The sequence below is a fragment of the Streptomyces hiroshimensis genome (assembly GCF_014650335.1).
In the GTDB taxonomy this organism is placed as follows: domain Bacteria; phylum Actinomycetota; class Actinomycetes; order Streptomycetales; family Streptomycetaceae; genus Streptomyces; species Streptomyces hiroshimensis.
Genome location: NZ_BMUT01000020.1, coordinates 1 through 55973, shown reverse-complemented (window position 1 = coordinate 55973; position 55973 = coordinate 1). Strand labels below are relative to the sequence as shown.

Genomic DNA, 55973 nt, shown 5'->3' with positions numbered 1-55973 from the left:
TCCCGTGCGTCCGACGAGACCGAGGTGCTGCCGCCCGTGCCCGTCCGGCCCGTGGAGCCGCAGCGCGTGACCTGGGGCATGGAGCCGCAGCAGCCGTCGCCCGCGCCGTCGCGGGAGTCGGAGGAGACGGCTGTGCTGCCGCAGCCTCCGGTCGCGGGTGGCGGCAGGCGCGACGATGCCGACGCCGACGTCGATGTGACGGAGGTGCTGCCTCCGGTACGGCCGGAGCCGCGGACCGAGGACCCGGCGGACCGGGTGCCGAACTGGCTGTTCCGGCCGGAGGAGCGCGCGGACGCCGACGCGGACGCCGAGCGGACGCGGGAGCTGCCGCAGGTGGCCGAGGGCGCGCAGGACGCCGCCGCCAAGGGGCGCCGCCGCCCGGGCTGGGCGGGCGAGGCGTCCGGCGACGACGAGCCGACGCTCGCGGACGAGCTCCTGGGACCGCGGCGTCGCCGCGACGACGACGAGCGGGGCGGTCGCCGCCGCTGAGGCGGGTCCTCTGCGGGGCCTTTGCGGGGCCCTGCCGGGGCAGGAGTGGCTTCGGCGCCGCCGGGCTGCGTCGTTGTGGTTGGTCGCCGTTGCGGCGGGTTTGAGAGGCGTGGCCTCTCGACCGGCGTCTGCGGCGGCCGCGGGAGGGGCGGCTTGTGCCTCCTGCCCGGCGTGCTCCGGCCGGGGCGGAGGTGGTTTCGGCGCCGCCGGGCCGCGTGGTTGTGCTTGGTCGCCGTCGCGGCGGGACGGAATGTGCGACCGGCGACCGGCGACCGGCGACCGGCGACCGGCGACCGGTGTCGGTGCCGTGGCCCACAATGGACGTCGCAGGACAACCAGTGCGGAGGACAGCCATGGCGGTGTGGGACGACGTGGTCGGCCAGGACCGGGTGACGGAGCAGCTCTCCGCGGCCGCGCGGGATGCCGATGCCCTGGTCACCGCCGCCGAGTCGCTCTCGGTGGACGCCGTGGCCGCCGGTGGCGGGTCGATGACCCACGCCTGGCTGTTCACCGGCCCCCCCGGCTCCGGCCGGGCCAGTGCCGCCCGTGCGTTCGCCGCCGCCCTGCAGTGCGTGAGCCCGGACAGAGCCGTCGGCGGGGCCCCCGGCTGCGGCTTCTGCGACGGCTGCCACACCACGCTCGTCGGCACGCACGCGGACGTGGAGATCGTCCGCACCGACCAGCTGTCCATCGGCGTCAAGGAGACCCGCGAGCTGGTCCGCCGCGCCCAGCTCTCCCCGGCCGGCGGCCGCTGGCAGGTCATCGTCCTGGAGGACGCGGACCGGCTCACGGAAGGCGCGGGCAACGTCCTGCTGAAGGCGGTCGAGGAGCCGGCGCCGCGTACGGTGTGGCTCCTGTGCGCGCCCTCTTTGGAAGATGTGCTGCCCACCATCCGGTCCCGCTGCCGCCTGCTCACCCTGCGCACGCCCCCGGTGGCCGCCGTGGCCGAGATCCTGGCCCGGCGGGACGGCATCGAGCCCGAGCTGGCCGGGCGGGTGGCCCGGGCCACGCAGGGCCACATCGGCCGGGCCCGCCGCCTGGCCACCGACGAGCGGGCCCGTGCCCGCCGCGCGGCCGTGCTCAAGCTGCCCCTGCGCGTCGACGACGTCGGCGGCTGCCTGAAGGCCGCCCAGGAGCTGATCGACGCGGCCGCCGAGGACGCCAAGCAGGTCGCCGAGGAGGTCGACACCAAGGAGACCGAGGAGCTGAGGGCGGCGCTCGGCGCGGCGGCCGGTACGGGCAGCCGTCTGCCGCGTGGCACGGCGGGTGCGATGAAGGAGCTCCAGGACCGCCAGAAGCGCCGCAGCACCCGCACCCAGCGCGACAGCCTCGACCTGGCCCTGGTCGACCTGACGGGCTTCTACCGCGACGTCCTGGCGATGCAGCTCCGCTCGCGCGTCGAGATCGCCAACGCGGACATGCAGGACGCGCTGGAGCGCGTCGCCTCCGCGTCCGGCCCGGAGCGGACGCTGCGCCGCATCGAGGCGATCATCGACTGCCGGCGCGCGCTGGACCGGAACGTGGCTCCGCTGCTCGCGGTCGAGGCGATGACGATGGCGCTGCGCGCGGGCTGAGCACTGCCGACCGCCCGGCCAATCCGAGCAAACGTCCGGTTACGCACTCTCACTCATATGAGGCCTCCTGGGCCCGGCGACTGGCGGCAGCCTGCAGGGGTGTGGATACGCTCCGTCGGTACGCAGTGATTTTCCGTAACGCTGCGCGATGCTCAGCTCTTCGCTGCCGGGCAGTTCCCTGCCTTCATGCAGCGGCACTCCACGCATCCACGCATGCATCCACGCATGCACCCACGCAGAGGGACCAAGGGACCAGCCGATGGACTCCAGCCGCCTGTTCCGTACCTCCGGCACCGTCATCGCGGCAGCGGCGCTGCTGATCTCCGGCTCCGCGCTCGGGGACACCTCGCCGAGGGCGACGGCGGCGGCGAGAGCGTACGGAGCGACCGGAGCATACGGAGCGGGCGGCGCGCAGTCCTCGCCCGCGGGGAGCCGGCACGGCCGTGGGGCGGGGGACGGGCAGGACGGCCGCGGCCTCCCCGGCTTCGGAAGCTTCGGCGCAGGAGGCTCCTTCGACAGCCTGGGCGGCCTGGGCGGCGGAGGCAGGCCCGGGGACGCCCCGCTGCTCGCCCCGCTGCCGACCGCCCTCCCCCCGGCCCTCCGCCGCTACTACGCACAGAAGCTCACCTGGCGCCCCTGCGGCACGAGCGGTTTCGAGTGCGCCACCCTCAGGGCGCCACTGGACTACGACCACCCCCGCGAGTCGGACGACCTCAAGCTCGCCGTCTCCCGCAAGAAGGCCACCGGCGCGGACCACGCCAAGCGCCTGGGCTCCCTCACGGTCAACCCGGGCGGGCCGGGCGGCTCGGCGGTCGGCTATCTCCAGCACTACGCGGGCGTCGGCTACCCCGCCGCCGTCCGCGCCCACTACGACATGGTGGCCATGGACCCCCGCGGCGTCGCCGGCAGCGAGCCGGTCACCTGCCTCTCCGACACCGAGATGGACCGCTACACGGAGGTCGACCAGACCCCCGACGACGCCGGCGAGACCGGGGAACTCGTCGCCGCGTACTCCGACTTCGCCGACGGCTGCGCCGCCCGCTCCGGCAAGCTCCTCGGCCACGTGTCCACGATCGAGGCCGCCCGCGACATGGACGTCCTGCGCGCCGCCCTCGACGACGCCAAGCTGACGTACGTGGGCGCCTCGTACGGCACCTTCCTCGGCGCCACCTACGCCGGGCTCTTCCCCTCGCGCGTCGGCCGCCTCGTGCTCGACGGCGCCCTCGATCCGTCCCTCGACTCGGAGCAGGTCAACCGGGACCAGACCGCGGGCTTCCAGACCGCCTTCGCCTCCTTCGCGGAGGACTGCGCCCGGCGCAGGGGCTGCCCGCTCGGCACCGAGGCGGCCGAGGCGGGCGACCGCCTCTCCGCACTCTTCAAGCAGGCCGACGCGCACCCCCTGGCCACCGGCAAGTCCCGCAAGCTCACCGAGAGTCTCGCCACCACGGGTGTGATCTCCGCCATGTACGACGAGGCGGCGTGGGGCCTGCTGCGCACTGCGCTGGCGGCCGCCCTCAGGGGCGACGGCGCCCTGCTGCTGAAGCTCTCCGACGCCTACTACGAGCGCGACTCCCGCGGCTCCTACCAGAACCTCATGTACGCCAACGCGGCCGTGAACTGCCTCGACCTCCCGCCGGCCTTCCGCTCCCCGGCCGAGGTCCGCGACGCGATCCCCGCCTTCCGCAAGGCCTCGCCGGTCTTCGGCACCCCCCTCGCCTGGGCGGCCCTGACCTGCGGATACTGGCCCGTACCGGCCACGGGCGTCCCGCACCGCATCCCCGCCGCGGGCGCCGCGCCCATCCTCGTCGTCGGCACCACCCGCGACCCCGCCACCCCCTACGGCTGGGCCCGCTCGCTGGCCTCCCAGCTCTCCTCCGGCCGCCTGCTGACCTACGAGGGCGACGGCCACACCGCCTACACCCGCGGCAGCGCCTGCATCGACAACGCCATCAACACCTACCTGCTGACCTCGACCCCGCCCCCGGCGGGCCGGAGGTGCTCCTGAGCGCCCTAGGCAGGGGGGGCCGAAAACCAGAAAAGCCCAGGTCACAGAGGCTGTGACCTGGGCTTCGGCTGAGCCGCCTTCGGGATTCGAACCCGAGACCTACGCATTACGAGCCCCCACTAGATCATCCTGGCTGGTGCCAGACAGTGCCACAAAAGCCAATTTCCCCAGTTCAGGAGAGTCTGGCCCGGCCTCCGCCTGGCCCAATCCATCTGGCGCCACCCCATCCGCTCACGCATCGCTCACGCATCTGGGTCACCCCAAGCACCGACGGCTCAGGGCAGAGCCGGTAGCCACCGGTCGCCCATCAAGCGAGCGTCCAGCGCTGGCCGTCGAGCCCGGTGGCCGACGCTTCAGCGCTGTCGTCCTCAAGCGACCGAGCCTAGCGGTGACGATCTCGCCGCCTTCGGGAACAGGCAAGCCGAGCGCCCGGGCCGACGCCTGACGGATCCAGACAGGCGTGACAACGCCCTCGCGAAGCAGTTGGTTGGGCGGGCTTCAGGCAGGCTCGGGTAGTCCTGCTGTATTTCGCCACGGTGGCCACCGACGCGGGGGCGGGGGGTGATCCGACCACCTCGCAGCGTGCCCTTCGGCCAGGCCCGCAGAGTCCCGGACCCCAGTGGATCGGCCAGGAAGAGGTCCCACCCGTCGAAGCAGCGGCAGACGCTGACCCGGTCGGTGGAGCACGGGCACGTTGAGACCGCTTGCGCACGTCTCCCCCAACGGCCAGCTCGATCATATCGCCGCCCGCGATCCCCAAGGGGAAGCCCGCCCCGGCCGGCAGCTCCGCCGCCTGCACCGGCGAGAGTGGAGTCCACGGCCCCGCGCCCGAACCATCGCGTTCGTACCAATCACGGAATCCCCCTCCAGGCGCACTTCCTCAAGGGAGCCACTCTCCATGCTGCTGCCTAACGAAGTTAGCGCCGTTCCGTTACGATCAGCGGAAATTCGCCGCTCTCAGTCCCATCGTGACTACGCAGTGCAGCGAAGCGCTTGACGTGCAGGCTCCTTGGCAAGCAACCTGAGTCGCCGATAAGGCGTAGACGTACCCCTCGCCACCATCCCAGCACTGCCGCCAGCCGCCGACAGGAGCACAGTGACCGCTCTGCACGCCCAGCAGCTCGAACACGCCCTCGATGAGCAGTTCACTGGAATTGTCGCCGTTGGCGATCTGTCCAAGTTTGAGCAGCGAATCCAGCGGAACTCGTTTCTCTCCCGTTCCCTTGCTGCCCTGGCGATCCGCGAGTTCACCGGCTATCCGCTGCAGCGCTGCGCCGAGTTCGTCATCGACTCGTTCAGCGACCAGGGCATCGACGCCGTGGCCGTGGATCTCGCCTCGGAAGACCCCCAGGTCTGGGTGGTGCAGGCGAAGTGGAGTAGCGATGGCACAGCCACGTTCTCTAAGAGCGCCGCCCTCGACCTAAAGAACGGGCTGGAACTGCTGATCGCGCGGGAGTACCAGTGCTTCAACGCCAAGCTGACGCCGCTCATCCCCGATCTGGAACGGGCACTCAGCAATCCGCGGGTACAGATCACCCTGCTGCCGGCCTGGGCGGGGACCCAGCCGATGGGGGCTGAGTCCAAGGAGGTGCTCGACCGGTTCTGCACGGAGTACGAAGACTCCGTACGCCTGCGCGCCCTTCGGCTGCCGGACTTCATCCGCATCCTGCGCTCTGGAATCGCCGAGCCCCAGATCAAGCTGAAGGCCTCAGCCTCGGCCGTCGATGTCAGTCCGATCAAGGACCCCATCCTGGCCTACCACGGCACGATCGGAGGCTCGGAGGTCGCCCGCTGGTACGAGGACAACCACCACCGGCTCTTCCAGCGAAACATCCGCAATCCTCTCGGCGTCACCGCGGTCAATCGCACCCTTGTGGAAACCCTTCGTAGAAAGCCCGAACACTTCTGGTACTTCAACAACGGAATCACGGTGCTGTGCGACAAGGTGATCATGGGCCCTCGGGGGGACCTGGAAATGGAGGGAGCGAGCATTGTCAACGGTGCCCAGACGGTCGCCTCCGTCCACGAGGCGCAACAACAAACCCCGGATGCCGTCACACGCGCACGGATCGGCGTCCGCATCATCTCCTTGACGGACTGCCCGGAGGGCTTCGATCATGACGTCACCCGAACGACCAACACCCAGAACAGGGTAGAGCCCCAGGACTTCATCGCCCTGGAAAAGGTGCAGCAGCAGCTCCGCGACGACTTCCTACTTCGTCTGCGGAAAACCTACGTCCTGCGCCGCGGCGAGGAGCCACCACAGACCAAGGACGACGGTTGCACCCTCAGGGAGGCTGCAACCGCGCTCGCCTGCGCTCACGCCTCTCCGGAACTGTCCTTCCAAGCCAATGTGGACATCGACCTTCTTTGGGATCCGAAGCAGCACCACCGGCTATTTCCGCTGCACCGTACAGACGCGGTGAAGACCTGGCGCACCATCCTCGTGCTTCGTGAGGTCGAGCGGCAGATCGATGAACAACGCCCGCAGTGGGAGGGGCGCGCCGGCACACTCGCCGATCTTGGGAGGCTGTTCATCGCTCACGTGACCTTCCAGCGCCTGCCTAAAGGCTGGCAGGAGATTCCGGAGTCCAATTGGCCAACGGTACTCGCGTGCGTCGCCCCACTCGTTAACGCTTCCGTAGCCACCTTGATCCACTGGATCGACACGGGGTACGGACCCAAGAGTCAGGTGAGCAGCATCTTCCGCAATGCAGAGCGATATTCCAGCGTCGTCGGTTCAGCGCTGGCGACCCTACAGGGCGATAACCAACCTCCGCCCCTCTCAGCGGAGTACCGCGCGTCCGAGCGTGAAGGACATGCACGGAAAGCCAAGGCAGTCACCGTGATCTTCGAGAACAACGCGCTGGAGGAAGGGACGCCCCTGGAGTTCCGCCCAGTCCCCGGCCGCGAACAGCAACAGCTCACTCCCTGGCTCACGGCGGATCCACGCCGGGCGCGTGCAACCTGGACCCGGAACCGCCGTGACTGCCTGGTGTGGGCAGTGGACGGTATCGCCTACTCACCGACCGGCCTGGCCCAGAAGATGCTCGTGGAGGCCGGTTACCAGAGCAAATCGCTTCAAGGTACGCGGCGCTGGTTCGTTCCGCAGCGCGGCTCCCTAGTGGACATCGCCGACCGGTTGCGCCAGGAAGCAGACGAAGAAGAAGAATGATCTCGTTGTCTAACCTCGCAGGACACGACGCCAGCTGAGCGCGTCCGCACTGTCAGCCGAGACCACGAAGACCCGGGCCGCTCAGGGCGGTCCGGGCCTTCCCGCATGCGTCAATCAACGAGGTAGTGGGCTTCGATATAGACCACAGTGGAGTCATACGGCTGCCCCACCGGCTTCAACATGTACCGGCGGAAGACCTCGGCGGTAACGCGGCGGGCGCCCCGGTTGCGGGCGTCGGCGTTGTCCCATGCTCGGGCGAGGGTACGGGTCACTACCTGGTCGGCTTCCTCGGCTAGGTTCCTCTCCGTGATGTGAGGCTGGCAGTAGCGTGATCGTGGATTATCCGAGACAGGACACCAATGTGGTCGTTGTCCAGCACGACGACGGCTTCGTCGGGGTGCTTCTCGGCGTTGACGATGGCCCGGGCCATGCGAAGCGCTTCGGACAGGAAGTCCAGGTGCCGCAAGATCCTCCCAGCTGCTGCCGCACGATGCCACAGAATCCCGTTTCCACAGGTCAGTGAGGTGCAGCCGGGTCTCCGAGTGCCGTCCAATCCACCCCGTGCCACCCAGTCCGCTCACGCAAGAGCGGCCTTCCGGAGTGGTCTACTCCGGCTCCATGTCCTCCGGAACCTCTTCGCCCAGCGCCTCGGCGATGGCGGCAAAATCCACAAGAGCCGCCTGGAGGTCCTGGATGATCTCCAGGGCGATGACCTCCGGCGCCAAGTCGCTATCGACATCCGCCAGGGCCGGGTCCTTCATCCAGGTGATGTCCAGGTTCACCTTGTCGCGGGCAATCAGCTCGTCGTACGAGAATACCTGCCACGGACCGTCTGAGGACTCGGAAGACACACGGGCAGTAAGGGGCTCTCCTGGGCGATACGCCGTAACGAAGTCGTCGAGGTGGGCGCGCGTCAAAGGCCGCTGCTTGAGGGTGAAGTGTTGGCCGGTGCGGAAGTCATAGATCCATGTCTGGATGGTGTGCGGCTTGCCGTCTGCACGCGGAGGCTTCTTGTCGAAGAACAGCACGTTGGCCTTGACCCCACCGGCGTAGAAGATGCCCGTAGGCAGCCGCAAGATCGTGTGCAGGTCGAACTCATCGAGCAGCCGGCGGCGGATCTTCTCGCCCGCGCCGCCTTCGAAGAGGACGTTGTCTGGCAAAACGACCGCCGCACGGCCGTCGACGGCCGTCAGCGACATGATGTGCTGCAGGAAGTTCAGCTGCTTGTTCGTCGTGGTGGCGGTGAAGTCATCGCGGTCGTACTGAACATCCTCCTTCTCCACTTCCCCGTCCTGCCCGATCACGGCAATGGCGGACTTGCGGCCGAAGGGCGGATTGGCCAGAACCAGAGAGGCGTGGCGCCCACTGGGCTTTTCGGCAAGTGCGTCACCCACGGTGACCAGGCTGGGGCTGTCACTCGTACCGATGCCGTGCAACAGCATGTTCATAGCCGCGAGCCGGGCGGTTCCCACGACCAGCTCGTTGCCCATGATGTGCTCGCCGCGCTGTAGGGAGGTCCGCTTTCCCGCGTCCAGCTCGTGCATGTGGTGCGCGCGCAAGTAACTGTGAGCAGCAATGAGGAATCCGCCAGTGCCGCAGGCCGGGTCCGCGATGATGTCTTCGGGGGTGGGCTGCACGACGTCCACCATGGCGTCGATCAGTGCTCGCGGGGTGAAGTACTGACCGGCCCCAGTTTTGGTGTCGGAGGCGCCCTTCGAGAGCAGCCCCTCATAGGCATCGCCCTTGAGGTCCGTCCCCTTAACTGTCCACTCTTCCTTGCCAATCAGCTCGACCACAAGCTTTTCAAGGAGGGCCGGCTTGGTGATCCGATTCTGCGCCTCGGCAAAGATTGTTCCGATAGTTGTCCCGGGGTGGCGCCCGAGCGTGTCGAGGATGTCTCGGTAATGCCTCTCCAGGTCGACACCGCGCTTGGAAGCGAGAGACTTCCAGTCGTACCCCGCCGGGACGATCTCGGTGACCACCTCATCGTCCCAAGCTTCTTCGACCATCTCGTCGACCATCTTGAGGAAGAGCAGGTAAGAGAGCTGCTCGACATACTCGATGGTCGACATGCCGTTGTCACGCAGCACGTTGCAGTAGTTCCACAGCTTGGCGACCAAACTGTTGGTCTGCGCAGCCGCCTTGGCCTTCACCTCCGGGGAAGGCTCGGCAACGCCATCCACGGGGCTGGTAGAGGACTCGATATCGGCGGGGGCCTGGGCGGTCACAGGGGAAGCTCCTGCTGTACAGAGAGGGCGGGGGCAGGGGAATGATCAGGTGCGGGAGCCGTCGACTTTGCAGCGGTCGTCTCACGGAGGGTGGTGGAGCCCCGCCGGGTCCGCTTGGGCTTCGATGGCACAACGCGCTCAGCTTGAATGCGAGACAGCAGCGTGGAAGCTGGTTCGTCAGTGGGATTCTGGTCCACAAGTCCGCCGCTGAACGCGCGGCGAAGGAGGGACTTCCGGAGAGCCTTTGCTCGCTTGAAATTCCTATCGATTACGCGATCAATTGCCGCAAGACCGGAAAGAAGCTCATCACAGCGCGCGACTCGCTCCTTCTGAACCTCCAGCGGCGGAATCGGGAACTCGATCGCCTTCAGCCGCTTCGCAGACAAGTGGGCAATGTTTGTGGTAATCCGCACCTCGCGCATAAAGCGCCTGGCGTGGAGGTGCCTACGAAACACCATAAGGGCCCACTCAGGGAGAACGTCAGGATTCGCCTTAAAGCGGAGGAGGCTGTTCGTAAAGGCCACGTTTTCCGGATGCCCTCGATACAGCGCAGGCCGCCCGACGAGATGAGGGCTCTGCCCCTCGTTCAGGAGCACATCTCCAGCGTGAAGCTTGTACCTCTCAAACAGGCCGGTGAAATCCATCTCCATTACGTCCGAAGCGTCGATACGGTCCTCAAAGACGTTGGCGACGCGCAAATACGGGCGCATCTCCGGCCCATTGTGCCAATCCGGATGTCGAGCCCGCCCCAGCTCCACGGTGCCGGCCTCTCCGACGGTGGCACGGCACCAGTCAGCGGGAGGTTCCTCAGGGACAAGGTCGAGGAAGACCGTCTTGCGGAGTCCCTCGAGCCTGCGACGAGAGCTCTCCAGGGTAGAAACCGCCGAGTCCAAGTGCGAGATGAGGACTTCGAGGGCTTCGGCGATACGCTGCTGTTCTTCCAGTGGCGGCACCGGAAGTTCAACTCGCTTAAGTTTTGATGTGCTCAGCGTGTACAAGCCGCTGCTGGATTGGGCCACGCTCAAGAGCTGGTCCGCAACGAGTGGAGAGTTCCAGACAAGCTCCAGATAGCGCCACAGCAAAGCACCACCGGGACGCACTCGGATCAAGTGGTTCTGATGGACAGCGTCCGGGATGCCGCCAAGCCACGCAGCGGCTCGCCCGATCTGCTCGGGGCTTCCATTTCCCTCGACCACCAAGAGATCGCCCCGCTGCAAACGGAACCGCTCCAACTCCCCTTCGAACAGTTCAATCCGATGCACATCCGAGAGGTCCAGGGAGCCACGTCCCACATTCGCAACGCGGAGGAATGGATAGGCGTTATCGACCGGCTTTCTCTTCTGCTGCTTCTGAATTCCCCCACTGACATCGGCGACCTGATCGAGGGTTACCCAAGCCCACCCCGCCGGAAGTTCTGTCCCTCTCAAGCCAGTTCCTGATTCAGCTCGCCCAATAGTTCTTGCGCCCTGTTCTTACCACCGAAGGCATTGGCGAAACCGCTGCGGCCGCCGTATGCAGTGAACGGTTCGATCTGAAGTTCCGCCGACTCGATGCCGACATCGCTCGCGATCACGTCACGGATTCGCTTCAGCCACTGCAGCTGATCCTCGGTGAACTCCACGCCCGCCTGCTCCTGTCGCAGCAGCCAACCCTGGAAGCGCTCGTGAACCACGGTACGGTACGGGCGCAGCTCACTGTCCGCACCCAGCTCGTAGCGGATGAGGGCTATGAGGTCGCCCAGACCGGCTTCCCTGCTGGGATGGGATGCTGCGCGGCCGAGGTCCTCGTAGAGGCCCCAAAGTATGGTCGGTGTCCAAGTGCGCTTGCCAACCGTGATCGTGGCGACGAGGTCACGGAGCGCAGCGCGCTTCTCAGCAACCGAACGACGTCCACTGCCGGAACCGAGTGCGATTTGGATCGCTGCGTTCTGGTCACGCTGGGCCTTGGTGAGTAGTGCTCCCCACTCTGCAATTTCCTTGCGCGCGCGTTCCTCGCGCGGCACCTCGACGAGGGAGGAGATCTCGACTTCGGTGGTCTCATCGTAGGTGAGGTCCTGCTTGTGACGGATGTCGAGGATCAGCTTGCGCAGCTCAGGGTTGCCGGTGAGCGGTGCGATGGCGTCCGTGACCAATTTACGGGCCGCCTTTTCGCCACCTTCGCGCAGAGCTGCATCCTGACGATCGACGTCCACTGCGTCGGCGATGGCCCGCGCGATAGCCGCCAGCGATGTACCGCTGGCGGTCTCCTCAAGCTTGTCTCGCTCTTCCTGACCGAGCTGGCGGTCAACTCGGGCTAGGCGGCGGGCCAGAGTTTCAGCCTCGTCCGTGGTGATGGACTTTGTGCCGGTCTTGTCCAGCAGTTTGGACAGGGCAATCTGCTTGTCGCCGGCTGGCAGCAACGGGCGAGCGTCGACAAGCGGTGAGTCTGTGACCCCGACCGCATCGATGAGGACGAAGCGGTCCTTGGCTACGTCCTTGGCGGCTTCGGGAGTGACAGCACGGAGCTCGTCGGGGTCGATGGACCGGGCACCGCGGCCCTTCATCTGCTCGAACAGGACCGGACTCTTCACCGAGCGCAGGAAGATCACGCATTCCAAGGCCTTCACGTCCGTGCCTGTAGCGATCATGTCGACGGTGACAGCGACCCGGAGGCGGGAAGAATTGCGTAGGTCGTTGATGAGCTCATCAGGGTTCTCGCCGTTCTTCCGCGACTTGTACGTGATCTTCTTGGCGAAGTCGTCGCCCCGCCCGAAGACCTCCTTGACCTGCTTCAGTACTTCTTCGGCGTGGTCCTCGCCGACCGCGAACACCAAGGTTTTGGGCAGGTCGGCCCGGTTGGGGAACCAGCGCTGCCAATTGTTCTTGTAAGTGGTGAGGACCGCGCGGATCTCATCCTCGGCGATGACGGAGCGGCCCAGCTCCTTGGTGGTGTAGTCGAAGTCCTTGTCGAGTTCCTCGTAGCGTTGAGCCCGGGTCTTGCGATCGCGGATGCGTACGGTCGTACCCGCCTCGATCTTCGCGCCACCGTTGTCGCGAATGGTGGTGTTGAGGCGGACGATGTCGAAGTCGACATTGACGCCGTCAGCGACGGCCTGCTCGAAGGTGTATTCAGACACCATGTTGTTGTCGAAGAAGCCCCGTGTCTGGGGTGTGGGCGTGGCCGTCAGGCCGACCAGATGGGCGTCGAAGTAGTCCAGGACTGCTCGCCACAGCCCGTAGATGGACCGGTGGCACTCGTCCACGATGATCAAGTCGAACGCCTCGATCGGCACCTCAGGCCGGTACTCCACGGAGGCAGGCTGGTCCAGCAGGTACGCCTGGTCTCCGCCCTCGGCCTCCTGCGCGTCCTTGATGTCGTCAGCTGTGTCGTCGTCTGCCAGAGTCTCGCCCTTGAGTAGGGCATACATCTTCTGGATCGTGCAGACCACTACGGCCGAAGTGTCGTGGATGCCAGCTGCGCCGAGCCGGTCCACGTTGTAGATGTCCGTGAGGATGCGGCCCTCATCGGGAGTCTTGTAGCGGCGGAACTCGGCCAGTGCCTGGCGGCCCAGGTTGTTCCGGTCCACCAGGAACAGCACGCGCTTGGCGCCGGCGTGCTTGAGAAGCCGATGGGTGGAGGTAACGGCTGTGTACGTCTTGCCCGCGCCAGTTGCCATCTGGATCAGTGCGCGGGGGCGATCTGACGCGAGGGACTGCTCCAGGTTCGTGATCGCTTCGTGCTGGGCGTCGCGCAGCCCGTACTTTTCCAACACCGGCATCCGGTCGCGCAAGGCCGCTCGGAAGGTGGGTGCCTCGGGATTCAGCCGACCCAGCTGGCGGTCCTCGTCAGCCTTCTCAGCCCTCGCCATCCAGGCCGCGATCGTTTCCGGCCTGTGGAAGGTAAACACCTCGCGGGAGCGAGCCTCGGGGTCCAGACGGTTGACGAAGTAGGTCTCAGTGCCGGTTGTCGCATATCGGAAGGCGAAGGGCTCTGCCTGCGACCACACAGCCAGCCGGTAGTCCCGATGGACGCCGTTGGCGTATCGCTCGTTCTGGGCGAGCGCGCTGCCCAGGTGGGACCCTTCTCGCTTGGCCTCGATGACGCCCACGATCTGCTCGTCCACATACAGCACGTAGTCCGCGCGGCCGGTGGCAAGCGTGAACTCGCGTACGGCCACACCTCGACTGGCCTTGATGTTCAGGTCTTTCCGGTCCTGAACCTTCCAGCCCGCCGCCTCCAGCATCGCGTCGATGCGGACACGGGCCTGCACCTCGTTGAGCGGGGCAGGACGTCGGGCGCGCTCCACGATCGCGTCTCGAGCAGCAACCGCAATCTGTCGGGGCTGCTTGCGCTCCTTCTCGTACGTCGCCCGCTGAGTGGTGCGCATCGAGGCGATCTCTGCCTGGAGCTGCTCTAGCTTCTCAGCTAGGGCCGACTGCGCCTGCTGGGCGCTCACCATGAGCGCCTCTGCCTCTGTGCGGGCTCGGTGCTCGGCCTCCAACCGGTCGCTGGTGTCGCTGAGCTTCACTCGCGAATCGGCGAGGATCTGCCTCTGATGGTCGAGTGTTTCCCGGAGCTTGGCAGTTTCTCCAGGGTTCTTCAGCTGCGAAAGCGCAGGTGGTACAAAGGCCCGAACTGCACGGGAGCCGGTCAGAGCCCGGTCGAAGAAGACGCCGAGCTCCCAGCACAGACGAACGGCCTCGAGTGCAACGGCTGTGTCGAAGAGGTGGTTGTGGACTGCTTCGTTGCCACTGCGGCGGAGCGTGTCCATGGCGTTGCGTACTGGCGGTGTCAGGGCACCAATGCGGGTAAGGGCATGGAGCCGGTCCACCTGGCGGGTGCCCTCGACCCGCGTACCGGTGCGTGTCACCAATTCCTCAGCAAGCACCTCGCCGAACTGACGCGCGCTGACGGACGCCGCATTCGGATTGGTGAAGACGTTCAGCTCGGCCTGCGACCCGTACAACGCCAGCAGCGGCTGGTGAACGTAAAGATCACCGAAGTTCGGCGACGCCTTTGCGAGATCGCGAAGTCGCTGATCCACTTGCCTGTGCCCCCACCCCTACTTGGATCCGATTGAGCGTCAGCTTACGCAGCTCACGGCACAGACGGGACGGGTTTGGCGGGCGCTCCACATGGATCTGAGCGCGAACCGGCATGCAGGCTCCCCGATCACGGAAGGCGAGCGGTGAAGCCCGTATAGGCGCTGGTGTGGTCAGGCCGCTGCTTCCGGCGTCTGGCCGTGTTCCAGGTAGGCGGTCAGGCCGTTCACTCGGGCCTGGACACCAGCGGTGATTCGGCGAGCCAGGCGGGGGATGAAGAGCGCTCCCAAGGCCGGCCGCGTGCCCACGGTGGCTCAGTGGATGAATACGTACCTGACCACCATCGCGAACCTGAAGCTCAAGCCGCGCTCGTTGGATGACTACTGGTCCAAGACCCGTAACGACATCATCCCGAACCTCGGGCAGCACCGACTCGACAAGCTCCAGCCGGAGCACTTGGAACGGGCCTACGCCGCCATGCTCGGTGCGGGGCACGCCCCGTCCCACGTGCTCAAAGTGCACCGGATCCTGTCGCGGGCGCTGAAGATCGCGCACCGGCGCCGCGTGATCGGGGAGAACGTAGCCACGCTCGTGGATCCCCCGAGCGCCGATGAGACCGAGGCGAACCCCTTCTCGAAGGAGGAGGTCAAGGCCTTCTTGCAGGCTGCGGCGAAGAGGCGCACCTTCATGCGGTGGGTCGTGGGCATCGGCAACGGTTTTCGGCAGGGCGAGACGCTCGGGCTGCGGTGGCCGTACGTCGACCTGGAGCGGGAGCTTTTCCACCCCCGATGGCAGCTGCAGCGCCTCACCTGGCGCCATGGCTGCACAGATCCCCATGCCTGCGGCGCCCGCCTTCACCACTTCGAGCCCTGCCCGCCCGGTTGCACGGTGCACAAGGGCTACAAGCGCGGCTGTCCGAAGCCTTGCCCGAGGACGTGCACGAGGCACGCCAGCACATGCCCGCAGCGCAAGGAGGGTGGTCTGGTCTTCACCCGGCCCAAGACCAAGAAGAGCCAACAGCCGGTACCGATCCCGCCCCCCTTCGTCCCCGCCCTGCGCGAGCACAGGGCACAGCAGGAGGCGGAGAAGGCCGCGGCCGGTGAGCTGTGGCAGGAGTGCGGGGCCGTTTTCACGCGGCCGGATGGCCGGCCGATCGATCCGCGGGACGATTGGGAGGAGTTCAAGGAGCTGCTCGAAGAGGCGGGGATCAGCGATCGACGTCTCTATGACGGGAGCCGCCACACCACCGCCACGATCCTCAACGAGCTGGGTGTGGACATGCCCACGATCATGGAGATCCTCCGGCACACTCAGATCAGCCAAACGAGACGGTATGTAACGGGACGATCCACCCTTAGTGAGGACGCCATGCGGCGAATAGGGGATGTCTTATGGCCGACCGGGGAGTCGGTGTCGGAAGTCACAACTGAGACCCGAACTGAGACCCCGGATCGGCGGGCCGCCCGCGCCCGGCGCCGTCGGCGCATCCGCTAAAACCGAAAAGCCCAGCTCAGACAGTGTCTGGGCTGGGCTCCATCGGAGCCGCCTTCGGGATTCGAACCCGAGACCTACGCATTACGAGTGCGTTGCTCTGGCCAACTGAGCTAAGGCGGCATGCTGCCTGATCCGTAACCGGCTTCAGCAGCGCGCCCAAGTCTACACACTCCGGAGGGGTGCTCCGTACACGGTGGTCAGCGGCGGTCCCGGGCAGTCCTCGGAGGTCAGCGGGCCGGGGTCGTGGTGCCGCCGGAGGTGAAGCCGTCCGAGGCGATGCCGTCCGAGATGAGGCCGACGATCTCCCGGCTGTGGTCGTTGAGGTAGAAGTGGCCGCCGGGGAGGACGGTGATCGCGAAGGGCGCGGTGGTGTGGTGCTCCCAGTCCTGGACCTCGTCGACGGTGGCCTTGGGGTCGTTGTCGCCGGTCAGTGCGTGGAGGGGACAGCCGACTCGGAGGCCGGGGCGGGCGCGGTGGGTCTCTATCGCCCGGTAGTCGGCGCGGAGCGCCGGCAGGACCATCTCCAGCACCTCCCGGTCGTCCAGCATCTGGGTGTCGGTGCCGCTCAGCACGCGGAGCTCCTCGATCAGGCCCGCGTCGTCGCGCAGGTGCACCGTCTCGTCGCGGTGGCGGGAGGGGGCGCGGCGGCCGGAGACGAAGAGGGCGGTGGGCTTGATGCCCCGCTCCTCCAGGCGCAGCGTGACCTCGTAGGCCAGGGTCGCGCCCATGCTGTGGCCGAAGAGGGCCAGGGGGCGGTCGGTCCAGGGGAGGAGGGCCTCGGTGGTCAGGTCCGCCAGCTCGGACAGGTTTTCGATGCAAGGGTCCGCGCGCCGGTCCTGCCGGCCGGGGTACTGGACTGCGAGCACGTCGACCGCAGGCGAGAGCGCCTTCGACACCGGGAAGAAATAGCTCGCCGCCCCTCCGGCGTGCGGCAGGCACACGAGGCGGACCGGGGCGTCCTGCGCGGGATGGTATCGGCGAATCCACTTTTGGTTGTCAGTGGGGGACAGGGTCATCGTGCTGTTTTTCCCTTCGGAGCCGTTCAGTTGCTGCCTTTCGGGTCCCGGGCAGGATACGTCGGGAGGTCCTAGAGGAGGCCCTAGAGGAAGCCCTGGAGGAGGGCCCTGGAGACAGGCTCGTGGCCGGTAGGGGTTCCTTCGGGCACCCTGGGCGTATTAGGTTCCCTTGTAGGGCGCAGACATACGTCGTGCCGGCTCGAAGTGCGCCGGAACACAGGGGTGTTCCGGTTCGGACAGAGGATTCATCGAGAAGGACTCGAGAAGGACTCGAGAAGGACACACAGTGCCCAACGGAAAACTGCTGGCCGTCAGCGATCTGCACGTCGCCTACAAAGAGAATCGCGCGCTCGTCGAAACGCTCCGGCCCGAGAGCGACGACGACTGGCTCATTGTCGCGGGCGATGTCGGCGAGCAGTACGCGGACATCGAATGGACGCTGCGCCTGCTCGCCGAGCGATTCGCCAAAGTGGTCTGGGCGCCCGGCAATCACGAGCTGTGGACCCACCCGCAGGACCCTGTCGACCTGCGTGGCGAGACGCGATATCTGCACCTGGTGGAGCTGTGCCGCAGCCTCGGCGTCGCCACCCCCGAGGATCCCTACCCCGTGTGGCAGGGCGAGGGCGGCCCGGTCGCCGTGGCCCCGCTCTTCGTGCTCTACGACTACACCTTCCGCGTGCCCGGCGCGCACACCAAGGAGGAGTCGCTCCGCCGCGCCTACGACGCCGGAGTCGTCTGCGCCGACGAGCACTTCCTGCACCACGAGCCCTACTCCGGCCGCGATACGTGGTGCCACGCGCGCGTGCAGTACACCGAGCGCCGCCTGGCCGCCGTCGACCCCGCGCACCGCACCGTCCTGGTCAACCACTTCCCGCTGGTGCGCGAGCCCACCAGGATCCTGCGCTACCCGGATTTCGCGCAGTGGTGCGGCACCGAGCTGACCGCGGACTGGCACCTTCGCTTCCGGGCCGCGGCCGCCGTCTACGGCCACCTCCACATCCCCCGCGTCACCTGGCACGACGGGGTGCGGTTCGAGGAGGTCTCCATCGGCTATCCGCGCGAGTGGCGCCCGCGCCCGCCCCGTAAGCCCCTGCGGCAGATCCTGCCCCGGCCGGCCGACGAGAGGGTGGGGGACGGCGCGAAGGGGTTCTGGGAATGATCGAGCAGATTCTGCCGGTGGAGGCCGTCGCGGAGGAGAGCTTCGCCCTTCCGCCGCAGCAGTCCTCCTCGCGCGGCGTCCTCCCCGGGGAACTCGGCCTCTATCCCGAGGAAGCGGCCGTCGTCGCCCGCGCCGTGCCCAAGCGGCAGCAGGAGTTCGCGGCCGTACGGGCCTGTGCGCGCAGGGCGCTGGGGCGGCTCGGGCTCCCGCCGATGCCCCTCGTCCCGAACCGGCGCGGCGCCCCGCAGTGGCCCGACGGCGTGGTCGGCAGCATGACGCACTGCGACGGCTTCCAGGCGGCCGTCGTGGCCCGGGCGGACACCCTGGCCTCGGTGGGCATCGACGCCGAGCCGAACGGGCCGCTCCCGGAGGGCGTCCTCGGCGTCATCGCGCTGCCGTCCGAGCGCGCGGCCGTCCAGCGGCTCGCCGCGGAGCGGCCCGGCGTGCACTGGGACAGGCTGCTGTTCAGCGCCAAGGAGAGCGTCTTCAAGACGTGGTATCCGCTGACCGGGCAGGAGCTGGACTTCGTGGAGGCGGAGCTGGAGATCGACCCCGGCGCCCGCACCTTCTCGGCCCGGCTCCTCGTGCCCGGTCCCGTCGTGGGCGGCGTCCGGCTGGGCGGTTTCACCGGCCGGTGGGCCGCGGGCGGCGGCTTCGTGCTCACCGCCGTCGCCCTGCCCGCCCCCGCCCCCGCCGGGACCACGCCGGCGGCACCCGTCAGCGAGTCCACGGCACCGGTCAGCGAGTCCACGGCGCCGGTCAGCGAGTCCGCGGCATCCCGTGCCTGAAGGCCGCGAAGCCTTCCGGCAGGTCCCGCGCGTGCCGGGTGTTGAGCCACAGGCGCAGCAGGTCGCGGCGCCGGCCCGGCTCGTCCCGGAAGGCGGAGCGGCCGTGGACGACGACGTTGTTGTTCAGCAGCTGGAGATCACCTGCGCGCAGGGTCATCTCGACGCGGTACTCGTCCATGCCCGCGATGTCCTGGAAGACCCGTAGCGCGTGCCGCTCGATCCCGCTCAGCGGAATTCCCGACTTCGGTACCGCGGAGTCGATGTAGTGCGTCATATAGAAGCGGCAGCTCAACTGCCCGTTGAAATAGCCGTACACGGAGTTCCGGTAGTACGGGAGTTCGCCGGAGCCCTCTTCCGCGCGCCGGTCGTAGACGAATCCCCGGTAGTACAGGCCGAGCAGTTCCCGGTGGTGTGCGAGGAGGTGATTGTGGACGGTCATGGAGCTGCTGAGGGTGCTGACGCCGCCCTCGCCCGCCTGGCGCAGGCACAGCAGGCCCACGATGTCGGAGCTGTCGGTGTGGAAGGGCAGCTCGGAGCGGGTCCGGTAGGCGCGGGTGGCGGATTCGGTGACCTCCCCCTCCCCGTAGTCCCTGACGTGCGCGATCAATTCGCCCGCGGCGTTCTGGGAGACGGGGGTGCCGAGGTGGAGTGCGATGCCCCAGTACGCCAGCCGGGCCTCTTCCAGGGTCCAGCGCTCCACCGGGAGGCCGCGCAGGAGCGTGAATCCGCGCCCGAACTCCAGCTCCTGGACGGCGGCTTCGAATGTCTTGCCGAGGACGGGCAGCGGAAAGTCCGTGACGGTGAGCCGTTCGAGCGGGATTCCGCGCGCTTTCGCCGCCGCGAGCGCCGTTTCCAGGTCGCCGATTTCCTCGGGCGTGAGGGTGACCACCCAGTCGCTTTCGCCGGTGAAGTCGGCGGCCGTCCATGCGGACGGCCCGGTGACGGGCTCGGTGAGGACGGCGTCGGCGGACGGTGCAGGCATACGGACTCCACTCGGGATTCGCTGAGCATGCGGCAGTTGCGCGGCACATCGATCATGATTCGAAGTCGGCGCACGGTCAATGGAGTTGGTGGCGGTGCGACGGCAGAGGCGGAGTGTCGTGATTGTGCGTGAACTCGATCACCTTCGCTCCCGCTTCCATGGTGTGGAACACGCGCCGGTGGTTAGTTTCCGGGAGGACACGGCGACACGGGGAAGCAGCGGCAGGCGCGACGACAGACGCGACGACAGACGCGACGACAGACGCAGAGACACGGAGACACAGTGGCCAAGTCAACCGCCCGGTCAGGGGCAGCGCTGCGACGTACCGCCCGCGTGACCGGCTGTGCCCTCTTAGCAGGCACCCTGGCGGCCGCGTGCGGCTCCGGCGGCGGATCGGGTTCCGGCTCCGGTTCCGGCTCCGCGGATTCCCTCTCCATCGGCCTCATCGCCGAGCCCGCCAGCCTCGACTTCACCACCACCGACGGCGCGGCCGTCCCGCAGGCCACGCTGGGCAGCATCTACGAGGGCCTGGTCCGGGTGGACCAGCAGGGCAGGATCCAGCCCCTGCTCGCCGAGCGCTACGAGCGCTCCGACGACGGCCGTACGTACACCTTCCACCTCCGCAAGGGCGTGAAGTTCACCAGCGGCGCCGAGTTCACCGCCGACGACGCGGTCTTCTCCATCGACCGGGTGAAGAAGGACTGGAAGCTGAAGACGGCCCGCCAGATGGACGTCGTCGAGAAGGCGGAGAAGACCGGCGACCACAGGGTCAAGGTCACGCTGAACCACGCGAGCAACGGCTGGCTCTACGCCATGACCACGCGCATCGGCGCCATGTTCAGCCGCACCGGCGTGACCGACCTCGCCAACCACCCGGTCGGGACAGGCCCCTTCAAGCTGGCCGAGCGCCGCCGCGGCGACCGCATCGTCCTCGACCGCAACGGCTCCTACTGGGGCGGCAAGCCGGAGCTCGGCAAGGTCACGCTGAAGTACTTCAAGGACGCCGGGGCGATGAACAACGCCCTGCTGACCAAGGGCATCGACGTCGTCGGCACGGTCCAGGCCCCGGAGTCGCTGTCGCGCTTCTCCGACAAGAACCGCTTCCGGACCATCGAGGGATCCTCCACCGGCGAGGTCGTCCTGTCGATGAACAACTCCCGCGAGCCCTTCAAGGACAAGCGGGTGCGCCAGGCCGTGCGCCACGCCATCGACCACAAGGCGCTCGTGGAGACCTCCCGCGCCGGGCACGGCAAGCTCATCGGCACGATGGCCAGCCCCACCGACCCCTGGTACGAGGACCTGACCGGCAGCTATCCGTACGACCCCGCCAAGGCGCGGCAGCTGCTGAAGGACGCGGGCGCCGAGGGCCGGACCGTGAAGTTCCGGGTGCCCAACATGCCGTACGCGATGTCCGCCGCGCAGGTCGTGAAGTCCCAGCTCGACCAGGTCGGGCTCAAGGCGGAGATCGAGCCCCTCGAATTCCCGGCCCGCTGGCTGTCCGAGGTCTACAACAAGGCCGACTACGACCTCTCCGTCATCGCCCACACCGAGCCGCGCGACCTGTGGACGTTCGCCGACCCGGGCTACTACTTCCGCTACGACAACCCGGCCTATGCCAAGCTCCTCAAGGACGCCGACTCCGGCCGCCCCGAGGACGAGGCCGCCCGCTACCGCGAGGCCGCCCGCCTGCTCTCCGACGACGCCGCGGCCGACTGGCTCTACCTGATGCCCAACCTGATGGTGGCCGACAAGGACGTCACCGGCCTGCCCGTCAACCAGGTCGGCGAGGGCCTCGACCTCGCGGGCATCCGCTGGGCGAAGAAGAAGTAGGAGCGGCCCCGGCATGCGGGTGTTCCTGCGCAGGACGGCGTCGCTGCTGGTCAGCGCCGTGATCGCCAGCTTCGTCGTGTTCGCGTTCCTCTCCGTCCTGCCCGGCGACCCGGCCGAGGTCGTCCTCGGGACGAACGCCGGCCAGGCGGAGCTGGCGTCCCTGCGGCACTCCTTCGGCACCGACCGCCCGCTCGTCGTCCAGTACGCCGACTGGGCACAGGGTCTGCTGCACGGCGACTTCGGCACCTCGTACATCAGCCACGACCCCATCGGCCCCCGGATCGCCGACCGCTTCGGCGTCACCTGCTGGCTGGCGCTCGGCGGCATGCTCGTGGCGCTCCTCTTCGCGCTGCCCACGGGCGTGCTGGCCGCCGCCTGGCACCGCAGGCCGGCAGGCGCGGTGCTGTCCGCGCTCAGCCAGGCGGGCATCGCGGTCCCCGCCTTCCTCGCGGGCATCCTGCTCGTCTACGTCTTCGCCGTCCGGGCCGGGGCGCTGCCGGCCGGCGGCTACACCCCGCTCGCCGAGGACCCCGCCACCTGGGCCCGGCAGCTCGTCCTGCCGTGCCTGTCCCTCGGCCTCGTACAGGGCGCGGTGCTCACCCGCTACGTGCGCTCAGCCGTCCTCACCGTCCTGCACCAGGACTTCCTGCGCACGGCGCGGGCCAAGGGACGCCGGCGCCGGGGCGCGCTGTGGCGGCACGGACTGCCCAATGCGGCGGTGCCCGTCCTGACCGTCCTCGGGCTTCAGCTGTCCACCGTCCTCGTCGGTGCCGTCGTGGTCGAGCGGGTCTTCGTGATCCCGGGGCTGGGCGATCTCCTGCTGCAGTCGGTCGCCGACCGCGACCTGCTGGTCGTCCAGGGCGTGGTGATCGTCCTGGTCGTGGCCGTGCTCGTGCTCAACGTCGTCACCGACCTGCTCTACCACCTGGTCGACCCACGCCTGCGGAGCCGCTGATGAAGGCCAGGAGCCTCCTCGGGCGGCTCGCCCGCCGTCCCGCCCTCACCGCCGGCGGAATTCTCGTCACTCTCATCCTGGCGCTCGCCCTCCTGTCCCTCCTGTGGACGCCCTACGACCCCACGCATGTGGAAGCGGCGCAGCGCCTGCTGCCGCCCGGCGGGGAGCACCTGCTGGGCACCGACCAGTTCGGGCGCGACGTCGTCAGCCGGCTGATGACCGGTGCCCGTACGACCGTCTTCGTCGGCGTCGTCGCGGTCGGCTTCGCCGTCGCCATCGGAGTACCGATGGGGGTCGCCGCGGGCATGTCGGGCGGCCCGCTCAGCGCGCTGCTGATGAGAGTGAGCGATTTTCTGCTGGCCTTCCCCGCCCTCCTGCTCGCCATCATGCTGGCGGCGGTCTACGGCACGAGCACCCTCACCGCCATGGTGGCCATCGGCATCGCCTCCGCCCCCGGCTTCGCGCGCGTGGCCCGCGCCGCCACGCTGCGCGTCATGGCCGCGGAGTACGTCGACGCCGCCCGGCTCGCCCGCCGCACGCGCGCGGCCATCGCCGTGCGGCACGTCCTGCCGAACATCCGGGACGTCGTCATCGTCCAGGCGTCGGTGGCCTTCGCGACCGCCGTGCTGGCCGAGGCCGCGCTGTCCTACCTCGGGCTCGGCACCCCGCCGCCCACGCCGTCCTGGGGCCGCATGCTGCTCGACTCGCAGGAGCTCCTCTTCGACAAGCCGGAGCTGTGCCTGTGGCCCGGCCTCGCCGTCGCGGCCGCCGTCCTCGGCCTCAACCTCCTCGGCGACGGCCTGCGGGACCGCTTCGACCCCACGCTGGAAGGTGTCCGGTGAGCAGCAGGCTGCTGGAGGTCGACGGCCTCACCGTCGACGCGGGCGACCGGCCGCTCGTGCGGGGTGTCGGCTTCACCGTCGACCGGGGCGAGCGCGTCGGCATCATCGGCGAGTCCGGCTCGGGCAAGACCCTCACGGCCCTCGCCCTGCTGGGCCTCCTGGGCGAGGGGCTGCGGGCCGGGGGCAGCGCGCGCCTCGACGGCGTCCCGTTCGACCTGCTGGGCGCCACGGACCGCGAGCTGTCGGCCGTACGCGGGCGGCTCGCCGGCATGGTGTTCCAGGAGCCGATGACGGCCCTCAACCCCGTGATGAAGGTGGGCCCCCAGGTCGCCGAGGCGCTGCGGCTGCACGGCGCCCGGAGCGAACGCCCCGGCCGGGCCGCCGCCCTCGCCACCGCGGTGGACCTCCTGGACCGGCTGCGGCTGCCCGACCCCGCCCGGGCCGCCCGCGCCTACCCCCACCAGCTCTCCGGCGGCCAGCGCCAGCGCGCCGTCCTCGGCGGCGCCCTCGCGACCGACCCCGCCCTGCTGATCTGCGACGAGCCGACCACCGCCCTGGACGTCACGGTGCAGAAGGAGATCGTCGACCTTGTCACGGGCGTGTCCGACGAGCGCGGCACGGCGGTGCTCTACATCAGCCACGATCTCGCGCTCGTCGCGTCCGTGTGCCACCGCGTGCTGGTGATGTACGAGGGGGAGATCGTCGAGAGCGGGCCGGTGGAGCAGGTGCTGCGCCGCCCGGAGCACCCGTACACCCGGGCCCTGCTGAAGGCCTCCGACCTGACGGTCCCGGCCTCGCGTCCGGCAGTCCCGGCCTCGCGTCCCCCGGCCCCGGCCGAGCCGAGGACGCTGCTCAAGGCCCGTGGCCTGACCCGCCGTTACGCCCGCCCCCGCCGCGCCCTCTTCGCGCCGCGCACGCACTTCACGGCGCTGGAGGGCCTGGACCTGGACCTGCGCGCGGGCGGGCGCGTCGGCGTGGTGGGCGAGTCCGGATCGGGGAAGACCACGCTGCTGCGGCTGCTGTCGGGCCTGGACCGGCCGACGTCGGGGACGGTCGACGGGCCGGGGGTGGCGGGAGGGGCGGGCGGCCCGGGGGCAGCCGGAAAGGTGGCCGGCCACGGACTTCAAGTGGTCTTCCAGGACCCCATGGGCTCGCTCGACCCCCGCATGCGCGTACGGGACATCATCGCCGAGCCGCTCCCGGACCGCCGCTCGCCCGCGGCCACGGCGCGCGTGGCCGAGCTCCTCGCCGACGTGGGCCTGCCCGCGGAGGCGGCCGACCGCTATCCGCACCAGTTCTCCGGAGGGCAGCGGCAGCGCATCGCCATCGCCCGGGCCCTGGCGCCCCGCCCGTCCGTCCTCCTCGCCGACGAGCCGGTCAGCGCGCTGGACGTCTCCGTCCGGGCGCAGATCCTCGACGTCCTGAGCAAGGTCACGGCCGAGCGGGAGATGGCCCTGTGCATCGTCACCCACGACCTCGGCGTGGTGCGCTATCTGTGCGACGAGGTGGTGGTGATGAAGGAAGGGCGCGTCGTGGAGAGGGGGCCCGTCGAGCGCGTATGGGAGGCGCCCGGACACCCGTACACGCGGCAGCTGCTGGAGGCCGTACCGGTGCTGCACTGACGCGCACGCAGGGGCAGCCGGTGGATACCGAGGGCTGGTCGACACCTGTCCGCAGCGACGCCTCGGCCCGTTGCCGTGCATGCGCAGCAACGGAGCACTGTGTGCTGCGGTGTGCAGCCGCGGACAGGTTGCCGCCGTTTTTCAGATAGATCATGGCGGGCCCCATAAGCCAAGTCAATCCTATGACTTGACTCGATCCACCCAAGCTTGAGCTTGTATCGTGGCGGGCGTGACGCTAGATGACCTGAAGGTGTTCGTCATGGTGTGCGAGGCCCGCAACCTCAGTGCCGTGGCCCGCGAGATGAACTGCAGTCAGTCGGCCGTCAGCCAGCACGTGCGGCGCCTGGAGAAGGAGGTCGGGCTGTCGCTGATGGAGCGGCAGCCGCGGGGGGTGGTGCCCACCGCGGCCGGGCGGATCCTCCAGCGGGCCGCCTCCGACGGGCTCACCGCCCTCGGCGAGGGCCTGCGGACCCTGGAGGAGCTGCGCACCGGCCGGGGCGGTGGCGTCGTCATCGCCACCGGCGCCACCACCATCCGGCACCTCATGGGCGCGGCCATCGAGGAGTACAGCAGGCGATTCCCCGGCGTCGGCCTGGAGTTCCACACCGAGCGCTCCAGCCACCGCTGCATCGACGCCCTCCGGTCGGGAGCGGTGGACCTCGCCTGGGTGACGGTCTCCGCCGACGCGGAGGGCGTCGAACTGCGGCCGGTCATCAGCCTGGAGTGGGTGCTGGCCGTCCACCCCGACGATCCCCTCGCGGCCGAGAGCGCGCTCGGGGCGGCGGACCTCGCCCGTACGCACCTCATCCGCCCGCCCTCCGGGACGAGCTCCGGCCGCCAGGTGGACGACGCGCTCGGCCCCGGCCTCTCCTCGCGTGCCACCACCCGCGCCACGGACTGGGACACCGCGCTGCTGCTGGCCGAGCTGGGCCTGGGGCACGCGCTGATCCCGGCCATGCCGGGGCTGGTCAGCCCGTCCGGCGCGGCCCGGCTGATACCCGTCACCGGCATCCCGTCACTCGATGTGGGCTGGGCCGCCCGGCAGTGGTCGGCCCTCGCGCCCGCCGCCCAGGAGTTCGCGGCCACCGTCACCCGGCACGTCGCGGGCGGCTGACCGCCGGTCCTTCCGGTCCAGGCCGCACAGCGCCGTGTACGAGGCCTGGACGAAGGGCGCCGCCGGGGTCGGCGCGGCATTGGCGAGCGCCACCAGGGCGGCGCCCGGCCCGGGCAGGAAGCCGGCGAAGGCGGTACAGCCGCGCGTGCCTCCGGAGTGGTGCAGCAGCGGGCCGCCGGGCCGCACCCGCAGGTTCCACACGAGGCAGATGCGGCGTCCCGTACGGGGCAGCGCCAGCCGGGGGCGCTGCACCTCCGTGAGGGCCACCCGCAGGCTCGGCGGCGCGGCGGCCTCCGGTGCGAGCAGCGCCGCCATGCAGCGCAGCAGGTCCCGTGCGCTGGAGCGCAGCGCGCCCGCGGCGGGCAGCCCGGGGACGAGCCAGGGCGGCCGGGGACGGCCGTGCCAGTGCCCGGGGACCTGGGGGCGGGTGGGGTCGCAGTCGGTGTCGGCCAGGCCGAGCGGTTGCAGGACGCGTTCGCCGAGCAGCGCCGGATAGTCGCCGGGCCCGCCGCCGGCCGCGCGCGCCAGGGCGAGGCCGAGCAGCGCCACGCCGTAGTTGGAGTAGCGCACGTGAGTGCCGGGGCGGTGGTGCAGCCGGGTGCGGGGGAGCGCGGCCAGCAGGTCGTCCGTGGTGAAGGCGGCGTACGGGTTGCGGAACCAGCCCGTGCGGGCCGAGCGGGCGAGCAGCCCGGGCGGCAGGCGCGGCAGGCCCGCGGTGTGCGTGGCGAGGTGGAGGAGTGTGACGGGCGGGCCCGGGATGCGCCGGGCGCCGGGCGGCAGATAGCGGTCGAGGGGGTCGTCGTAGCGGACCTCGCCGCGGGCGGCGAGCTCGGCGAGCAGCAGCGCGGTGAAGGTCTTGGTGAGCGAGCCGGTCTCGAAGCGGGTGTTCTCCTCGGCCGGCCCGCGGCACACCACGATGCGCTCGTCGCCGCGCACGGCGGCGACGGCGACGGCGCTCGCGCCCCGGGCCGCGTCGGCCAGGGGCAGGAGCAGGGCGTTCAGCGGAGTGCCGGGGTCGTTCGCGCCGTCCGGGGCGGTCTGCCGTACGGATGCGGTCACTGCGCTCGCGCCGCCCTGGCCAGGGCGATGGAGCCCGCCACGGCGGCCACGACGGTCGTGTGCTGGTGTTCCTTGAATCTGCGGGCGGGGTCGTCGTCGACCGGGTCGCCGTCGCAGGGCACCAGGCCGTCCTCGTGCTGCAGGGCGGCCATCGCCTCCCAGTCGTCCGGGTTGCAGTAGGGCTCGGACAAGGAGGCGCCCACGATGAGGAGTTCCGCCACGAGGTCCCACTGCTGGACCTCGCGCCAGATGTCGATCCACACGGGCAGCCAGGTGCGGACGTACGAGGTGAGGGGGGCCGGCAGACCCTCGGGCCGGCCTCCCCAGTCGGTGAGGTGGAAGACCGTGTGGGTCATCGCGTAGGCGGTGATCCAGTTGATCGCCCACGGTTCGGGGGTGGCGCCCAGCCAGGTGGTGCGGGCGAGCGCGCCGAAGTCCTCGCCGTGGTCGAGCCCGGCGATGCGGGCGGCGTTGGCCACGGCCAGGCGGCGGTTGGGCAGCAGCTCGACGCTGTGCACCGAGCGCAGCCGTGCGCGGTGGGCCAGTAGCCGGTCCAGCTCCGCGTGGCGGTAGCCGCAGCGCACGAAGTGGGCGTACATCTCCAGCGGGTCGGTCATCAGGGTGTGGCGCAGCTGGCGTTCGTAGAGCATGTCGCCCTTGCGCAGCTGGAGCCAGGTGAAGTCCATCAGGCTCTGCGCGGCGGCCAGTTGGCCGGGCCCGGCCATGCCGTCGCGCAGGATGACGGAGGCGGCGAGGGTGCTCTCGCCCAGGGGTTTGTAGACGCCGTCGGGGTCGGTGAGCTCCTCGGTGGTGCCGGGTGGCAGGGCGCCGAGCGCGCGGTGGGCGTGCAGCCAGGACAGCGCGCGGTCGGCCATGGCGCGGGCGGCCGTCGCCACGGGGGCGGAAATGGTCATGCCTGCGCCTCCGTGGGCAGATGGGGGGTGGTCCCGGTGCCGGTGCCGGCACCGGCGCTGGTGTCGGAGTCGGCGCGGTTGTCGGGGTCGGTGCCGTTTCCGTTCGTGCTGCGGGCGTTCGTGCCGCGGGTGTTCGTGGTGCCGGCGTGTGTGCCGTCGCCCAGCAGGTGGGCGGCGACCGCCAGGTCGAGCGCCGTTCGCGGGCTCGCGCCGCCGAGCAGGCGCACGTGCTCGAGGACGGGTTCCGGATCCACGGGCAGGGCGATGCCGTCGTGCCGCAGCAGGGCGAGCCAGCGCAACAGGCGTACGGCGGTGGGGAAGTCGCGGCGCAGTACGGAACGGGTCAGCCCGCGGCTGAGCGGGAGGGCGGCGCCGCGGGCGGCGTCCCGTACGGGCCCGTCCAGGCAGGGGGTGGCGAGCGGCGCAAGCTGGGCCATGCGAACGGACCAGCGCTGCCAGTCGGTGGTGTCGGTCAGGTCGTCGCCGGCCTCGGGCGGGACGGTGGCCACGGGATTGCCCACGTAGCCGCGCGTACGGGCCAGCAGTTGTGCGGTCGCCCAGTCGCGCCAGGCGGCGGTCCGCTCGTCGGGGCGGGCGGAGGGGCCGCTGCCCGGTACGGGGAACTCCTCGAAGGCGCGGGCGACGGCGGCCGCGTCGGCGGCGTGGAAGGGGGCGCCCGTCAGGATGTGGGGGGTGAAGGTGTCGGCTCCGATCACCCGGACGGCAGCCAGGGCCGCGAGTGCGTCGGGCGAGCTGTCGAGGTGCGGGGCGACGAGCGCCGCGCCCCCCGCGCCCCGGAGGGCACGGAGGACGCGGGACGCGAGTTCGTCGGCCGCCGCGGCGTAGGCCGCACGGGAACTCACTTGCCCTTCGGCTCCTTCGGCTCCTTGGGCGACAGCAGGAGGAGGGCGAGCAGGAATCCTGCGGCCTCCGGCGCGGGGAGCGGAGCCCCGCTGACGGCTGCTTCCGGCTCCACCATCAGGGAGCCGATCGCGGCCGTCCCGGCCGGATTTGCAAGGGGTCGAAGGGTTTCTTGGGCGAGCATGTGCGCCTCCTTGAGGAGATGCGGGCGGAATTGTCATCACTTAATCAGTGATGTCTGATAAATCAGGCTAAGCATGATCTCCGGGTTCCGCAGCCCGGGACACGCCGAGGTCGGCATTGGGGCCTGCGTTGAGGGCCACGTTCGGGCCTCTGCCCGGACCTCCATCCGGGACTCCGCCCGGGTCCGCCCCGGAAGTCGGGGGCTTCTTGGGGGAGTCGGGGGCGCCAAGGAGGAGTCGGGGCGCGTGCAGGGGAGCCGGGGCGAAGCCTGGGGGAGTGGTGAGAAAGAAGGGAAAAGTGGGGGATGCGACGGGTGATTCTCCGAAATTTCCACCATTCGGGTGAACTGCGAAGGCTGGGGTGTGGCGGAGTCACTGGTGCGGCATGGTCTGAAAATAAGCTGGCACGCCACCCGGGCGGGGCCCTTGGGATGGGAGTCTTCGATGACCACCTCCGAGTCGGTGTGGACCTGTCCGTTCCGTCACGATGAGGCCCTGGAGTTCGACCCCTTCCTGGCCCGGCTGCGCAGCGAGCCGCCGATCACCCGCATCCCGATGCCCCGCGGGGACGGCGCAGGGGATGGCGCGGAGGACGGCCCGGGGGGCTCCGTAGCGTCCGGCTCCGCAGCGCCCGGCTCCGCAGGATCGGGCCCGGGCGGTCCGGACGGCACGGCCGCCGGCTCCGCCTGGCTCGTGACGCGTCACCGGCACGTCCGCGCGGTCACCGCCGACCGCCGCTTCAGCCGCGCCGCCCTCATCGGCCGCGACATCCCGCGCGTCACGCCCGACCTCGTCGACCACGCCGAATCGATCAACCTCATGGACCCCCCGGCCCACAGCCGTCTGCGCGGCCTCGTGGCCACGGCGTTCGGCGACCGCCAGGTCGAGGAGCTGCGCCCGCGCACGCAGCGCATGGTGGACGGCCTGCTCGACGCCATGGCCGACCACGGCTCCCCCGCCGACATCTCGGACTGGCTGGCCGCGCCCCTCCCGCTGAACACGGTCTTCGAGCTGCTCGACGTCCCCGAGCCGGATCGCGCCCCGCTGCGCCGCTGGGCGACGGCGATGATGGCCCCGGGCACTCCCGACGGCGCCGCGGCGGCCGAGGGGAAGGCCGGACTCCGCGCGTATTTCGCCGAGTTGACCGCCGCCCGCCGCCGCCACCCCGGCACCGACCTGCTCAGCGCCCTGGCCGCGGTGCGCGAGGACGGCGAGTTCCTGGACGCCCGCGAGGTCGCGGTGATGGGCATGCTCCTGCTCGTCACCGGCCACAACACCAGCGCCCACCAGATCAGCAACATCGTCTACACCCTGCTGACCCACCCGGAGCAGCTGGCCCGGCTGCGGGCCCGTCCCGAGTTGCTGCCGGCCGCCATCGAGGAGCTCCTGCGCTTCATCCCGTACCGGCAGGGGGTGGGCATCCCCCGTCAGGCCACGGAGGACGTGGAGCTGGACGGCGTCACCATCCGCGCGGGTGAGACCGTCCACGTCTCGTACCTCGCCGCCAACCGCGACGAGCTCGTCTACGACCGCCCCGACGAGCTGGACTTCGAGCGGCAGGGCGCGCCCGCCCACCTCACCTTCGGCCATGGCACGCACCACTGCCTCGGCGCCCAGCTGGCGCGGATGGAGCTCCAGGTCGCCATCGGCACGCTGCTCGCCCGTTTTCCCGAACTGCGTCTGGCCGTTCCGGCGGAGGAGGTGCGGTGGAACACCGGTTCGATCTGGCGCTTCCCCCTCGCCCTGCCCGTCGCCTGGTAGAGCGACCGGCGCAGCGCTCCGACGGGGCGCACGGGCCACCGCCCGCAGCGGGCGGCGGTCCCGGCGCCCGGTAAGTCCACCGGTCAGTCCCCTGGACCGGTAAGTCCCTGGTAAGGAGGCAGTCATGGCTACGCTCTGCCGACCGGCCATTGCCGTACCCGAGCACGTCATCACGATGGAGGAGACCCTGCAGCTGGCGCGCACCCTGCACGCCGACCACCCTCAGCTGCCGCTGGCGCTGCGCCTGATCGGCAATACCGGAGTGCAGACGCGGCACATCCTCCAGCCCATCGAGGACACCCTCAAGCACCCCGGCTTCACCTGGCGCAACAACCTCTACGAGACCGAGGCCAAGGCCCGCGTCCCCGCAGTCGTCCGGCGGGCCCTGGAGCACGCCGAGCTCACCCCGCGCGACATCGATCTGATCGTCTACGTCTCGTGCACCGGCTTCATGATGCCGTCCATGACCGCCTGGCTCATCAACACCATGGACTTCCCGGTCACGACCAGACAGCTGCCGATCGCCCAGCTCGGCTGCGCGGCGGGCGGCGCCGCCATCAACCGCGCGCACGACTTCTGCACCGCCTACCCCGGCGCCAACGCCCTCATCGTGGCCTGCGAGTTCTGCTCGCTGCTCTACCAGCCCACCGACCTCGGCGTCGGCAACCTCCTGTCCAACGGCCTCTTCGGCGACGCCCTGGCCGCGGCCGTGGTGCGCGGCGAGGGCGGTGAAGGCGTGCGTCTGGAGCGCAACGGCTCCCATCTCGTGCCGGACACCGAGGACTGGATCTCCTACGCGGTCCGCGACACCGGCTTCCACTTCCTGCTCGACAAGAGGGTCCCGGGCACGATGGCCATGCTGGCGCCCGCCATGCGCGACATGGCCGAGCCCCACGACTGGAACGTCTCCGAGCTCGACTTCTACATCGTCCACGCGGGCGGGCCGAGGATCCTCGACGACCTGTGCAAGTACCTCGACCTCGCGCCCGAGTGGTTCCGCTACAGCAGGGCCACGCTCACCGAGCGGGGCAACATCGCCAGCGCCGTCATCTTCGACGCGCTGGAGCGCCTGTGGGACGACGGCGGCGTGGCGCACGACGCCCGGGGCATCATCGCCGGCTTCGGCCCCGGCATCACCGCCGAGATCTCGCTGGGGACGTGGAGCAACGGGGCGGGCGGCGGCGCGAGGGAGGGGCAGGTGCCGAGCCGCCCGCTGCCGCAGCCGGCGTAAGGGCGCCGGCCTCCGTGGCCCGCCTCTGTCAGAGGTCGAATTCCGCCGGGTTGATGCCCAGCGCGAAGCACACCTCGCGGACGACGGCCTGCTCGGTCTTGTCGAAGTCGCCGTCGGCGCCGCCGATGACGATGCCGATCTGGATGACCGCACGGGCCTCGGTCGGCTTCTTGTGCACCTTGCCGATGGTCTGCATCACGCTGACCTTGCCGAAGTCGAAATCGACCGTGAGCTTCTGGCAGTAGTCGTTGAAACGGGCCTGCAGGTCGTCCGCGGGGAAGTTCTGCAGCACCTCGTTGGTGGCGATCAGCGAGGCGACGCGCTGCCGCTCCGAGGCGTCGATCGAGCCGTCGGCGGCGGCCACCAGGGCACACATGGCCATGCTCGCGTCACGGAACGCGCCGCTCTTCAGCTCGTTCTTCTTCGCCACCAGCTGACCCTGCATCGTCGTCGCGGAGTCCTTGAGCCGGTCCCAGAGCGCCATTTGCTGTTCTCCTCATACATAACGGGGGTGTACGGGGAGAACGGGGGAGGAGGGTGCGGAAGTTCCCAGAACGCCACAATGCGGCGCGGCGCGGCATCGCTACGTCACGAGGGCACGCGGCGCTACGTCACGAGGGCACGCGGCGCTACGTCACGAGGGCACGCGGCGCTACGTCACGAGGGCATGCGGCACGTCACGATGACGTGCGGCGCAGCGTCACGACGACATGCTGTGCAGCGTCACGACGACGCGAGCGGATCCAGGTGCAGCGGCTGCACCTTGCCCTCCATCATCGCGCCGAGCCCCAGCACCGAGCACACGTCGGGCTGGTCGGCGATGCGCACGGTCATCCCCGTCGCATCGGCGATCATCCGGTCCAGGCCCGGCAGCACCGCGCTGCCGCCCGCGAGCATCACGCCCCGCTCGACGAGGTCCGCCACGAGGTCGGGCGGGCAGGCGCGCAGCACCCGGCCGATCGCGTCCAGCACGGCCGTCAGGGGCATGTGCATGACCTCGCGCACTTCGGCGGTGTTCACCATGACCGTCCGGGACAGCCCCGTCGCCACGTCCCGGCCGCGCACCTCCGCGCTCTCCTCCATCGGATCCGCGCTCAGCGCGAGGTGCAGCGGGTGCAGTCCCTGCGTCGGCAGCATGAGCTCGTGGCGGCGGCGCAGGTGCTCGACGACCGCGTAGTCCATGGCGTCACCGCCGACCAGGACCTTCTCCGCCGCCACGATCGCCCCCAGGGACAACACCGCGACCTGTGTGGAGGCCGCCCCGCACACCACGATCATCGTCGCCTCGGGCAGTTCGACGGGCATCCCGCAGCCCACGGCGGCGGCGATGAGCGTGTCGACCAGCTCCACGCGGCGCGTCCCCAGGCCCATCAGCGTCTCCACGGCCGCGCGCCGCGCGAGCGGCTCGGCATCGTGCGGCAGGCACACGGCGGCACGCAGCATCGGCTTGCGCCGCCAGACCCGGCGCACCTTCTCGCCGACGAGGTGACGGAGCATGCGCTGGGCCATGTCGATGTCGACGACGGTGCCGCCGGAGATGGGCCGGACGACGGTGATGTGGTGGGGCGTACGGCCCGACATGCCCTCGGCGGCCCCGCCGACCGCGATCAGCGAGCCGGTCCTGGTGTTGATCGCGGCGGCGCTCGGCTCGTCCACGATCAGCCCGTTGTCGCGGAGGTAGACGCGTGTGCGGGCCGCCCCGAGGTCCACGGCGATGGTGCAGCGGCGCAGCTGCTCAAGGCTGAAGGACGTCATGACAGGGCCTCCCCTGGTCGGCGGTTCGGGATCCTGGTCGGGCCGCCGCCGGGCGCCCCTGCGGTCAGCGTGCGCGTCCGGAGGACGGTGTGCGCGCTGGAGTGGGCCGCATGGGGGACCCCGGACCGGCGTGCTGACGCGCTGTCAGGGCAGCGCCGCGGCGCCGGGCACCGGATTCGCGTCCTTTGCCTAGGCTGTTGCTTCGGCCTTCGCTTCGGCGTAGCACTCCACGACCGCCGTCGTGAACGGGAACAGCACGGGCGTCTCCCCGAAGACGACGCGCGCGGCCCGGGCGGAGGCGGTGCGGATGGCCTCGCGGACGACGGCCGCCTCGGCGTCGGGGCAGTGCACGATGACCTCGTCGTGCTGGAAGAAGACGAGCTCGGCGCGGAGCCCTGCGAGCTCCTGGCGCAGGGCCGCGAGCATCGCCAGGGCCCAGTCGGCGGCGCTGCCCTGCACGACGAAGTTCCGCGTGAAGCGGCCGCGGGCGCGACCGGCGGGGGTGCTGCCGTAGCCGTCCTGCTCGGCGGCCTGGGGGAGACCAGCTTCCTCGGGCAGAGCCGTGGAGGAGGGCGGGCAGGTGCGCCCGAGCCACGTCCGTACGAGGCGGCCTTCCTCGCCCGCGCGCGCCGCCTCGTCCACGAGGGCGACCGCGGCGGGGAAGCGGCGGCGCAGGTCCGCGAGGTGCTTCAGGCCGTCGCCGGAGGTCTGGCCGTAGATCGCGCCGAGCATCGCCATCTTGGCCCGCTCGCGGTCCCCGGCGAAGGCCCGGTCGGACAGCGCCGCGTACAGATCGCGCTCGCCGCCCGCCGCCTCCATCAGCCCCGGGTCGCGGGAGACGGCGGCCAGGATGCGCGGCTCCATCTGATCGGCGTCGGCGACCACCAGCCGCCAGCCGGGGTCGGCGACGACGGCCCGGCGCACGACGCGCGGGATCTGCAACGCGCCCCCGCCGTTGGTGGTCCAGCGGCCGGATACGGAGCCGCTCGGCACGTACTCGGCGCGGAAACGGCCTTCGCGCACCCACGTCTGCAGCCAGGAGCGGCCGTGGGCGGTGTGCAGCCGGTAGAGCTTCTTGTACTGCAGCAGGGGCTCGACGGCGGGGTGATCGATCGTCTTGAGCTCCCACGCGCGCGTGGAGGACAGGGGGATGCCCTGGCGGGCGAAGGCCCGGATGATGTCGGCGGGCAGGTCGGGGCGCACGCGCCCGCCCGCTTCGCCGAATGCGCTGGAGACGGCCTCCGCCAGCTCGGCCAGCCGCCGCGGCTCCAGCCCGCCGGGGAAGTGCTCGCCCAGCAGCTCATCCAGCAGGGCGCGGTGGACGTCGGCCCGCCAGGGCAGGCCGGCCCGGTGCATCTCGGCGGCGATCAGGGTGCCCGCGGACTCCAGGGCGAGGAGGAGCAGGATCCGCCCGGGGTGCTCGCCGGCCCCGGCCCGGGCGATCTGCGCGGCATGGACCTCGATGAGCGCCTCCAGCGGATCCGTGCCGGGCGGCAGCGGCACGGGGCCGGGCTCGAACAGCGACGGCTGCCCGCCGGCGGCCCGCGGCGGCGGATCGGCGGGCACGGGCAGGCCGCGCAGCCGCGCCCACGCCGCGGCGAGCGACCGGGGCTGCCCGGACTGCCCCTCCTCATGCCCGACGAGCAGGCTCTCGGCCGCCTCCACGTCGTAACACCGCTCGACGCGCAGCCCGGCTTCCAGCAGCTGCGGGTAATGGCGGGCGGTGGACCGCCACACCCACCGCTCGACGTGCGGATGCGACCGCACGGCCTCGGCCAGGCTGCCCGCGGACGCGACCGGCCCGGCGGGCCTCCCCAGGAGATCGACGGCGCGGAGACGGACACCCCCGTCGCCCGTCTCCGCCACCGCCAACCTCACGCGAACGATCCTGCCAGGGGGGTCTGACAATCGCCCTGACCTGCGGGATTGCGCGTGCCGGGCTACGTTGGGGACATGACTGGAACCTGGCAGGTGGCAGCGGACGTGGAGGGCCGCCCGACACAGCGGGACTGCGCCCACCTGGACGAGGCGGCCGCGGAGGTCACCCCCAGCACGACGGAAGGCTGCGAGGACTGCCTGCGCATCGGCAGCACCTGGGTGCACCTGCGCGAATGCCTCGTCTGCGGCCACGTCGCCTGCTGCGACAGCTCCCCGAACCGCCATGCGAGCGCACACGCGCGCGTGGAGGAAGGCCACGACCTCGCCCGGTCCTTCGAACCGGGCGAGGAATGGGCGTGGTGCTACGCCGACCAGCTGTTGCTGCTGCCGCGCACGGGCTGACGGGCGTCATTTCCCCCAGGTGCTGCGGTAATTGACCTCGCGCACTTTGGCGCGGAGCGCGTCGGCGTCGGTGGCGGCGTGCGGTTTGCCCGCACAGGTGCAGGCGCCCAGCGGGGAGGTGGGCCGGAGATCGATCCCGTGGGCGGTCGCCCAGACGTAGACCCCGCAGTGGGGCCGGAGGGGTTCGGGCCGGAGAGGCTCGGGGGTACGGGGCGCCGGGAGCGCTTTCGGAGGCACCTTCGGGGGCGGCGCGACGGGGGTTTCGGGCGCCGCGCGACGGCTGAAGAGAGCCCTCGTCCGGGCGAGCAGGCGGGAGATAGAGTCCTTCACGTCATCAGCTCCTGTCGTAGCTGGTGGCCATGCCCCCGGGCCGTTACCGCGGCCGCGGGGGTCTTGAGTGCGCCTACCCTAGAGCCCCCTGGAGTGCCCTGTCTACACCTAGCCGTCTAGAGTAGGCTCTATGTTCGGTTGCATACTGCTGTTTACAGTCAGCGGCGTGATGGAGTACGACCCGACGCGACCGAAGTGGATGCAGATCGCCGACGTGATTCGGCAGCGCATCGCCAGCGGTGAATATCCGCTCAACCACCTCATCTCCGAGGTGCGTATGGAGCAGGAATTCGATGTCGCGCGGACAACGGTCCGCAAGGTCACCGCCGCCCTCCGCGCCGAGGGCCTGATCGTCACTACCCCCGGCATGGGCTCGTTCGTCGCCGCCAAGTCTCCGAAGGCCTAGGCTCCCGCCGGTTCCTGACGGAGCGGCTGCGTGATCGTTTGCTTGTTAGGATCCGCAGACTGCGACGGAGGGGGCCCCATGGCTGACGGCTACAACGACATCAAGGCTGCGGCGAAAGACACCCAGAAGGACATCTGGAGCGCCTGGCTCTTCTGCGGGATCGTGGCGATCGCCGTCGCCTTCTTCACCGACGACGACTCGGTCACCGGCATGATCGCGGACTTCGTCGCCAAGTGGGGCTGGATACCTTCGACCCTCATCGCCTTGGTCGCATCCGGCCGGGCGAGCAGCCGGGCGGACGAGGCCCGCAAGCGGGCACTGCAGTAGAGCCTTGCCAGGGCCGAGTGACCGCCGGGGGCGGCTGCTCAGGCCACTTCGGCGCGTACGAGCAAGGTGCCCAGGGGCTCGTCTCCCGGAGGGGGCACGATGCAGGCGTCGACGTGGGCGAAACCGCTCCGCTTGAGCAGGTCGGCCCAGGCGGCGGGCGCGTACTGCCAGCGCAGCACTGTCAGCTCGCGCTCGCGGCCTTCGAGCCACTTCCCGTGCATCTGCTGAGCCCCATGCGTGCCGGGGCTTGGTTCTGCGTGGCTGAACACGACGACTCCGCCGGGTCCGAGGCGCTTGGCCACCAGCGGGAGGAGTTGCTCGGGGTCGGTGAACCAGACTGCTCCCCACATGGAGTAGATCGCGTCGTACTCGGTCGCCTCGGACATGAGGAAGCCGCACACGTCCGCGTGCACGAAGGTGACGCCCGGGACGTGTGACCACCAGCGGCGGGCACGGGCGATCTGGACCGCGGAGAAGTCGACACCGGTCACCTGTACGCCGCGGCGCGCGAGGTGAACGGCGTCGGCGCCTTCACCGGAGCCGAGTTCCAGGACGGTGCGCGGGGTGCCGAGGAGCTCCGGGCCGGGGCCGTGTCCGGGGAACTGCGTCCACTCGAACCGCTCGGCCGATGGGGCCGGCTGTTCGCCCTCCCCACGGTACGGCTTGTACAGGTCCCAGTATTCGGCCGGAGTGAGGGGCGGGCGGGGCATGAGGCTCCTCGGGGGAACGGTGGGGCCACGTGAGTCCGTCACCGTACCGCCGCCCGCGGTCGCGTCAGGCGGCCTTGACGGAACTCCGCCCGGTTGAGCCACAGGTGGGCCCGGGGGCGGCGGCCCGCACCGGCGACCGCGACCAGGCCCTCGGTGACGCCGGAACCGCCCTCCAAGCCGGGCGCACGCTGCACCCCGGGCAGTTCCCCACCGCAGAACGCCGGGCCCGCATGCATACCGATCTCGCCCGCGCCTGGTGGCAGTGGGGCAAACCCCAGCAGACCGCTGACGCCCTTCTGGAAGCCCTCCGCGTCTCCCCTGCCGAGGTACGCGACCGGCCTGCCATCCGCCGCGTAGCCGATGAGCTGATCAACCGGCGTCCGCATACCGCCGGCGCGCGGGAGCTCGCTTCCGCTATCGGGCTGCGTGCCCGGTAGCGGCCGGGACCGGTCTCAGGACTTGCGGGCGACCGCCGTCTGGGCCATGCCGGGGAGGAAGTCCGTGAAGAGCTCGTGGATTTCGAGGACGAGCGGGCGGAGTACGCGGAAGCGGGCCAGGGAGATGCCGCGTGTCGTCAGGCGGGCGCCGCGGTCGGCGAGGCGGCGGGTGCGTTCGCGGTCGGGGGAGCGGTCGAAGACCCAGTAGAGGACGAGGCCCATCTGGGAGAGCCACATCAGCTCGGGGAGGACGTCGGCGAGCTCGGCCGGGACCTTGGCCTTGGCGCCGGCGAGCACCTCGCGGTGGACGTCGATGGCGGCTTCGCGCGCGTGCTCGGACTCGGCCGAGAAGGGGCTCAGCGGGGAGTCCGGGTCGGCGGCGTTCTTGAAGAACTGGGCCGCGAACTCGTGGTACGGCGTGGCGATGTCCAGCCAGGCCTGCAGGACGCCGGAGAGCCGCGCCTCCAGATCGGTCTCCCGGTCCAGCACCTCGCGGACCGCGGCCTGGTGCTCGGAGGCGATCCGGTCGTAGAAGCCCTGGATCAGGTGTTCCTTGCCGGCGAAGTAGTAGTACGCGTTGCCGACGGAGACCCCGGCCTCCTTGGCGATGGCCCGCATGGTGGTCTTGTCGTAGCCGCTCTCCTGGAAGAGCCGCATCGCGGTCTCCAGGATCAGGGTGCGGGTCTGCTCGCTCTTCCCGGGCCGGGGCTCGTTCTCTGCTGCTGGCACGGTTCAGAGCCTAAGGGGTCCTCTTGAAGCGGAACTGGGTGGTGGTGTCCCGGGAGGGTCTGATGAAGAGGCCGTCGCGGGCGCCCTGGCCGGCGATCGACACTTCGAACGTCTCGCCGAGCGTGAGCCGGATCCGCTGGTGGCCGAGCCGGGGCTTTCTCTTCAGGTGCCAGGTTCCGGTGCCCGTGAACCGTTTGACCGGTCGCTCGTCGTCGTCCTCGGAGAAGGCGGTGGGGACGCCCACCGCGGTGAGCGTGCCGTCCTCGCGGAGGGTCAGCCGCGCGCCCTGGTAGGCGCGCCAGGAACCGACGAGTTCGCCGGGCTCCGCCGATCCGGCGGGCGGGGTCAGGAGGAGGACCAGGGCGGCCAGTGCGGCCACGGCGCCGAAGGCGGCGAGGCCGACGATCCGGGCGGGGCGGCCTGCGAGAGGCCGGGGGTCACGCGGGGGCACTGCCGGGCTCGCAGCCGCTGTCGCAGACCGAGGGGGTGGGGTACGTCCAGCCGTTCGTGCCGGGCGCGGGCGCAGGTACGGGCGCCGGCATGGGCGCGGGCTGGGGCTGCCAGTACGCCCCGCGGTACTTGGACGCGGCCAGGACGGCGTTACGGGCGAAGCGGAGGCCGGACGGCGTGCTCATGCGGTGCGAGAGCGGCCGGTACTCGGCCAGCGCCCACAGGCACACGACCCAGGCGGCGGCCCCGCGGTAGACCTGCCCGCCGTCGCCGACCACGGTGATCTCCTCGAACGTGGCCCCGTGGTCGAGCTCCGGGAAGCGCCGCCGGGCCTCGTCCGACCCGAGCGGCACCAGGTCGAGCGGCACGAGCTGACGCTGCCTCGCGAGCCAGTTGCGCACGAAGGTGCAGAGTGAGCACTGTGCGTCGTACAGCACGGTGAGCCGGCGGACCGGGACGCGCCGGGCGTCCCGGTCGACGGCGGTGGGCGTCGCCATCGGGGTCATCGGGCTCAGCGCCCGCCGGCCGGGGCGATCCACGGGCCCTGCTGCCCCGCGTAGCCCTGCGGAGGGACGGGCGGGACCTGCTCGCGGTCCAGGATGCCGCGACGGCGGAACTTGTTGAGGGCGTAGACGTTGCCGAGGTGCATGACGCCGAGCACCAGCAGGACGACGCCGAGCTTCTGCGACAGCGCCTCGAACACCCCGCGGGCGTCGGCGACGGTGCCGTCGTCCTGCAGGTACAGGGCGATGAACCCGAGGTTCACCAGGTAGAAGCCGACCACCAGCAGATGGTTCACCGCTTCCGCGAGCTTGTCGTTGCCGTGCAGCACATCGGCGAGGAAGACGCGCCCGTTGCGGCTCAGCGTGCGCGCGACCCAGACCGTGAGGCCCAGGCTGAGCAGCAGGTAGATGACGTATGCGACGACTGTGAGATCCACGTCCCCAGCCCTTCTTGAACGTGTTCAAAAGCTCTGATGGTCGTGACTGTAGACCTGTTTTTGAACACGTTCAAGCCGAGGGAATCCGTGCTCACCCCCTGCGGGCGTCCGGGTGGTCGCCCAGCGACGGGGCGAGCAGGTCGAAGACGTACGCGGCCTCCTTGGCGACGGTGCCGGCGATCCGGTCGGTCGATCGGCCCGCAAGTGTGAGTTCCTGAATGCGCTCGAAGAGCAGGCGCTGGGCGGCTGCGAGGAGGGTGGCGGCGGCCCGGGGCGCGATCCGCTCGCCTTCGCCCCTGGATCCGCCGGCGCCCTCGGCAAGCGCCTCGGCGAGGGCTTCCTCGCGCTGGTCGTGCAGTTCGCGCAGCCGAGCCGTGAGGGTGGGGCTTTCGCTGATCATGTGTGCGAACTCGTATCCGGCGAAGCCTGCGACAGGGCTGCGCTCCTCCACTGCGGTGAGGAAGTACCGCCGCAGCGCAGCGAGGGCCGATTCGCCCTCGGTCCGGTCCGCGACGGCGCGGGCCAGGCTCTCCACGAACGCCTCGTGGTGATCGAGGGCCAGGTCCTCCTTGCGCGGGAAGTAGTTGGTGACCGTCTTCTTCGCCACCCGGGCCGCTGCGGCGATCTCGGCGATCGTCGTCTGCTCGAAGCCCTGGGCGAGGAAGAGCCTGGTGGCGTGGTCGGAGATCAGCTGCCTGGTCTCCTGCTTCTTGGACTCGCGGAGTCCCATGGTCTCGGCGCTCATGGCGCAATCTTACTCTCGACGTAAAAATACTCTTGACGCAGAGCGTGCGCTGGATGCAAAGTTATGTCGGTCGTAAGTTTCTGCCCGAGAGGACTCCCCTTGCGCGTCTCCGTTTCCACCATCTCCCTGACCGTCGCCGACGAGCGCGCCTCGCGGGACTTCTTCCTCGCGCACTTCGGCTACCAAGTGGCCATGGAGGCCGACGGGTTCGTCTCGCTGACGCGCGACGACGCTGCCGTCGCCATCGTTCTGCTGCGCCGCGGCATCGAGGTGCTGCCGCCCGAGCGGCGTGACGAGTGCGCCGCCGGTCTGGCCGTGGTGTTCACCGTCACCGGCCTTGAGGCCGAGGAGAAGCGGCTGCGCGCCGAAGGCGCCGACATCACCATGCGCTTGCGCGAAGAGCCCTGGGGCGAGCGGCTGTTCCAGGTCACGGACCCGAACGGCATCGTGGTCCAGCTCGTCGAGTGGGTGGGCTGAGCTGGGCAGAGGCAGCAGCAGGCTTATCGTCACACTTGCCCCCTTGCCGTGTGAAAGGTTCGCCTGTCCGGCGTAACGGGCGAAGGCGTGGGTATTCCGGGGACGCCCTCACGCGACCACTGGAGGACCGCTGTGAACCTCACCCTGCGCCGGGACGTGTCCGCCACGGACACCGAGGACGGCATGGTGCTGCTGGACGAGCAGTCAGGCAGCTACTGGCAGCTCAACACCACCGCCGCACTCATCCTGCGCACCCTGCTCGACGGCACCCCGGAGCGGGCGGCGCAGCTGCTCACCGAGCGGTATCCGGCCCTCCCCGCGGAGCGGGCCGCCGCCGACGTGGCCACCCTCATCGGCTCGCTCTCCACGGCCCGCCTGGTGGTGACGGGCGCGTGACGGGCTGACCGGCGCCGAGGCCGGGCGGGCCCCCTCAAGCCTGCCCGGCCCCGTACCCCCGTGGGCTCGCCGGCCCCAACCGGCCGGCCCCCGGCGTCTACCAGCTCGACTTCCGCACCCCCGGCAGGTGCCCGGCGTGGGCCTCCTTGCGCAGGTTCACGCGCGACAGGCCGAACGTACGGAAGTAGCCGCGCGGCCGGCCGTCCGCGGAGTCGCGGTTGCGGATGCGCGTCGCGCTCGCGTCCCGCGGCTGGCGCCGCAGTTCGCGCTCCGCCGCCAGCCGCTCCTCCTCCGGCGTCTGCGGGTTGCGGATGACGGCCTTGAGGAGGGCGCGCCGCGCCGCGTAGCGGGCGACCGTCAGCCGCCGCTGCTCGTTCTTCGCGATCTTGCTCTTCTTCGCCATCAGACCTTCTCCCCGCGGGCCCGGATCCGGGCGACGGCCGCCTCGACGCCGATCGCGTCGACGGTCTTGATCCCCTTCGCGCTCAGCCGCAGCCGCACGTACCGCCCCTCGCCGGGGAGCCAGTAGCGCTTGGTCTGGATGTTGGGGTCGAAGCGCCGCGAAGTGCGGCGGTGGGAGTGGGAGATGGTGTTGCCGAACCCGGGCTTGCGGCCGGTCAGCTGGCAGTGCGCCGACAAGGGTCAGACCTCCTGGGAGGGCTCCGGAAGAGCCTTAATGAAAATGGGAACCATTTCTGTATAGTAGCCCCCATGGCCCGCAACGAGCTACGCCCCGTCATCAAGCTCCGGTCCACCGCAGGGACCGGATTCACCTACGTGACTCGCAAGAACCGCCGCAACGACCCTGACCGCATGCAACTGCGCAAGTACGACCCCGTCGTCGGCCGCCACGTCACCTTCCGAGAGGAGCGCTGATCCGCCGTGCAGCCCGGAATCCACCCGCCCTACGACCCCGTCGTCTTCCGTGACCGCGCGGCCGGCTTCGCCTTCCTCACGCGCTCGACCGCCACCAGCGACAAGACGGTCGAGTGGGAGGACGGCAGGACGTATCCCGTCATCGACGTCGAGATCTCCTCGGCGAGCCACCCCTTCTACACCGGCACGGCCCGGGTCCTGGACACCGCCGGCCGCGTCGAGCGGTTCGAGCGCCGCTACGGCGCCCGCAACATCAACGGTGAACGCGGAGGCCCGCGGTGACCGCGCCGCACCCCTTGCCCGTGGCCCTGGTGGGCGGTCTGCACGCGGACGCCCGCCGGGCCGCGGTCGAGCGCCTCCTGCAGACCGTCCCCGGCAGCGTCGCCCTCCACCACGACCTGGCCACCGCCTCCGCCGGAACGGTTCGCCGGACCGTGCGCGACCGCACCGGCACGCTCGACGAGGGCGAGGCGCCGCTCGTCAACGACTGCGCCTGCTGCGCCCTGCGCGAGGACCTCATCCCCGAGCTGGAGCGGCTCGCCGCCTCGGGCACGTGCCGGCTCGCCGTCGTCGAGCTGTGGGACTCCGTCGAACCCAAGGCCATGGCCGAGGTCGTGGCCGCCCACGCGGGCGAGGACCTGCGCCTCACCGGCGTGATCACGGCCGTGGACCCCGCCCTCGTCCTGCCCGCCCTCGGCTGCGGCGACGACCTCGCGGAGGCCGGGCTGGCCGCCGCGGCCGCCGACCAGCGCACCGTGGCCGACACCTTCGCCCGCCAGCTGGAGTACCCGACGGTGCTCGCGCTGGCGGAGGGGACCGCCGCGGAGGACGACGACGCCGGTGACGGCGAGCGGACCGCCTTCGGCGAGCCCGTGGCCCCGGCCGACGCCGCCGACCACGCCCTCCTCGCCCAACTCGCCCCCACCGCACGCCACATCGCCGTCGATTCCGTGGAACTCGCGGCCGCAGCCGTCGCCGGATTCGACGTGGAGGCCGCCGCGGCCCGCCAGCACCCCGCCTGCGCGCTGCTGCCGCAGGAGGCCGACGCCGACGGCGTCGCCACCCTCGTATGGCGGGGCCGCCGGCCCTTCCACCCGGGACGGCTCTACGCCGCACTGGAAGACCTGTGCTGTGCCGCCGCGCGCAGCCGGGGCCGCTTCTGGCTCGCCGACCGGCCGGACACGCTGCTGGCGTGGGACGCCGCGGGCGGCGCGCTGTGCGTGGAGAGCGCCGGGCCGTGGCTCGCGGCGCTGCCGGACGCCGCCTGGGACATGGTCCCGCCGGACCGGCGCGTCGCCGCCTCCCTCGACTGGGACCCCGAGCACGGCGACCGCGTCCAGCACCTCACGTTCACCTCGCCCGGCCTCGACGCCGACGGGCTGCGCGCGCTGCTGGAGTCGTGCCTGCTGACCGACGCCGAATACGCGGGCGGGCCCGACGCCTGGCGGCTGCTCCCGGCTGCGTTCGACGAACTCCTCGACCCCGTTTCCTGACCCGGTTTCCCGACCCGCCTGCCTTCAAGGACTTTTCATGCCGCGCCGCCCCGACCACCGCAAGAACCTCAAGCCCCGCCCCAATCCCCTGGATGCGGCAGATATCACGTACATCGACTACAAGGACACCGATCTGCTGCGGAAGTTCATTTCGGACCGGGGGAAGATCCGCAGTCGCCGGGTGACCCGCGTCACCGTTCAGCAGCAGCGTCAGCTGGCCCGGGCGATCAAGAATGCACGTGAGATGGCACTCCTGCCGTATTCGAGTACGGGCAAGTAGTCGTCGTTCGCCTGGTCACGATGGTGTAGTCACCTTGAAGTAGTGGTGGGAACACCGTAAGTGCACGTGCATTCGCTCATGCAGAAGCATGTGAACGCAGCTATGATCCCGAGTAGTTGTCAACCCCATCATTCGCCGCCGGGCGTGCCGGGGTGCCCCTGCAATTCTCCGGGAGAGTCCTGTGCCTCACGCGTACAACGGCATGGCTGCCGCGGACCTCGACGGCGTCGTCTGGCGGAAGAGCCGGCACTCCAACTCCCAGGGCTCCTGCGTGGAGTTCGCCAAGCTGCCGGGTGGCGGGGTCGCCGTGCGCAATTCCCGTCATCCGGACGGTCCGGCGCTCGTCTACACCCCTGCGGAGATCGACGCCATGCTGCGCGGGATCAAGGACGGGGAATTCGACTATCTGGTGACCGACTGATGACCGACTGATGCCTGAACCGGGGGCCGGTTACCGCTAAGCGTGCTGCTCGCGCGGCAGCCGGAAGAGGGCCCATACGACCTTGCCGTGCAGCGCCCCCGCCAGTGGGTGCCAGCCCCAGGTGTCGCTGAAGGACTCGACGAGGAATAGCCCCCGCCCGCACTCCGCCGACGCATCCGCCTCGCCGGCCGTCGGGCTCTCCTCGCTGGGGTCGCGCACGGCGCACACGAGCCGCGACGTCCACCGCATCAGGTGCAGCCGCACCGGGGGGTCGAATTCGCCGCCGGATATCGGCTCGGCGGGCAGGGCGTAGCGCAGGGAGTTCGTCACCAGCTCCGAGACCACGAGGGCCACGTCGTCGAAAAGGCCCGCCAGGCCCCAACCCTGGAGGGTCGTTCTGGTGAAGGTGCGGGCCGTCCTGACCGCCTCGAAGCGGGGTGGAAGCGCGCAGGAGGCCGAGTTCGGGACGGCCGATGGGGCGATCGGTGGCAGCCCTCGCCACAGAGGAGAGAGCACAGTCGATCCTTCGGTACCCATCCGAGGCACTCCTGGCAATCGTGGACGTGACACGCACGTGTGCGTTCCCCATCGTTCCCAATGCGGATGGCGGATGCAAGGGCAGATGCACGTGCACGTGGGGGGTTTGGGGGCGCACGTCAGCGTTCGGCCGCAATTCTTCCTACGCCCTCTTCCGTACGACCTCCGGCCTACTCCCCTCCGGGTAGCCGGATGCACACTCAATGCACACTCAACGGAGCCCGGAGATGGCAGACTTCACCGCCGGGGGCCGCGGGGGTCGCCCCCGGAGAGGGCGAGCGCGGCAAGGCCGGGAACGGAACCGGAAGAGGAGGAGTCGCAACGATGGCCACGAGCGAGTCGAGCGGTTCAGTGGTGCGCCGCATACTCCTGGGCTCCCAGCTCAGGCGACTGCGTGAGTCACGTGGGATAACCCGAGAGGCGGCCGGTTACTCGATCCGTGCGTCCGAGTCGAAGATCAGCCGTATGGAGCTGGGCCGGGTGAGCTTCAAGGCACGCGATGTGGAAGACCTTCTGACGCTCTACGGGGTCACGGACGAGCTGGAGCGCGAGGCGCTGCTCGGCCTTGCCCGCGAGGCCAACGTCGCCGGCTGGTGGCACAGCTACGGGGACGTGCTCCCCGGCTGGTTCCAGACCTACGTGGGGCTGGAGGGAGCCGCCTCGCACATCGGGATCTACGAGGTGCAGTTCGTGCACGGGCTGCTGCAGACCGAGGGGTACGCCCAGGCCGTCGTGGTCCGCGGCCAGCCCGCGGCCGACGAGGCGGAGGTCGAGCGCCGCGTCTCGCTGCGCATGGAGCGCCAGAAGCTGCTCTTCTCCGAGCGCGCCCCGCACTTCCACGCCGTCCTGGACGAGGCCGCACTGCACCGCCCGTACGGCGGCGAGGCCGTCATGCGCGGGCAGCTGCAGCACCTCATGGACATCTCCGAGCAGGCCAACGTGACCCTCCAGGTGATGCCCTTCGCGCACGGCGGGCACGCGGGCGAGAGCGGCGCCTTCACCATGCTCCGCTTCCCCGAGTCGGACCTGTCGGACGTGGTCTACCTGGAGCAGCTCACGAGCGCGCTCTACCTCGACAAGCCCGATGAAGTCGCCCAGTACGGAAGGGTGATGGAGCGGCTGCACGAGGACAGCCTCTCACCGGCGGCCACCCGGGACCTGCTGAGGCGGCTGCTTCAACTCATGTGACACATCAGTACGATGACGTCCCATCAGGAGCGCATTCCGGTTCGGGCGCCGCCGAGCGCCCCCGTATCTCCAGGCAGGGATGGCACATGTCCTACTTCGAAGAATTGGCCTTCCAGTACATCGACGGCGAGTGGCGGTCCGGCACCGGCTCCTGGGACATCGTCGACTTCAACCCGTACAACGGGGAGAAGCTCGCCTCCATCACCGTCGCCGGCGTGGACGAGATCGACCAGGCCTACCGCGCCGCCGAGCGGGCCCAGCCCGCATGGGGCGGCACCAATCCGTACACCCGCCGGCTGGTCTTCGAGCGTGCGCTGCGCGTCATCGACGACCGGGAGGCCGAGCTGTCCGCCGCGATCACCGCGGAGTGCGGCGGCACGGCCCTGAAGGCGGCCTTCGAGCTGCACCTGGCGCGGGAGTTCCTGCGGGAGGCCGTGCACCTCGCGCTGAGCGCCGAGGGGCGGATCCTGCCCTCCCCGAACGACACCAAGGAGAACCGCCTCTACCGGGTGCCGGTCGGCGTCGTCGGGGTCATCAGCCCGTTCAACTTCCCGTTCCTGCTGTCGCTGAAGTCCGTCGCGCCGGCCCTCGCCCTCGGCAACGCCGTCGTCCTCAAGCCGCACCAGAACACGCCCATATGCGGCGGCGGCCTGGTGGCCAAGGTCTTCGAGGAGGCCGGGCTGCCGGCGGGTGTGCTCAACGTCGTCGTCACCGACATCGCGGAGATCGGCGACGCCCTCATCGAGCACCCCGTCCCGAAGGTCATCTCGTTCACGGGCTCCGACAAGGTCGGCCGGCACGTGGCCACGGTCGCCGCGTCCCACTTCAAGAAGACCGTCCTGGAGCTCGGCGGCAACAGCGCGCTGATCGTCCTCGACGACGCCGACCTCGACTACGCCGTCGAGGCGGCGGTATTCAGCCGTTTCATCCACCAGGGGCAGGTCTGCATGGCCGCCAACCGGGTGCTCGTCGACCGCTCGGTGGAGCAGGAGTTCACCGAGAAGTTCGTCGCGAAGGTCCGGAGCCTCAAGGTCGGCGACCCGGGCGACCCGGCCACCCACATCGGGCCGCTGATCAACGCCGGGCAGGCCGAGGCCATCGGCTCCCTGGTCGAGCAGGCCGTCGCCGACGGCGCGACCGCGCTGGTGCGCGGCCGGACGGAGGGCACGCTCGTCGAGCCGTCCGTACTGACCGGGCTGAAGGCCGACGCCGCGATCCTCGGCCAGGAGATCTTCGGGCCGGTCGCGCTGATCATCCCCTTCGACGGCGAGGAGGAGGCCGTCCGGCTGGCCAACGCCACGCCGTACGGGCTGAGCGGCGCGGTCCACACGGGGGACACCGAGCGCGGCGTGCGCGTGGCCAAGCGCATCGACGCCGGAATGATCCATGTGAACGACGGGACCGTGCACGACGAGCCGATCGTGCCCTTCGGGGGCGAGAAGGCGTCGGGCGTGGGACGGCTGAACGGCGACGCGATGGTCGATGTGTTCACGACGACGAAGTGGATCTCGATCCAGCACGGGAAGAGCCGTTTCCCGTTCTGAGCCGGATCCTTCGTACGGGCGTGCGTTGCGGACAGAACCTGACCGCATGGGGTCCTACTTTTACTTCAACGGCTCAACGGCTCAACGGCCCAGCGGAGCGAAGGAAAAGGCGGACCCCATGGTTACTCACGTCATCGAGAAGAACCCCTCCGACGAGCGCGGCACCCTGCTGGCGTTCGTGGAAGCCCAGCGGGGCGCCCTGCGGCGGGCGGTGCTCGGGCTGACCGACGAACAGGCGGCGCTGAAGCCGAGCGCGAGCGAGCTGTCCCTGGGCGGGCTGCTCAAGCACGTGATGCAGGCCGAGCAGAACTGGCTGATGCTGGCGCAGGGCCGGGCGGAGGAGTCCGAGCAGGACCCGTCGGCGTGGGCCGACGGCTTCCGGCTCCTGGAGGGCGAGACGGTCGCCGGGGTGCTCGCCCACTGGGAGCAGGTGGCGGCGGAGACGGAGAAGTTCATCCGCTCCGTGCCCAGCCTGGAGGACACCTTCCCGCTGCCCGAGGCGCCGTGGTTCCCGAAGGATTCGCGGGTGTCGATGCGCTGGCTGCTGCTCCACCTGGTCGAGGAGATCGCGCGGCACGCCGGGCACGCGGACGTCATCCGCGAGTCCCTCGACGGGAAGACCGCCTTCGAGCTGGTGGCGCTGGCCGCGGGGGACGACGGGGCCTGACGGGGCACGGGGCCTGACGCGGCCCGGCCCCTCGTTCCGCCTAATCTGGGCATCGTCCGGGCATCGTCCGGGCATCGCTCCGGGTGTCGCTCCGGGTGTCCGGACAGCGGTGGAACGAGGAGGCTGAGGGCGCGATGTCGGCGATCCGGTTGCTGGTCCTGGGCGCGGTCCGCCGGCACGGCCGGGCCCACGGCTACCAGGTCCGCAACGACCTGGAGTTCTGGGGCGCGCACCAGTGGTCCAACGCCAAGCCGGGGTCGATCTACCACGCGCTCAAGGCCATGGCGAAGCAAGGGCTGATGATCGCCCACGACACGGCGCCGAGCGAGGCCGGCGGCCCGCCGCGCACGGAGTACGAGCTGACGCCCGCCGGCCAGGAGGAGTACTTCCGGCTGCTGCGGCACGCGCTGTCCGCCCACGACGAGAAGATCGACGTCCTCACGGCGGGCGTGGGCTTCCTCGTCGACCTGCCGCGCGCCGAGGCCGTCGCCCTGCTGAGACAGCGGGTGGCGGCCCTGGAGGAGTGGCGCGAGGAGATCCACCGCAACTGGACCCCGGCCGAGGGCGAGGACTGGGGCCACATCGCCGAGATCATGGGCCTGTGGGTGCACACGGCGGAGACGGGCGGGGAATGGACCCGCGGCCTCATCGAGCGCCTGGAGGCGGGGGCGTACGAGATGGCGGGCGAGGGCGAGCCGTGGCGGGGCGGGATGGCCCCGGAGCCGGGCTCGGGCTCCACGGCCGGCTGAGCGTTCCCGGCCGGGCGTTCCCGGCTCCTAGTGGTGGAACGCCGTCGCCATCGCCTCCGGGCGGCCCAGCGGGCCCGGCTGGCGGCGGAGTTCCGGGAGGAGATCGCGGAGGTCGTCCATGAAGAGGTCGGCCAGGTCGTGGGAGAAGCCGTTGCGGCAGACGACGCGCAGGACGGAGAGGTCCTCGCGATCGGGCGGGAAGGTGTAGGCGGGGACGAGCCAGCCGCGTTCGCGCAGGCGGCGGGAGACGTCGAAGACGTCGTACGCGTCGATGCCGTCCGCGGTGGTGAAGGCGAAGACCGGGAGCTCGTCGCCGCGGGTGAGGAGGCGGAAGTCGCCCGTCTCCTCGATCAGGCCGGACAGGCGGCACGCCACGTCGCGCCCGTTCTGCTGCACCGCGCGGTAGCCCTCGCGGCCCAGCCGCAGGAAGGTGTAGTACTGGGCGGCCACCTGGGCGCCGGGGCGCGAGAAGTTGAGGGCGAAGGTGGGCATGTCGCCGCCCAGGTAGTTGACGCGGAAGACCAGTTCCTCGGGGAGGGAGGAGCGATCGCGCCACAGGGCCCAGCCCACGCCCGGGTAGACCAGCCCGTACTTGTGGCCGGAGGTGTTGATCGAGGCCACGCGCGGCAGGCGGAAGTCCCAGACGAGCTCCGGGTCGAGGAAGGGCGCGACCATCGCCCCCGACGCGCCGTCCACGTGGACCGGCACGTCCAGGCCCGTACGGCCCTGCAGCTCGTCCAGGGCCGCGCAGACGCCCGCCACCGGCTCGTAGGAGCCGTCGAACGTCGAGCCCATGACGGCGACCACCCCGATGGTGTTCTCGTCGCAGAGGGCCGCCGCGGCGCCGGGGTCGATGTGGAAGCGGTCGCCCGCCAGCGGCACCTGGCGCGCCTCCACCTCCCAGAAGTTGCAGAACTTCTCCCAGCAGACCTGGACGTTGGCGCCCATCACCAGGTTCGGCCGGGCGTCGGCGGAGGGGTACCGGTGGCTGTTGCGGGCGGCCCAGCGCCGTTTGAACGCCAGCCCCGCCAGCATGCACGCCTCACTCGACCCGGTGGTCGAGCAGCCGACGGCCGTGGACGGGTCCGGGGCGTGCCAGAGGTCGGCGAGCATGGCCACGCAGCGCCGCTCCAGCTCGGCGGTGCGCGGGTACTCGTCCTTGTCGATCATGTTCTTGTCCCGGCACTCGGCCATGAGCACCGCCGCCTGGGGCTCCATCCAGGTGGTGACGAAGGTGGCCAGGTTGAGCCGGGCGTTGCCGTCGAGCATCAGCTCGTCGTGGACGATCTGGTACGCGGCGTGCGGGGCCGTCGGCCCGTCGGGCAGCCGGTGGCGCGGCGGCTCGGCGGCCATCCCGCCGACCGGGTCGGCCTCTCCGTAGAAGGGGTTCACCGCCAGCCTGCGGCGTGCGGAGCGGTCGCCGGGTGCCTTCTCGCCTCGGTGCAGGGCCATGATCGCGACAATACGGACTTGCACCTCACGTAACGGGAGGACTCACCGTGGAGCCCGCAAGCCCGTAACGGGAAAGGAGCGGAGATGAGCTACTCCGTGGGACAGGTCGCCGCCCTCGCCGGGGTGACCGTGCGGACGCTGCACCACTACGACGAGATCGGGCTGCTCGCGCCCGGTGAGCGCAGTCACGCCGGGCACCGGCGCTACGACGACGCCGATCTCGACCGGCTGCAGCAGATCCTGTTCTACCGGGAGCTCGGCTTTCCGCTGGAGGAGGTGGCGGTGCTGCTCGACGAGCCGGGTGCGGACCCGGCCGAGCACCTGCGCCGCCAGCACGGTCTGCTCGTCGAACGGATCGAGCGGCTCCAGCGCATGGCCACCGCCGTGGAGCACGCCATGGAGGCGAAGAAGATGGGCATCAAGCTCACGCCGGAGGAGAAGTTCGAGGTGTTCGGGGACTTCGACCCCGACGCGCACGCGGAGGAGGTCGAGCGGCGCTGGGGCGGCACGGACGCCTACCGCGAGTCGCAGCGCCGGGCCGCCTCGTACACGAAGGAGGACTGGCAGCGGATCAAGGACGAGGTGGACGGGCTCAACGCGCGCATCGCCGCCCTCATGGCCACCGGTGCGGCACCGGAGTCCCCGGAGGCCATGGACCTCGCCGAGGAGCACCGGCAGCAGATCCGGCGCTTCCACTACGAATGCAGCTACGAGATGCACACCGGCCTCGCCGAGATGTACATCACAGACGAGCGGTTCACCGCCAACTACGAGGCGATCCGGCCCGGCATGGCCGTCTACCTGCGGGACGCCATCCTGGCCAACGCGGTGCGCAACGCGTGAACAACGCGGTGCGCAATGCGTGAACAACAGGGGCGGCCCGGCCTGTGCCCGGGCCGCCCCGCCGGCGTCCGCCTGCCGCCCGAACGGCAGCCCCGCCGGCCGTCCCGTCACGGACGGGGCGAGATCACCACCGCCGTGCCGTACGCACACACCTCCGTGCCCACGTCCGCCGCCTCCGTGACGTCGAAGCGGAACATCAGCACCGCGTTCGCGCCACGCGCGCGTGCCTGCTCGATCAGCCGCTCCATGGCCTGGTTGCGGGTCTCCACCAGGGTCTTCGTCAGACCCTTGAGCTCGCCGCCGACCAGGGACTTCAGGCCCGCACCGATCTGGCTGCCGATGTGGCGGGAGCGCACGGTGAGGCCGAAGACCTCGCCGATGACGCGGTCCACCTTGTAGCCCGGGACGTCGTTCGTCGTCACGACCAGGACGTCGGACTGGCTCTGTCCGCCGCCGTACTCCTCGATGCCCATCGCATCCACCTCCGTGTGTGCAGTGTGTGCAGTTTTGCCGGTGCCTCACCAGGACGCATGCCGGGGCCCCGGGGTTGCGCCGAGCGGGTGTACGCCGCGGGGGCGGCCCTCGCCCGGCCGCTGCCGCACACTGGAACGCGGGGGCCCCCGGTCGCGTTGGTAACTTGGGGCCGCACATCACCCCGCCCAGCCTGTGCCCGGGCCTCGCACGAGCCTGCGCCCTCGACCCAGGAGCCTGTCACCCGTGACCCCCACGACCACTCTCGCGCTCGGCCCCCAGTGGCTGGATGCGAACTATCTGATCGAGCAATTCGGTCTGATCGGCGTCCTGGCCATCGTCTTCGCGGAGTCCGGCCTTCTGATCGGCTTCTTCCTCCCGGGCGACTCCCTGCTGTTCACCACGGGTCTGCTGGTGACCACGGGCCAGATCGACAAGCCGCTGTGGATCGTGTGCACGCTGGTGGCGGTCGCGGCGATCCTCGGTGACCAGGCCGGATACCTCTTCGGCCGCAAGGTCGGCCCCTCGCTCTTCAAGCGCCCCGACTCCAAGCTCTTCAAACAGGAGAATGTGGAGAAGGCGCACGAGTTCTTCGAGAAGTACGGCCCGAAATCGCTGGTCCTGGCCCGTTTCGTGCCGGTGATCCGGACGTTCACGCCGATCATCGCCGGCGTGAGCCGGATGAACTACCGCTCGTTCCTCATCTTCAACATCATCGGCGGCATCCTCTGGGGCGTCGGCGTGACGCTGCTCGGTGCGTCGCTCGGCAAGATCGAGTTCGTGCACCAGCACATCGAGATGATGCTGGTCGCGATCGTGCTGATCTCCGTGGTGCCGATCATCATCGAGTTCCTGCGGGCCCGCTCCAAGAGCAAGAAGGCCGCGGCGCAGGGCGGCGGCCACCCGGGCGCGGTGGGCGGCCCCCGCCCGCCGGCGCAGCAGCAGCGCGGCCGCCACGCGCGCCGCTGAGGCCGTCGGGCCGGCTCTGCGTCGTCCCTGAGCCGGTCCTGCGTCGTCCCTGAGCCGGTCCTGCGTCGTCCCTGAGCCGCCCCTGCGTCGGTCCTGAGCCGGCCCTGCGTCGGCTCTTCGTTCCGCATGGACCTCGCCCCACTGGGCACACGCCCCCCTGATCAGGCATGGTGACCCTAGGGCTAGTGCGCCGCCGGGCTTCCACCGGCGGCGCGGGCGTATGAGGAGCGCGAGGTGGCTGAGCGGCAGCGGGGTGGTCATGGGGCCGGCGAGGCTCCGGAGGATCGCAAGCCCCAGTCCGACGAGGCGCGCAGCGCCTTCACCCCGCCGCTCGGCGTCCCGCTCCCGCCACCGCCCGAGGACGAGCACCCGACCTCGGAGTTCGCCATACCGGAGGGCGTCGCCCCCGAGCCGCCCGGCGAGCCCGAAGGCTCGGCCTTCACCCTCCCCGCGGGTGCCGTCGCCCCCGACTCCAGCACCACCCTGAGCACGCTCCTGCCCGGCTACACGCCGCCGTACGGCTCGCCCAAGGTCAGCCTGACCAAGGACACGCCCTGGCAGGACCGCATGCGCACCATGCTGCGCATGCCCGTCGGCGAGCGGCCCGCCCCCGAGCGGGCCGCGAAGCAGGACGAGCCCGGCCCGCCCGTCCCGCGCGTCCTCGACCTGACGCTGCGCATCGGCGAGCTGCTGCTCGCGGGCGGCGAGGGCGCCGAGGACGTGGAGGCGGCGATGTTCGGCGTCGCGCACGCCTACGGGCTCCACCGCTGCGAGCCGACGGTCACCTTCACGCTGCTGACCGTCAGCTACCAGCCGTCCCTCGTCGACGACCCGGTCACCGCCAACCGCACGGTGCGGCGGCGCGGCACCGACTACACGCGCCTGGACGCCGTCTTCCGGCTCGTCCACGCCATCACGTCGCAGGGGCTGACGCTGGAGGAGGCCTACCGCGGCCTCGCCGAGATCCGCCGCAACCGCCACCCGTACCCCGGCTGGGGCCTGACCGCCGCCTCCGGGCTGCTCGCCGGCGCGGCGAGCATGCTCGTGGGCGGCGGGCTCGTGGTGTTCCTCGCGGCCGCGGTCGGCGCGATGCTGGGCGACCGGCTGGCGTGGCTCGCGTCCGGGCGCGGGCTGCCGGAGTTCTACCAGTTCGTGGCTGCCGGGCTGCCGCCCGCGGCGATGGGCGTGGCGCTGAGCGCCCTCCACGACTACGTGGACGTCCAGGCGTCCGCGGTGATCACCGGTGGGCTGTTCGCCCTGATCCCCGGGCGGGCGCTCGTGGCGGGCGTCCAGGACGGCCTGACGGGCTACTACATCACCGCGGCGGCCCGGCTCCTCGAAGTCGGCTATCTGATCGCCGGCATCGTCTGCGGCGTGCTGATGGTCCTCTACGGGGGCGTGCACATCGGCGGGGCCACACTCAATCCGGAGGCGGCGCTGGAGCGCGTGGAGCGGCCGGTGATCCAGATCATCGCCGCGATGCTGCTGTCCTTCGCCTTCGCGGTGCTGCTCCAGCAGGAACGCCACTCCGTGTGGGTCGCCACGCTCAACGGCGGGGTCGCCTGGGTGGTCTACGCCGCGCTCGCCGACACCGCCGGGCTGGACCCCGTGCCCGCCACGGCCATCGCCGCCGGGCTCGTCGGCCTCTTCGGGCAGCTGCTCTCGCGCTACCGGTACGCGTCCGCGCTGCCGTACGTGACGGCGGCGATCGGGCCGCTGCTGCCGGGTAGTGCCGTGTACTTCGCGCTGCTGAACTTCGCGAAGAACGAGCTGAACACCGGCATCGCCAGCCTCACCAAGGCCGCTGCGCTGGCGCTGGCCATCGCCATCGGGGTGAACCTGGGCTCCGAGATGGCCCGGATGTTCCTCAAGGTCCCGGGAGAAGCGGCGGGGCGCCGTGCGGCAAAGCGCACGCGAGGCTTCTAGCAAGCCTTACGCGGGGCGCGCCTGCACGGTCCGGGGTACCCCGGAGTCTTTGCCCGCCGCGACGGCGATCCGCCCCAGCGGACGTGTCCGGCGGTGCCGAGCGGGGGTTCCGGGCGGCCCGGACGGCCTTCGCTTCGCAGTGCCCGCACGCCGGGCGACTTCCACCCGCCGCGACGGCGATCCGCCACAGCGGACGTGTCCGGCGGTGCCGAGCGCAGCGGAGCTCGTACGGCACCGCCGGGCTGCGCCGTCGTGGCGGATCGCCGTCGCGGC

The 55973-nt window shown here is 70.4% G+C and carries 55 protein-coding genes, 1 tRNA gene and 2 pseudogenes (1 of these 58 running past the window's edge); 32 read left to right on the top strand and 26 right to left on the bottom strand.

The genetic code is table 11. The annotated features are described in order from the left end of the window. The 4 genes from tmk to IE241_RS31570 all read left to right on the top strand — a co-directional run. On the top strand, positions 1 to 489 hold the 3' end of the coding sequence (gene tmk, locus IE241_RS31585) for a dTMP kinase (protein WP_190025297.1). 2958 nt of this gene lie to the left of the window's left edge; the window shows 489 of its 3447 coding nt (coding positions 2959-3447); its start codon lies off the left edge, out of view; its stop codon occupies positions 487 to 489. Positions 490 to 842: 353 nt separating this feature from the next. Further along, positions 843 to 2063, top strand: coding sequence for a DNA polymerase III subunit delta' (locus IE241_RS31580; RefSeq protein WP_190025296.1), 1221 nt, complete (start codon positions 843 to 845; stop codon positions 2061 to 2063). A gap of 259 nt (positions 2064 to 2322) precedes the next feature. After that, positions 2323 to 4068 (top strand): alpha/beta hydrolase, encoded by a 1746-nt coding sequence (locus tag IE241_RS31575; RefSeq protein ID WP_190025295.1) that lies wholly within the window; start codon positions 2323 to 2325, stop codon positions 4066 to 4068. 1096 nt (positions 4069 to 5164) lie between these two features. Beyond that, entirely contained in the window at positions 5165 to 7243 is a 2079-nt protein-coding gene (locus IE241_RS31570; RefSeq protein WP_190025294.1) for an AIPR family protein, read from the top strand. Between the two features lie 110 nt (positions 7244 to 7353). Here the strand turns inward: IE241_RS31570 and IE241_RS34510 are convergent, their stop codons facing one another. The 4 genes from IE241_RS34510 to IE241_RS31550 all read right to left on the bottom strand — a co-directional run bounded on the left by IE241_RS34510 (position 7354) and on the right by IE241_RS31550 (position 14494). Further along, positions 7354 to 7515: a hypothetical protein gene (locus tag IE241_RS34510; protein WP_229900126.1), complete on the bottom strand. Its 162-nt coding sequence runs from the start codon at positions 7513 to 7515 to the stop codon at positions 7354 to 7356. Positions 7516 to 7848: 333 nt separating this feature from the next. Next, the gene (locus IE241_RS31560; RefSeq protein ID WP_229900124.1) at positions 7849 to 9471 is read right to left on the bottom strand and encodes a type I restriction-modification system subunit M; all 1623 of its coding nucleotides are present in this window, start codon (positions 9469 to 9471) and stop codon (positions 7849 to 7851) included. Next, on the bottom strand, positions 9468 to 10898 hold the full coding sequence (locus tag IE241_RS31555; protein WP_190025293.1) for a restriction endonuclease subunit S: 1431 nt from the start codon (positions 10896 to 10898) through the stop codon (positions 9468 to 9470). The genes IE241_RS31560 and IE241_RS31555 overlap by 4 nt, the downstream gene beginning before the upstream one ends. Then, entirely contained in the window at positions 10895 to 14494 is a 3600-nt protein-coding gene (locus IE241_RS31550) for a DEAD/DEAH box helicase family protein (protein WP_190025292.1), read from the bottom strand. Before IE241_RS31550 ends, IE241_RS31555 begins: the two co-directional genes overlap by 4 nt. A gap of 217 nt (positions 14495 to 14711) precedes the next feature. Here IE241_RS31550 and IE241_RS31545 point away from each other — a divergent pair. Beyond that, a pseudogene (locus IE241_RS31545) lies at positions 14712 to 15986 on the top strand (tyrosine-type recombinase/integrase); the annotation flags it as partial. A 46-nt stretch (positions 15987 to 16032) separates the two neighbouring features. Here IE241_RS31545 and IE241_RS31540 read toward each other — a convergent pair. Both IE241_RS31540 and IE241_RS31535 read right to left on the bottom strand, forming a co-directional pair. Next, positions 16033 to 16106 (bottom strand) — tRNA-Thr (locus tag IE241_RS31540). A gap of 107 nt (positions 16107 to 16213) precedes the next feature. Beyond that, positions 16214 to 17002 carry a thioesterase II family protein gene (locus IE241_RS31535; protein ID WP_190025290.1) on the bottom strand — a complete coding sequence of 263 codons (789 nt, stop codon included), beginning with the start codon at positions 17000 to 17002 and terminating at the stop codon, positions 16214 to 16216. Positions 17003 to 17288: 286 nt separating this feature from the next. Between IE241_RS31535 and IE241_RS31530 the strand changes: the two genes are divergently transcribed. Together IE241_RS31530 and IE241_RS31525 are read left to right on the top strand one after the other, a co-directional pair. After that, a complete protein-coding gene (locus tag IE241_RS31530; RefSeq protein WP_190025289.1) occupies positions 17289 to 18161 on the top strand; it encodes a metallophosphoesterase family protein in 873 nt (290 codons plus the stop codon). Continuing rightward, on the top strand, positions 18158 to 18949 hold the full coding sequence (locus tag IE241_RS31525; RefSeq protein ID WP_190025288.1) for a 4'-phosphopantetheinyl transferase family protein: 792 nt from the start codon (positions 18158 to 18160) through the stop codon (positions 18947 to 18949). Before IE241_RS31530 ends, IE241_RS31525 begins: the two co-directional genes overlap by 4 nt. On the opposite strand, the gene IE241_RS31520 is transcribed toward IE241_RS31525, so the two are convergent. Next, positions 18921 to 19931 (bottom strand): TauD/TfdA family dioxygenase, encoded by a 1011-nt coding sequence (locus IE241_RS31520; protein ID WP_190025287.1) that lies wholly within the window; start codon positions 19929 to 19931, stop codon positions 18921 to 18923. The two genes, IE241_RS31525 and IE241_RS31520, sit on opposite strands and share 29 nt — an antisense overlap. A gap of 282 nt (positions 19932 to 20213) precedes the next feature. Between IE241_RS31520 and IE241_RS31515 the strand changes: the two genes are divergently transcribed. The 5 genes from IE241_RS31515 to IE241_RS31495 all read left to right on the top strand — a co-directional run bounded on the left by IE241_RS31515 (position 20214) and on the right by IE241_RS31495 (position 26294). Then, a complete protein-coding gene (locus IE241_RS31515; RefSeq protein WP_229900122.1) occupies positions 20214 to 21761 on the top strand; it encodes an ABC transporter substrate-binding protein in 1548 nt (515 codons plus the stop codon). A gap of 13 nt (positions 21762 to 21774) precedes the next feature. Continuing rightward, positions 21775 to 22716, top strand: a complete 942-nt coding sequence (locus tag IE241_RS31510) for an ABC transporter permease (RefSeq protein ID WP_190025286.1) — start codon at positions 21775 to 21777, stop codon at positions 22714 to 22716. Then, positions 22716 to 23558, top strand: coding sequence for an ABC transporter permease (locus IE241_RS31505; protein ID WP_190025285.1), 843 nt, complete (start codon positions 22716 to 22718; stop codon positions 23556 to 23558). The genes IE241_RS31510 and IE241_RS31505 overlap by 1 nt, the downstream gene beginning before the upstream one ends. Next, a complete protein-coding gene (locus IE241_RS31500) occupies positions 23555 to 25180 on the top strand; it encodes a dipeptide ABC transporter ATP-binding protein (protein ID WP_190025284.1) in 1626 nt (541 codons plus the stop codon). The genes IE241_RS31505 and IE241_RS31500 overlap by 4 nt, the downstream gene beginning before the upstream one ends. Positions 25181 to 25409: 229 nt before the next feature. Then, a complete protein-coding gene (locus IE241_RS31495; protein ID WP_190025283.1) occupies positions 25410 to 26294 on the top strand; it encodes a LysR family transcriptional regulator in 885 nt (294 codons plus the stop codon). Here IE241_RS31495 and IE241_RS31490 read toward each other — a convergent pair. The 4 genes from IE241_RS31490 to IE241_RS31475 are packed head-to-tail and all read right to left on the bottom strand — an operon-like array spanning position 26196 to position 29312. Then, complete coding sequence (locus IE241_RS31490; protein WP_229900120.1) at positions 26196 to 27353, bottom strand: serine hydrolase domain-containing protein; 1158 nt, start codon at positions 27351 to 27353, stop codon at positions 26196 to 26198. The genes IE241_RS31495 and IE241_RS31490 overlap by 99 nt on opposite strands. Then, positions 27350 to 28267 (bottom strand): DUF6895 family protein, encoded by a 918-nt coding sequence (locus IE241_RS31485; protein ID WP_190025282.1) that lies wholly within the window; start codon positions 28265 to 28267, stop codon positions 27350 to 27352. Before IE241_RS31485 ends, IE241_RS31490 begins: the two co-directional genes overlap by 4 nt. Next, the gene (locus tag IE241_RS31480; protein ID WP_190025281.1) at positions 28264 to 29130 is read right to left on the bottom strand and encodes a hypothetical protein; all 867 of its coding nucleotides are present in this window, start codon (positions 29128 to 29130) and stop codon (positions 28264 to 28266) included. Before IE241_RS31480 ends, IE241_RS31485 begins: the two co-directional genes overlap by 4 nt. Next, positions 29127 to 29312: a hypothetical protein gene (locus tag IE241_RS31475; protein WP_058045576.1), complete on the bottom strand. Its 186-nt coding sequence runs from the start codon at positions 29310 to 29312 to the stop codon at positions 29127 to 29129. The genes IE241_RS31480 and IE241_RS31475 overlap by 4 nt, the downstream gene beginning before the upstream one ends. A gap of 442 nt (positions 29313 to 29754) precedes the next feature. On the opposite strand from IE241_RS31475, the gene IE241_RS31470 reads away from it, so the two are divergent. Together IE241_RS31470 and IE241_RS31465 are read left to right on the top strand one after the other, a co-directional pair. Then, complete coding sequence (locus IE241_RS31470) at positions 29755 to 31071, top strand: cytochrome P450 (RefSeq protein ID WP_229900118.1); 1317 nt, start codon at positions 29755 to 29757, stop codon at positions 31069 to 31071. A 124-nt stretch (positions 31072 to 31195) separates the two neighbouring features. Continuing rightward, positions 31196 to 32302 (top strand): type III polyketide synthase, encoded by a 1107-nt coding sequence (locus IE241_RS31465; RefSeq protein WP_190025280.1) that lies wholly within the window; start codon positions 31196 to 31198, stop codon positions 32300 to 32302. A 28-nt stretch (positions 32303 to 32330) separates the two neighbouring features. Here IE241_RS31465 and IE241_RS31460 read toward each other — a convergent pair whose 3' ends face one another. From IE241_RS31460 to IE241_RS31450, 3 genes are all read right to left on the bottom strand, one after another. Continuing rightward, positions 32331 to 32786, bottom strand: coding sequence for a tellurite resistance TerB family protein (locus IE241_RS31460; RefSeq protein ID WP_190025279.1), 456 nt, complete (start codon positions 32784 to 32786; stop codon positions 32331 to 32333). 239 nt (positions 32787 to 33025) lie between these two features. Beyond that, positions 33026 to 34057 carry a rod shape-determining protein gene (locus tag IE241_RS31455; RefSeq protein WP_190025278.1) on the bottom strand — a complete coding sequence of 344 codons (1032 nt, stop codon included), beginning with the start codon at positions 34055 to 34057 and terminating at the stop codon, positions 33026 to 33028. Positions 34058 to 34246: 189 nt separating this feature from the next. Further along, positions 34247 to 35935 carry a bifunctional 3'-5' exonuclease/DNA polymerase gene (locus tag IE241_RS31450; RefSeq protein ID WP_190025277.1) on the bottom strand — a complete coding sequence of 563 codons (1689 nt, stop codon included), beginning with the start codon at positions 35933 to 35935 and terminating at the stop codon, positions 34247 to 34249. Between the two features lie 75 nt (positions 35936 to 36010). On the opposite strand from IE241_RS31450, the gene IE241_RS31445 reads away from it, so the two are divergent. Further along, positions 36011 to 36337, top strand: a complete 327-nt coding sequence (locus IE241_RS31445) for a UBP-type zinc finger domain-containing protein (protein WP_190025276.1) — start codon at positions 36011 to 36013, stop codon at positions 36335 to 36337. A gap of 6 nt (positions 36338 to 36343) precedes the next feature. On the opposite strand, the gene IE241_RS31440 is transcribed toward IE241_RS31445, so the two are convergent. Next, the gene (locus tag IE241_RS31440) at positions 36344 to 36667 is read right to left on the bottom strand and encodes a hypothetical protein (protein WP_190025275.1); all 324 of its coding nucleotides are present in this window, start codon (positions 36665 to 36667) and stop codon (positions 36344 to 36346) included. Between the two features lie 169 nt (positions 36668 to 36836). On the opposite strand from IE241_RS31440, the gene IE241_RS31435 reads away from it, so the two are divergent. Together IE241_RS31435 and IE241_RS31430 are read left to right on the top strand one after the other, a co-directional pair. Then, positions 36837 to 37073 carry a GntR family transcriptional regulator gene (locus IE241_RS31435; protein ID WP_373300813.1) on the top strand — a complete coding sequence of 79 codons (237 nt, stop codon included), beginning with the start codon at positions 36837 to 36839 and terminating at the stop codon, positions 37071 to 37073. Between the two features lie 78 nt (positions 37074 to 37151). Beyond that, complete coding sequence (locus IE241_RS31430; protein ID WP_190025273.1) at positions 37152 to 37400, top strand: hypothetical protein; 249 nt, start codon at positions 37152 to 37154, stop codon at positions 37398 to 37400. A 38-nt stretch (positions 37401 to 37438) separates the two neighbouring features. Here the strand turns inward: IE241_RS31430 and IE241_RS31425 are convergent, their stop codons facing one another. Further along, complete coding sequence (locus tag IE241_RS31425; protein ID WP_190025272.1) at positions 37439 to 38110, bottom strand: class I SAM-dependent methyltransferase; 672 nt, start codon at positions 38108 to 38110, stop codon at positions 37439 to 37441. A 146-nt stretch (positions 38111 to 38256) separates the two neighbouring features. Here IE241_RS31425 and IE241_RS34505 point away from each other — a divergent pair. Then, positions 38257 to 38547 (top strand): annotated as a pseudogene (locus IE241_RS34505) (transcriptional regulator); the annotation flags it as partial. A 15-nt stretch (positions 38548 to 38562) separates the two neighbouring features. Here IE241_RS34505 and IE241_RS31415 read toward each other — a convergent pair. The 5 genes from IE241_RS31415 to IE241_RS31395 form a co-directional block, all read right to left on the bottom strand. Beyond that, entirely contained in the window at positions 38563 to 39204 is a 642-nt protein-coding gene (locus tag IE241_RS31415) for a TetR family transcriptional regulator (protein WP_190025326.1), read from the bottom strand. 82 nt (positions 39205 to 39286) lie between these two features. Beyond that, complete coding sequence (locus tag IE241_RS31410; RefSeq protein WP_190025270.1) at positions 39287 to 39727, bottom strand: hypothetical protein; 441 nt, start codon at positions 39725 to 39727, stop codon at positions 39287 to 39289. After that, positions 39714 to 40223 (bottom strand): thiol-disulfide oxidoreductase DCC family protein, encoded by a 510-nt coding sequence (locus IE241_RS31405; protein WP_373300811.1) that lies wholly within the window; start codon positions 40221 to 40223, stop codon positions 39714 to 39716. The genes IE241_RS31410 and IE241_RS31405 overlap by 14 nt, the downstream gene beginning before the upstream one ends. 14 nt (positions 40224 to 40237) lie before the next feature. Next, a complete protein-coding gene (locus IE241_RS31400) occupies positions 40238 to 40666 on the bottom strand; it encodes a hypothetical protein (RefSeq protein WP_190025268.1) in 429 nt (142 codons plus the stop codon). A gap of 91 nt (positions 40667 to 40757) precedes the next feature. Then, positions 40758 to 41411 (bottom strand): TetR/AcrR family transcriptional regulator, encoded by a 654-nt coding sequence (locus IE241_RS31395; RefSeq protein WP_229900116.1) that lies wholly within the window; start codon positions 41409 to 41411, stop codon positions 40758 to 40760. Between the two features lie 99 nt (positions 41412 to 41510). Between IE241_RS31395 and IE241_RS31390 the strand changes: the two genes are divergently transcribed. Then, on the top strand, positions 41511 to 41888 hold the full coding sequence (locus tag IE241_RS31390; protein ID WP_190025267.1) for a VOC family protein: 378 nt from the start codon (positions 41511 to 41513) through the stop codon (positions 41886 to 41888). Between the two features lie 132 nt (positions 41889 to 42020). After that, entirely contained in the window at positions 42021 to 42284 is a 264-nt protein-coding gene (locus tag IE241_RS31385; RefSeq protein WP_190025266.1) for a lasso peptide biosynthesis PqqD family chaperone, read from the top strand. Between the two features lie 97 nt (positions 42285 to 42381). Here IE241_RS31385 and rpsN read toward each other — a convergent pair whose 3' ends face one another. Both rpsN and rpmB read right to left on the bottom strand, forming a co-directional pair. Continuing rightward, the gene (gene rpsN, locus IE241_RS31380; RefSeq protein WP_190025265.1) at positions 42382 to 42687 is read right to left on the bottom strand and encodes a 30S ribosomal protein S14; all 306 of its coding nucleotides are present in this window, start codon (positions 42685 to 42687) and stop codon (positions 42382 to 42384) included. Continuing rightward, positions 42687 to 42923, bottom strand: coding sequence for a 50S ribosomal protein L28 (gene rpmB, locus IE241_RS31375; RefSeq protein ID WP_190025264.1), 237 nt, complete (start codon positions 42921 to 42923; stop codon positions 42687 to 42689). Before rpmB ends, rpsN begins: the two co-directional genes overlap by 1 nt. A 72-nt stretch (positions 42924 to 42995) precedes the next feature. Between rpmB and rpmG the strand changes: the two genes are divergently transcribed. The 5 genes from rpmG (at position 42996) to IE241_RS31350 (ending at position 45354) form a co-directional block, all read left to right on the top strand. Then, positions 42996 to 43160, top strand: coding sequence for a 50S ribosomal protein L33 (rpmG, locus tag IE241_RS31370; protein WP_190025263.1), 165 nt, complete (start codon positions 42996 to 42998; stop codon positions 43158 to 43160). A gap of 6 nt (positions 43161 to 43166) precedes the next feature. Next, entirely contained in the window at positions 43167 to 43442 is a 276-nt protein-coding gene (locus IE241_RS31365; protein ID WP_190025262.1) for a type B 50S ribosomal protein L31, read from the top strand. Next, positions 43439 to 44653: a CobW family GTP-binding protein gene (locus IE241_RS31360; protein WP_229900114.1), complete on the top strand. Its 1215-nt coding sequence runs from the start codon at positions 43439 to 43441 to the stop codon at positions 44651 to 44653. Before IE241_RS31365 ends, IE241_RS31360 begins: the two co-directional genes overlap by 4 nt. A 37-nt stretch (positions 44654 to 44690) precedes the next feature. Further along, complete coding sequence (rpsR, locus tag IE241_RS31355; RefSeq protein WP_190025261.1) at positions 44691 to 44933, top strand: 30S ribosomal protein S18; 243 nt, start codon at positions 44691 to 44693, stop codon at positions 44931 to 44933. A gap of 181 nt (positions 44934 to 45114) precedes the next feature. After that, on the top strand, positions 45115 to 45354 hold the full coding sequence (locus IE241_RS31350; RefSeq protein ID WP_106674436.1) for a DUF397 domain-containing protein: 240 nt from the start codon (positions 45115 to 45117) through the stop codon (positions 45352 to 45354). A gap of 36 nt (positions 45355 to 45390) precedes the next feature. On the opposite strand, the gene IE241_RS31345 is transcribed toward IE241_RS31350, so the two are convergent. Further along, positions 45391 to 45891: an ATP-binding protein gene (locus IE241_RS31345; protein ID WP_190025260.1), complete on the bottom strand. Its 501-nt coding sequence runs from the start codon at positions 45889 to 45891 to the stop codon at positions 45391 to 45393. Positions 45892 to 46215: 324 nt separating this feature from the next. Here IE241_RS31345 and IE241_RS31340 point away from each other — a divergent pair, with 324 nt between their 5' ends. From IE241_RS31340 to IE241_RS31325, 4 genes are all read left to right on the top strand, one after another. Then, positions 46216 to 47079 (top strand): Sco1979 family transcriptional regulator, encoded by an 864-nt coding sequence (locus tag IE241_RS31340; protein WP_190025259.1) that lies wholly within the window; start codon positions 46216 to 46218, stop codon positions 47077 to 47079. Positions 47080 to 47165: 86 nt separating this feature from the next. Beyond that, positions 47166 to 48623, top strand: a complete 1458-nt coding sequence (locus IE241_RS31335) for an aldehyde dehydrogenase family protein (RefSeq protein ID WP_190025258.1) — start codon at positions 47166 to 47168, stop codon at positions 48621 to 48623. A 118-nt stretch (positions 48624 to 48741) separates the two neighbouring features. After that, positions 48742 to 49290 (top strand): DinB family protein, encoded by a 549-nt coding sequence (locus IE241_RS31330; RefSeq protein ID WP_190025257.1) that lies wholly within the window; start codon positions 48742 to 48744, stop codon positions 49288 to 49290. A gap of 134 nt (positions 49291 to 49424) precedes the next feature. Further along, a complete protein-coding gene (locus IE241_RS31325) occupies positions 49425 to 50039 on the top strand; it encodes a PadR family transcriptional regulator (RefSeq protein WP_190025256.1) in 615 nt (204 codons plus the stop codon). A 27-nt stretch (positions 50040 to 50066) separates the two neighbouring features. Here IE241_RS31325 and gad read toward each other — a convergent pair whose 3' ends face one another. Continuing rightward, entirely contained in the window at positions 50067 to 51491 is a 1425-nt protein-coding gene (gene gad / locus IE241_RS31320; RefSeq protein ID WP_190025255.1) for a glutamate decarboxylase, read from the bottom strand. An 84-nt stretch (positions 51492 to 51575) separates the two neighbouring features. Here gad and IE241_RS31315 point away from each other — a divergent pair, with 84 nt between their 5' ends. Further along, a complete protein-coding gene (locus tag IE241_RS31315) occupies positions 51576 to 52334 on the top strand; it encodes a MerR family transcriptional regulator (RefSeq protein ID WP_190025254.1) in 759 nt (252 codons plus the stop codon). A 107-nt stretch (positions 52335 to 52441) separates the two neighbouring features. Here the strand turns inward: IE241_RS31315 and IE241_RS31310 are convergent, their stop codons facing one another. After that, positions 52442 to 52807 carry a YbjQ family protein gene (locus tag IE241_RS31310; RefSeq protein ID WP_106674457.1) on the bottom strand — a complete coding sequence of 122 codons (366 nt, stop codon included), beginning with the start codon at positions 52805 to 52807 and terminating at the stop codon, positions 52442 to 52444. Between the two features lie 244 nt (positions 52808 to 53051). Here IE241_RS31310 and IE241_RS31305 point away from each other — a divergent pair, with 244 nt between their 5' ends. Further along, entirely contained in the window at positions 53052 to 53774 is a 723-nt protein-coding gene (locus tag IE241_RS31305) for a DedA family protein (RefSeq protein WP_190025253.1), read from the top strand. Positions 53775 to 54008: 234 nt separating this feature from the next. Further along, a complete protein-coding gene (locus IE241_RS31300; protein WP_190025252.1) occupies positions 54009 to 55700 on the top strand; it encodes a threonine/serine exporter family protein in 1692 nt (563 codons plus the stop codon). The last annotated feature ends 273 nt before the right edge of the window (positions 55701 to 55973 follow it).

Excerpts from the sequence above, each read along its gene's own strand:
- IE241_RS31580 (WP_190025296.1), top strand. The coding sequence starts at position 843 with ATGGCGGTGTGGGACGACGTGGTCGGCCAGGACCGGGTGACGGAGCAG.
- IE241_RS31575 (WP_190025295.1), top strand. The coding sequence starts at position 2,323 with ATGGACTCCAGCCGCCTGTTCCGTACCTCCGGCACCGTCATCGCGGCA.
- IE241_RS31535 (WP_190025290.1), bottom strand. The coding sequence starts at position 17,002 with ATGACCCTGTCCCCCACTGACAACCAAAAGTGGATTCGCCGATACCAT.
- IE241_RS31525 (WP_190025288.1), top strand. The coding sequence starts at position 18,158 with ATGATCGAGCAGATTCTGCCGGTGGAGGCCGTCGCGGAGGAGAGCTTC.
- IE241_RS31520 (WP_190025287.1), bottom strand. The coding sequence starts at position 19,931 with ATGCCTGCACCGTCCGCCGACGCCGTCCTCACCGAGCCCGTCACCGGG.
- IE241_RS31510 (WP_190025286.1), top strand. The coding sequence starts at position 21,775 with ATGCGGGTGTTCCTGCGCAGGACGGCGTCGCTGCTGGTCAGCGCCGTG.
- IE241_RS31505 (WP_190025285.1), top strand. The coding sequence starts at position 22,716 with ATGAAGGCCAGGAGCCTCCTCGGGCGGCTCGCCCGCCGTCCCGCCCTC.
- IE241_RS31485 (WP_190025282.1), bottom strand. The coding sequence starts at position 28,267 with ATGACCATTTCCGCCCCCGTGGCGACGGCCGCCCGCGCCATGGCCGAC.
- IE241_RS31475 (WP_058045576.1), bottom strand. The coding sequence starts at position 29,312 with ATGCTCGCCCAAGAAACCCTTCGACCCCTTGCAAATCCGGCCGGGACG.
- IE241_RS31470 (WP_229900118.1), top strand. The coding sequence starts at position 29,755 with ATGACCACCTCCGAGTCGGTGTGGACCTGTCCGTTCCGTCACGATGAG.
- IE241_RS31465 (WP_190025280.1), top strand. The coding sequence starts at position 31,196 with ATGGCTACGCTCTGCCGACCGGCCATTGCCGTACCCGAGCACGTCATC.
- IE241_RS31460 (WP_190025279.1), bottom strand. The coding sequence starts at position 32,786 with ATGGCGCTCTGGGACCGGCTCAAGGACTCCGCGACGACGATGCAGGGT.
- IE241_RS31455 (WP_190025278.1), bottom strand. The coding sequence starts at position 34,057 with ATGACGTCCTTCAGCCTTGAGCAGCTGCGCCGCTGCACCATCGCCGTG.
- IE241_RS31445 (WP_190025276.1), top strand. The coding sequence starts at position 36,011 with ATGACTGGAACCTGGCAGGTGGCAGCGGACGTGGAGGGCCGCCCGACA.
- IE241_RS31435 (WP_373300813.1), top strand. The coding sequence starts at position 36,837 with ATGGAGTACGACCCGACGCGACCGAAGTGGATGCAGATCGCCGACGTG.
- IE241_RS31430 (WP_190025273.1), top strand. The coding sequence starts at position 37,152 with ATGGCTGACGGCTACAACGACATCAAGGCTGCGGCGAAAGACACCCAG.
- IE241_RS31425 (WP_190025272.1), bottom strand. The coding sequence starts at position 38,110 with ATGCCCCGCCCGCCCCTCACTCCGGCCGAATACTGGGACCTGTACAAG.
- IE241_RS31415 (WP_190025326.1), bottom strand. The coding sequence starts at position 39,204 with ATGCGGCTCTTCCAGGAGAGCGGCTACGACAAGACCACCATGCGGGCC.
- IE241_RS31405 (WP_373300811.1), bottom strand. The coding sequence starts at position 40,223 with ATGGCGACGCCCACCGCCGTCGACCGGGACGCCCGGCGCGTCCCGGTC.
- IE241_RS31395 (WP_229900116.1), bottom strand. The coding sequence starts at position 41,411 with ATGAGCGCCGAGACCATGGGACTCCGCGAGTCCAAGAAGCAGGAGACC.
- rpsN (WP_190025265.1), bottom strand. The coding sequence starts at position 42,687 with ATGGCGAAGAAGAGCAAGATCGCGAAGAACGAGCAGCGGCGGCTGACG.
- rpmG (WP_190025263.1), top strand. The coding sequence starts at position 42,996 with ATGGCCCGCAACGAGCTACGCCCCGTCATCAAGCTCCGGTCCACCGCA.
- rpsR (WP_190025261.1), top strand. The coding sequence starts at position 44,691 with ATGCCGCGCCGCCCCGACCACCGCAAGAACCTCAAGCCCCGCCCCAAT.
- IE241_RS31345 (WP_190025260.1), bottom strand. The coding sequence starts at position 45,891 with ATGGGTACCGAAGGATCGACTGTGCTCTCTCCTCTGTGGCGAGGGCTG.
- IE241_RS31340 (WP_190025259.1), top strand. The coding sequence starts at position 46,216 with ATGGCCACGAGCGAGTCGAGCGGTTCAGTGGTGCGCCGCATACTCCTG.
- IE241_RS31335 (WP_190025258.1), top strand. The coding sequence starts at position 47,166 with ATGTCCTACTTCGAAGAATTGGCCTTCCAGTACATCGACGGCGAGTGG.
- IE241_RS31330 (WP_190025257.1), top strand. The coding sequence starts at position 48,742 with ATGGTTACTCACGTCATCGAGAAGAACCCCTCCGACGAGCGCGGCACC.
- IE241_RS31325 (WP_190025256.1), top strand. The coding sequence starts at position 49,425 with ATGTCGGCGATCCGGTTGCTGGTCCTGGGCGCGGTCCGCCGGCACGGC.
- gad (WP_190025255.1), bottom strand. The coding sequence starts at position 51,491 with ATGGCCCTGCACCGAGGCGAGAAGGCACCCGGCGACCGCTCCGCACGC.
- IE241_RS31315 (WP_190025254.1), top strand. The coding sequence starts at position 51,576 with ATGAGCTACTCCGTGGGACAGGTCGCCGCCCTCGCCGGGGTGACCGTG.
- IE241_RS31310 (WP_106674457.1), bottom strand. The coding sequence starts at position 52,807 with ATGGGCATCGAGGAGTACGGCGGCGGACAGAGCCAGTCCGACGTCCTG.